General features: G+C 41.4%; 51 protein-coding genes (1 of these 51 running past the window's edge). 17 read left to right on the plus strand and 34 right to left on the minus strand.

Annotation, left to right across the window (positions count from 1 at the left end; translation table 11 throughout):
• Positions 1-271 precede the first annotated feature (271 nt).
• From M3O96_RS09760 to M3O96_RS09775, 4 genes are all read left to right on the plus strand, one after another.
• On the plus strand, positions 272-490 hold the full coding sequence (locus M3O96_RS09760) for a hypothetical protein (protein WP_249720200.1): 219 nt from the start codon (positions 272-274) through the stop codon (positions 488-490).
• 140 nt (positions 491-630) lie between these two features.
• The gene (locus M3O96_RS09765; protein WP_249720202.1) at positions 631-2,169 is read left to right on the plus strand and encodes an amidase; all 1,539 of its coding nucleotides are present in this window, start codon (positions 631-633) and stop codon (positions 2,167-2,169) included.
• A 97-nt stretch (positions 2,170-2,266) separates the two neighbouring features.
• Positions 2,267-2,707, plus strand: a complete 441-nt coding sequence (locus tag M3O96_RS09770) for a hypothetical protein (protein ID WP_249720203.1) — start codon at positions 2,267-2,269, stop codon at positions 2,705-2,707.
• 362 nt (positions 2,708-3,069) lie between these two features.
• Positions 3,070-3,306 carry a hypothetical protein gene (locus M3O96_RS09775; protein ID WP_249720205.1) on the plus strand — a complete coding sequence of 79 codons (237 nt, stop codon included), beginning with the start codon at positions 3,070-3,072 and terminating at the stop codon, positions 3,304-3,306.
• A 568-nt stretch (positions 3,307-3,874) separates the two neighbouring features.
• On the opposite strand, the gene M3O96_RS09780 is transcribed toward M3O96_RS09775, so the two are convergent.
• Positions 3,875-4,192 carry a winged helix-turn-helix transcriptional regulator gene (locus M3O96_RS09780; protein ID WP_249720207.1) on the minus strand — a complete coding sequence of 106 codons (318 nt, stop codon included), beginning with the start codon at positions 4,190-4,192 and terminating at the stop codon, positions 3,875-3,877.
• A gap of 317 nt (positions 4,193-4,509) precedes the next feature.
• On the opposite strand from M3O96_RS09780, the gene M3O96_RS09785 reads away from it, so the two are divergent.
• From M3O96_RS09785 to M3O96_RS09805, 5 genes are all read left to right on the plus strand, one after another.
• Positions 4,510-5,181 carry a CPBP family intramembrane glutamic endopeptidase gene (locus tag M3O96_RS09785; protein WP_249720208.1) on the plus strand — a complete coding sequence of 224 codons (672 nt, stop codon included), beginning with the start codon at positions 4,510-4,512 and terminating at the stop codon, positions 5,179-5,181.
• Positions 5,178-5,537: a cupin domain-containing protein gene (locus tag M3O96_RS09790; protein ID WP_249720210.1), complete on the plus strand. Its 360-nt coding sequence runs from the start codon at positions 5,178-5,180 to the stop codon at positions 5,535-5,537. The genes M3O96_RS09785 and M3O96_RS09790 overlap by 4 nt, the downstream gene beginning before the upstream one ends.
• Positions 5,538-5,667: 130 nt before the next feature.
• Complete coding sequence (locus M3O96_RS09795; protein WP_249720212.1) at positions 5,668-6,267, plus strand: carboxymuconolactone decarboxylase family protein; 600 nt, start codon at positions 5,668-5,670, stop codon at positions 6,265-6,267.
• The gene (locus tag M3O96_RS09800) at positions 6,236-6,373 is read left to right on the plus strand and encodes a hypothetical protein (RefSeq protein WP_249720214.1); all 138 of its coding nucleotides are present in this window, start codon (positions 6,236-6,238) and stop codon (positions 6,371-6,373) included. Before M3O96_RS09795 ends, M3O96_RS09800 begins: the two co-directional genes overlap by 32 nt.
• A gap of 205 nt (positions 6,374-6,578) precedes the next feature.
• A complete protein-coding gene (locus M3O96_RS09805) occupies positions 6,579-7,145 on the plus strand; it encodes a DUF3267 domain-containing protein (RefSeq protein ID WP_249720216.1) in 567 nt (188 codons plus the stop codon).
• Between the two features lie 84 nt (positions 7,146-7,229).
• Here M3O96_RS09805 and M3O96_RS09810 read toward each other — a convergent pair whose 3' ends face one another.
• Together M3O96_RS09810 and M3O96_RS09815 are read right to left on the minus strand one after the other, a co-directional pair.
• Positions 7,230-8,228 carry a type II toxin-antitoxin system antitoxin SocA domain-containing protein gene (locus M3O96_RS09810; RefSeq protein ID WP_249720218.1) on the minus strand — a complete coding sequence of 333 codons (999 nt, stop codon included), beginning with the start codon at positions 8,226-8,228 and terminating at the stop codon, positions 7,230-7,232.
• A gap of 7 nt (positions 8,229-8,235) precedes the next feature.
• Positions 8,236-8,619 (minus strand): hypothetical protein, encoded by a 384-nt coding sequence (locus M3O96_RS09815; protein ID WP_249720220.1) that lies wholly within the window; start codon positions 8,617-8,619, stop codon positions 8,236-8,238.
• Between the two features lie 356 nt (positions 8,620-8,975).
• Between M3O96_RS09815 and M3O96_RS09820 the strand changes: the two genes are divergently transcribed.
• Entirely contained in the window at positions 8,976-10,100 is a 1,125-nt protein-coding gene (locus M3O96_RS09820) for an MBL fold metallo-hydrolase (RefSeq protein ID WP_249720222.1), read from the plus strand.
• 54 nt (positions 10,101-10,154) lie between these two features.
• Here the strand turns inward: M3O96_RS09820 and M3O96_RS09825 are convergent, their stop codons facing one another.
• Positions 10,155-13,424: a WD40/YVTN/BNR-like repeat-containing protein gene (locus M3O96_RS09825; RefSeq protein WP_249720224.1), complete on the minus strand. Its 3,270-nt coding sequence runs from the start codon at positions 13,422-13,424 to the stop codon at positions 10,155-10,157.
• A 364-nt stretch (positions 13,425-13,788) separates the two neighbouring features.
• Between M3O96_RS09825 and M3O96_RS09830 the strand changes: the two genes are divergently transcribed.
• Entirely contained in the window at positions 13,789-14,694 is a 906-nt protein-coding gene (locus M3O96_RS09830; protein WP_249720226.1) for an SAM-dependent methyltransferase, read from the plus strand.
• 1,421 nt (positions 14,695-16,115) lie between these two features.
• On the opposite strand, the gene ggt is transcribed toward M3O96_RS09830, so the two are convergent.
• The 21 genes from ggt to M3O96_RS09930 all read right to left on the minus strand — a co-directional run bounded on the left by ggt (position 16,116) and on the right by M3O96_RS09930 (position 37,360).
• On the minus strand, positions 16,116-17,807 hold the full coding sequence (ggt, locus tag M3O96_RS09835) for a gamma-glutamyltransferase (RefSeq protein WP_249720228.1): 1,692 nt from the start codon (positions 17,805-17,807) through the stop codon (positions 16,116-16,118).
• A 16-nt stretch (positions 17,808-17,823) separates the two neighbouring features.
• The gene (locus tag M3O96_RS09840; protein WP_249720229.1) at positions 17,824-18,180 is read right to left on the minus strand and encodes a hypothetical protein; all 357 of its coding nucleotides are present in this window, start codon (positions 18,178-18,180) and stop codon (positions 17,824-17,826) included.
• Positions 18,181-18,371: 191 nt separating this feature from the next.
• Positions 18,372-18,497, minus strand: a complete 126-nt coding sequence (locus tag M3O96_RS22030) for a hypothetical protein (RefSeq protein ID WP_283773978.1) — start codon at positions 18,495-18,497, stop codon at positions 18,372-18,374.
• On the minus strand, positions 18,494-18,802 hold the full coding sequence (locus tag M3O96_RS09845; protein ID WP_249720230.1) for a helix-turn-helix domain-containing protein: 309 nt from the start codon (positions 18,800-18,802) through the stop codon (positions 18,494-18,496). The genes M3O96_RS22030 and M3O96_RS09845 overlap by 4 nt, the downstream gene beginning before the upstream one ends.
• A 97-nt stretch (positions 18,803-18,899) precedes the next feature.
• Positions 18,900-19,616 (minus strand): hypothetical protein, encoded by a 717-nt coding sequence (locus M3O96_RS09850; RefSeq protein WP_249720231.1) that lies wholly within the window; start codon positions 19,614-19,616, stop codon positions 18,900-18,902.
• 38 nt (positions 19,617-19,654) lie between these two features.
• A complete protein-coding gene (locus M3O96_RS09855) occupies positions 19,655-20,461 on the minus strand; it encodes a sterol desaturase family protein (RefSeq protein WP_249720232.1) in 807 nt (268 codons plus the stop codon).
• A 303-nt stretch (positions 20,462-20,764) separates the two neighbouring features.
• A complete protein-coding gene (locus M3O96_RS09860; RefSeq protein WP_249720233.1) occupies positions 20,765-22,066 on the minus strand; it encodes a Zn-dependent hydrolase in 1,302 nt (433 codons plus the stop codon).
• 259 nt (positions 22,067-22,325) lie between these two features.
• On the minus strand, positions 22,326-23,507 hold the full coding sequence (locus M3O96_RS09865) for an acetyltransferase domain-containing protein (protein WP_249720235.1): 1,182 nt from the start codon (positions 23,505-23,507) through the stop codon (positions 22,326-22,328).
• A gap of 143 nt (positions 23,508-23,650) precedes the next feature.
• Complete coding sequence (locus M3O96_RS09870) at positions 23,651-24,412, minus strand: SDR family NAD(P)-dependent oxidoreductase (protein ID WP_249720236.1); 762 nt, start codon at positions 24,410-24,412, stop codon at positions 23,651-23,653.
• Between the two features lie 59 nt (positions 24,413-24,471).
• Positions 24,472-26,583, minus strand: a complete 2,112-nt coding sequence (locus tag M3O96_RS09875) for a PQQ-dependent dehydrogenase, methanol/ethanol family (protein ID WP_249720237.1) — start codon at positions 26,581-26,583, stop codon at positions 24,472-24,474.
• Positions 26,584-26,704: 121 nt separating this feature from the next.
• Positions 26,705-27,127, minus strand: coding sequence for a nuclear transport factor 2 family protein (locus tag M3O96_RS09880; protein ID WP_249720239.1), 423 nt, complete (start codon positions 27,125-27,127; stop codon positions 26,705-26,707).
• 104 nt (positions 27,128-27,231) lie between these two features.
• Complete coding sequence (locus M3O96_RS09885) at positions 27,232-27,654, minus strand: nuclear transport factor 2 family protein (RefSeq protein ID WP_249720241.1); 423 nt, start codon at positions 27,652-27,654, stop codon at positions 27,232-27,234.
• Positions 27,655-27,695: 41 nt separating this feature from the next.
• Positions 27,696-28,331 carry a DUF2306 domain-containing protein gene (locus tag M3O96_RS09890; RefSeq protein WP_249720243.1) on the minus strand — a complete coding sequence of 212 codons (636 nt, stop codon included), beginning with the start codon at positions 28,329-28,331 and terminating at the stop codon, positions 27,696-27,698.
• A 9-nt stretch (positions 28,332-28,340) separates the two neighbouring features.
• A complete protein-coding gene (locus M3O96_RS09895; RefSeq protein WP_283773979.1) occupies positions 28,341-29,549 on the minus strand; it encodes an acyltransferase family protein in 1,209 nt (402 codons plus the stop codon).
• A 22-nt stretch (positions 29,550-29,571) separates the two neighbouring features.
• Positions 29,572-30,591, minus strand: a complete 1,020-nt coding sequence (locus M3O96_RS09900) for a DUF3500 domain-containing protein (RefSeq protein ID WP_249720245.1) — start codon at positions 30,589-30,591, stop codon at positions 29,572-29,574.
• Positions 30,592-30,632: 41 nt separating this feature from the next.
• Positions 30,633-31,058 carry a nuclear transport factor 2 family protein gene (locus M3O96_RS09905; RefSeq protein WP_249720246.1) on the minus strand — a complete coding sequence of 142 codons (426 nt, stop codon included), beginning with the start codon at positions 31,056-31,058 and terminating at the stop codon, positions 30,633-30,635.
• A gap of 29 nt (positions 31,059-31,087) precedes the next feature.
• Positions 31,088-31,480, minus strand: a complete 393-nt coding sequence (locus tag M3O96_RS09910; RefSeq protein ID WP_249720248.1) for a RidA family protein — start codon at positions 31,478-31,480, stop codon at positions 31,088-31,090.
• A gap of 229 nt (positions 31,481-31,709) precedes the next feature.
• Complete coding sequence (locus M3O96_RS09915; protein ID WP_249720250.1) at positions 31,710-32,477, minus strand: hypothetical protein; 768 nt, start codon at positions 32,475-32,477, stop codon at positions 31,710-31,712.
• A 161-nt stretch (positions 32,478-32,638) separates the two neighbouring features.
• A complete protein-coding gene (locus M3O96_RS09920) occupies positions 32,639-35,056 on the minus strand; it encodes a TonB-dependent receptor (protein WP_249720252.1) in 2,418 nt (805 codons plus the stop codon).
• 399 nt (positions 35,057-35,455) lie between these two features.
• Complete coding sequence (locus M3O96_RS09925; RefSeq protein ID WP_249720253.1) at positions 35,456-35,974, minus strand: YybH family protein; 519 nt, start codon at positions 35,972-35,974, stop codon at positions 35,456-35,458.
• Between the two features lie 84 nt (positions 35,975-36,058).
• Entirely contained in the window at positions 36,059-37,360 is a 1,302-nt protein-coding gene (locus M3O96_RS09930) for a DUF418 domain-containing protein (RefSeq protein ID WP_249720256.1), read from the minus strand.
• A gap of 548 nt (positions 37,361-37,908) precedes the next feature.
• Here M3O96_RS09930 and M3O96_RS09935 point away from each other — a divergent pair.
• Together M3O96_RS09935 and M3O96_RS09940 are read left to right on the plus strand one after the other, a co-directional pair.
• Positions 37,909-39,852 carry a tetratricopeptide repeat-containing sensor histidine kinase gene (locus tag M3O96_RS09935; RefSeq protein ID WP_249720258.1) on the plus strand — a complete coding sequence of 648 codons (1,944 nt, stop codon included), beginning with the start codon at positions 37,909-37,911 and terminating at the stop codon, positions 39,850-39,852.
• Positions 39,849-40,583, plus strand: coding sequence for a response regulator (locus M3O96_RS09940; RefSeq protein WP_249720260.1), 735 nt, complete (start codon positions 39,849-39,851; stop codon positions 40,581-40,583). Before M3O96_RS09935 ends, M3O96_RS09940 begins: the two co-directional genes overlap by 4 nt.
• 11 nt (positions 40,584-40,594) lie before the next feature.
• On the opposite strand, the gene M3O96_RS09945 is transcribed toward M3O96_RS09940, so the two are convergent.
• Positions 40,595-41,356 (minus strand): SDR family NAD(P)-dependent oxidoreductase, encoded by a 762-nt coding sequence (locus M3O96_RS09945; RefSeq protein ID WP_249720262.1) that lies wholly within the window; start codon positions 41,354-41,356, stop codon positions 40,595-40,597.
• 194 nt (positions 41,357-41,550) lie between these two features.
• Here M3O96_RS09945 and M3O96_RS09950 point away from each other — a divergent pair, with 194 nt between their 5' ends.
• The 3 genes from M3O96_RS09950 to M3O96_RS09960 are packed head-to-tail and all read left to right on the plus strand — an operon-like array spanning position 41,551 to position 46,218.
• On the plus strand, positions 41,551-43,356 hold the full coding sequence (locus M3O96_RS09950; RefSeq protein WP_249720265.1) for an FAD-dependent oxidoreductase: 1,806 nt from the start codon (positions 41,551-41,553) through the stop codon (positions 43,354-43,356).
• Positions 43,353-45,191 carry a 2-oxoacid:acceptor oxidoreductase subunit alpha gene (locus M3O96_RS09955; protein ID WP_249720374.1) on the plus strand — a complete coding sequence of 613 codons (1,839 nt, stop codon included), beginning with the start codon at positions 43,353-43,355 and terminating at the stop codon, positions 45,189-45,191. Before M3O96_RS09950 ends, M3O96_RS09955 begins: the two co-directional genes overlap by 4 nt.
• Complete coding sequence (locus M3O96_RS09960; protein ID WP_249720268.1) at positions 45,166-46,218, plus strand: 2-oxoacid:ferredoxin oxidoreductase subunit beta; 1,053 nt, start codon at positions 45,166-45,168, stop codon at positions 46,216-46,218. The genes M3O96_RS09955 and M3O96_RS09960 overlap by 26 nt, the downstream gene beginning before the upstream one ends.
• A 527-nt stretch (positions 46,219-46,745) precedes the next feature.
• On the opposite strand, the gene M3O96_RS09965 is transcribed toward M3O96_RS09960, so the two are convergent.
• The 7 genes from M3O96_RS09965 to M3O96_RS09995 all read right to left on the minus strand — a co-directional run bounded on the left by M3O96_RS09965 (position 46,746) and on the right by M3O96_RS09995 (position 56,202).
• Positions 46,746-48,365: an FAD-binding protein gene (locus tag M3O96_RS09965; RefSeq protein ID WP_249720270.1), complete on the minus strand. Its 1,620-nt coding sequence runs from the start codon at positions 48,363-48,365 to the stop codon at positions 46,746-46,748.
• Positions 48,366-48,377: 12 nt separating this feature from the next.
• Positions 48,378-48,707 carry a Bor/Iss family lipoprotein gene (locus tag M3O96_RS09970; RefSeq protein WP_249720271.1) on the minus strand — a complete coding sequence of 110 codons (330 nt, stop codon included), beginning with the start codon at positions 48,705-48,707 and terminating at the stop codon, positions 48,378-48,380.
• 291 nt (positions 48,708-48,998) lie between these two features.
• Positions 48,999-49,538: a YfiT family bacillithiol transferase gene (locus M3O96_RS09975; protein WP_249720272.1), complete on the minus strand. Its 540-nt coding sequence runs from the start codon at positions 49,536-49,538 to the stop codon at positions 48,999-49,001.
• 205 nt (positions 49,539-49,743) lie between these two features.
• Complete coding sequence (locus tag M3O96_RS09980) at positions 49,744-49,938, minus strand: hypothetical protein (protein ID WP_249720273.1); 195 nt, start codon at positions 49,936-49,938, stop codon at positions 49,744-49,746.
• Between the two features lie 316 nt (positions 49,939-50,254).
• Entirely contained in the window at positions 50,255-52,774 is a 2,520-nt protein-coding gene (gene priA, locus M3O96_RS09985) for a replication restart helicase PriA (protein ID WP_249720274.1), read from the minus strand.
• 8 nt (positions 52,775-52,782) lie between these two features.
• Positions 52,783-54,810 carry a thioredoxin domain-containing protein gene (locus tag M3O96_RS09990; protein ID WP_249720275.1) on the minus strand — a complete coding sequence of 676 codons (2,028 nt, stop codon included), beginning with the start codon at positions 54,808-54,810 and terminating at the stop codon, positions 52,783-52,785.
• Between the two features lie 405 nt (positions 54,811-55,215).
• Entirely contained in the window at positions 55,216-56,202 is a 987-nt protein-coding gene (locus M3O96_RS09995) for a GSCFA domain-containing protein (RefSeq protein WP_249720276.1), read from the minus strand.
• Positions 56,203-56,361: 159 nt separating this feature from the next.
• On the opposite strand from M3O96_RS09995, the gene M3O96_RS10000 reads away from it, so the two are divergent.
• Positions 56,362-56,742 carry a GxxExxY protein gene (locus M3O96_RS10000; RefSeq protein WP_249720278.1) on the plus strand — a complete coding sequence of 127 codons (381 nt, stop codon included), beginning with the start codon at positions 56,362-56,364 and terminating at the stop codon, positions 56,740-56,742.
• 73 nt (positions 56,743-56,815) lie between these two features.
• On the opposite strand, the gene purL is transcribed toward M3O96_RS10000, so the two are convergent.
• Positions 56,816-57,671, minus strand: the final stretch of a protein-coding gene (gene purL / locus M3O96_RS10005; protein ID WP_249720279.1) for a phosphoribosylformylglycinamidine synthase. It continues 2,825 nt past the right edge of the window; the window shows 856 of its 3,681 coding nt (coding positions 2,826-3,681); its start codon lies off the right edge, out of view — the gene reads right to left on this strand; its stop codon occupies positions 56,816-56,818.

Genomic DNA, 57,671 nt, shown 5'->3' on the forward strand with positions numbered 1-57,671 from the left:
TCAAGATCATAAGAAGGCGTAATTTCATCCCGACAATTGTCGCAGATACGCCTAGCGCCATCGCCATCCACCCACTAGAAGTTGTCAAAGTCCTGATGCTACGACAGGGAGAAAAGGCCAAAGATTCTTTTAGATGGTGCTCACCATAACTTTTTTATTCAATGGGATTTTATCAAACCCTTCACTGACCTTGCCAAAAATGATGGTTATCAAACAATCGTTGATAGCTTAGAATTTACGCCTGAATATTTAAAAGCGCTTTGACATTGTAATGATTATAACAGCTCTTCCATTCGACTTTACAACCAAAAACGAAGGAAATTCCCAAGGATTAGCCGGAACAATTGGAAAAGGAAAAGTTGTGGCGTTTGGAAACTCCAATGGTTTTACTGCAATGCTCTTTGATACTGAAGATGGCCCAAAACAAGCAGCAGGAATGAATCTTGAAGGATATGATTGGAAACAGTTTGTACTTAATACATTACATTAGCTTTCAGGTGAATTAAAGTAAAAACGTGTGGTGTAATTAATTGCTCGGGCACTACCGATTTTTTTTCTAATTTGGGTATTCATACACAGCAGCTAATCATACACAAACTGACAATGCTAATGCATAAATAAGAAGATATCATGCTAACCACTTCAAGACGCAAATTTATCGGTCAAATGGGTTTAGGAAGCCTGGCCATATTTATTCCCATCGGATGCACTTACAAGCAATCAGGGATAGACATACAAGGTGAATCACCCTTACACTACAAAACTATTGTTGAAATCTCTAAGATGATCAAATCAAATGAGATTTCATCTTTTGACCTTACCCAACTCATGCTCGACCGGATTGAAACGGTTGATGCCAGCCTGCACAGCTTCCTCACCGTAATGAAAAATACAGCATTGGAAAGGGCAAGGGAATTGGACAAAGAACTTGAAGCAGGAAAATACCGCGGATTCTTGCATGGGGTTCCGATTGCAGTAAAAGACCTTTGCTACACCAAAGGAGTACCTACCACAGGCGGGCTGAAGGTATTAAGCGACTTCGTGCCCGACTTTGACGCTACAGTGGTGAGCAAACTGGAAGCTGCAGGCGCCGTATTGCTGGGAAAACTAAATCTCACAGAAGGCGCCATGGTTGGATATCACCCTGATTTCAAGATACCGAATAACCCCTGGGGGAAAGATTTGTGGGCGGGTGGATCGTCCAGTGGGTCGGGTGTGGCCACTGCTGCCGGACTATGTTTCGGATCATTGGGCACTGACACCGGAGGATCCATACGTTTTCCATCAATGGCAAACGGCATCGTGGGCCTCAAACCCTCCTATGGCCGAGTCAGTCGGCATGGCGTGCTTCCACTTGCAGAATCATTGGACCATGTAGGACCCATGACCAGGTGTGTCGCAGATGCTGCCATCATGCTTGAGGCGATTGCCGGTGAAGATCCCAACGATCCTACCTCTCTAAGCGAACCGGTCCCGGATATGCTTAAAGATATTGACAAAGGTGTCGCAGGACTTCGGATAGGATTTGACCGCGAGTATGCGCTGACTGGGGTGGATCCAGGATTAGCCAGTGCAATTGAGAGCGCCATAGAAGTTTTGGAGGGCCTGGGAGCTGAAATTGTGGCGGTAAAGGTTCCGGATCTTACGAAAGTTATAAAGACCTGGATCCTACTCTGCGCTGCAGAGGCAGCCAAAGCCCATGAGGCAAATTTTCCTTCACGGTCAGAGGAATATGGAGCATATTTTCGGGAGTTTCTAGAAATTGGTCACCGGGTAAATCCATCCGAGATTGCTGATATCCGGCAAATCCGGGAATCCTTCAGCACAGCTTTTCGAGCCATGCTTTCCGAGGTTGATGCCATGCTTTCCCCTGCGGCAGGCAGCCCCTTTGCTATTCCCGAAGGATTACAGTACAAATCTCTTACCCATTGGAATGAAGCGATTTCCGAAATCCTCAAGGCTTCCGCTACAAAGCATCCGGTTTTCTTTGCGTTTCCTCATAACTATGCGGGAACCCCGGCATTGGTCGTTCCCTGTGGATTCTCCGATAAGGGGCTTCCCTACACGATGCAGCTTTCTGGCGGTTTTTTGGAAGAAGCAATGTTGTGCCGGATTGGTCATGCCTATGAAAAAGCAACAGACTGGAACTTGCAGCATCCACCTGTTTGAGAAAGGTGAAAGAAAAGTAAAAGGAGCTTGAAATAAATTGAAAGTACTTAATATCCATAAGCGCATAATTGACCAACCGAAAAATAAGGTGGTCGAGATGATAAAAACTTTATCAACGGAAGAGGATAGGATTTGGCCAACAGAAAAATGGCCAGCTATGAAATTTAGGGAAGGACTAAAAATTGGAGCGAAAGGAGGACACGGCCCAATAAGATATTTGGTGGAAACGTATCATCCAAGTGAAGTAATTCAGTTTCGATTTTTGAAACCCAATGGATTTAATGGAATTCATAAATTTGAGTTAAGAGACCTGACCTATAAAAAAACTGAAATCAAGCATACTATTGATATGAATACTGTAGGTGAAGGAACTCTAAGTTGGATTTTAGGAATTCGTTCTCTACACAATGCCTTAATTGAAGACGCATTTGATAAGCTTGAAAATAATTTTTCTGAAAATAAAAAAACAACGACCTGGAATTTTTGGGTGAGATTTTTAAGAAAACAAATTGAAAAAAAATACAATCAAACCGGATAACATCCATTTCATTTAAATCCCATTAAATCTATAAAATTTTAAAGCGCTGTAAGACAAACTTTTAAGGGAACAATGGGTTAAGGGATTGATTTGATGGTTTAATAATTTGTTCTTCTCACCGCATGCTTGATTACATCCTTGCCCATCCGCTGTATATTCCATTTATTATATTGAATATTTTTATCATTTATAAGGTGTTTAAAATTTATGTATGTAAGGATCAAGACAATAATGATGATGAGGATGGGGGGATTCTCGAAAATGATGATCCGGTTTTGGACTTGCCGCCCGGTGTCTCACCTCCAGTTGAAACATCAAGTGTATTAAATTAAGTTTTAAGTCTTGAGGCAAAGGATGGGTTTTTGGAAGATTGTGAGGTAGAGAGCACCACCTGTGGCAAATTGGATGCCTCCAACCTGATCTCCATGATCCATAATCTGCCGGTCATCGACTATTCCAAAAACCATCAGACACAGCTTCCTATCCAATGCTGCCCTACCGGTGCCATCGTATGGTTGGACGAAAAAGCTGGTCCCATCAAAGGTCCTGAAGCCAAAAAAATTATAAGGAAGGGGAAATTGAAAATGGGGGAAAGTTGAGTTTTATAGTAAATCTTTCCACAATATTAAGCGAACCTGGACTGACATTTATTGTGTGGGGCAGCATTTTCCTTTCAGGTTTTGAAAAGGAAATGAGGAAAAAACAATCTGAATGCCACCGCTTGGCAGTAGTTATGTTTTATATCATTATAGTCAGGCCAAAGCTGACTTTTGAACTATGAAACATAAGCTCATATCTACACAATCAAATGAGATTCTGACCTTAATGGGCCTAATTTGACTCCATCCTTTTCTAGAAAATAGTACCGTGTCATATAATTAAAGGTTCAATATTATTTTATTGTGTTTTGCAAAAGACTTTGTTTTACGGAATTCAAAAGCATTCTTCAATCCAAATTAAATGTTAACGAATTAGCCATTCAGTAAACGAGTAATTGTGTCTTTAAGGGAATTCCCCCCTAGGCGTAGTATACATCTGATGCTGGGATCCCTCTGGGTGTAGTGTAATGATTGCTGGTGGGACTGGAGGAATTTTTAATTCCACCCAAACTGCGCAAAGCCTGGGACGTAAGCGGTCATTGCAAAGACAGCGTACGAATTGTATGTTTCAATTTGCTGACATTTGTTTCTCACCCCAACTTCGCAAGTGACTGATAAGGGGAATCAATTCTTTTCCAGTATCGGTAAGTGAATATTCAACTTTCGGTGGAACTTCTAAATAAACTTTTCTAACAATCAATTCATCGGCTTCCAATTCTTTTAGCGTTTGGGTAAGCATTTTGGGCGTGATACCTATTACGGCTCGGTTTAATTCTCCGTATCGCAAAACACCTTCTCTCAATACCCATAAAATTCGCCCTTTGTATTTACCACCTATTCGCTGAAAGGCATAATCCACAGCACAATGAGCCTTATTATTTTTCATTTATTTAATATTTCTAAATCATTGATTATCAACACTACTACCAAAAAAGTATGTAGGATACATTTTAGTATGTACTTGCTATCAAGGTAGTTAATATTTTTATTCGTAAAACATTACCTACAAAAAATCAGAAAAAATGAGTGCAACATTAAAAAAAGTGCTTCAATTCCCAATTATTAAAATCATTATAGGGATTGTTGTTTGCTTTGCACTTTTTGTAAGTATTCAAAACTTTGTATTAAAACCATTTTTTTATAGCATCATTCAAGATAAATATTGCTAACCCAATTATTCATTGTGCTTCTATCTTGGTCTTATTGGGCAGCTATTACTTTTTATTTCGATTGTATGATAAAAGAAAAATAACAGAACTATCACTAAAACATTTACCCAAAGAAATGTTTGGTGGTTTTGTATTCGGGTTTTTGACAATTTCATTATCCATTTTCATTTTATACTTATTGGGGTATTATCAGGTTATAAGCATTACGACAACAAACTACCCGGTAAAATTATTCACGACATTATTAGTAGCTGCTTTAATTGAAGACCTGTTTCATAGGGGACTCATCGTAAGGGAAATGGAAAATTGGTTAGGAACCAACGCAGCCATTGTTATTGGAATGGTGGTCGAACTTCAACACATATTTAATCCCCATTCCAATCTATTTAGTCTTTTTCTTTATTTGATTTGGGGGTTTACTATGGCAATGATGTTTATTTATACTAAGAGAATATGGCTACCCTATTTCTTTCATATAGGCTGGAATTTTGCACAACCTTTTTATGGCTCCAATCTCACAGGGCTAGATGACATGGGCAGTATCATTCAATCATCATTTAATGGACCTGAATTATTAACAGGTGGTGCTGTAGGTATTGAAGATTCGGTTTTTACAGCATTATTTTTACTGTTTATTGGAATAACGCTTTATTATCTTGCCAAAAAAGAGGGCAAAATTGTAAAAAGCAAACTGTTTAAAAGGTGAATCTGAAAGATGCCTATATAGGACTTGAAGCATATTTTTCTCCACGAATTATTGGTGAAGTAAACGACCAATATATAAAAATAGCCAAAATAAAAGGGCAGGAAGTACCTTGGCATAACCATGAAAATGAAGATGAATTATTCTACATTGTAGAGGGGACACTTTTAATGGAAATAGAAAATCGACCAGACTTAATCATGAAAAAAGGTGACCTATTTGTTGTAAAAAAAGGGGTAAACCATAGAGTTTCTTCAACCGAAGATTGTTTAATTATGCTGATTGAATCTAAAACAACCGAACATATAGGTAAAGTAAAGTCGGCAATAACAAAATCAATAGAGGAGCAACTTTTTTGAAATCCAAATGTTTCGCTGTTATGGGACTTGACAATCCCCTCTCATTTCCGAAGAAATGGCTTTATATTTAACCGGAGGTTTTTTGACGAAAAGACCTTTTTTGCTTTTTTTATCAATCGAAATTCTAAATATGAAAAGACCTTTAGTATTCCCCTCCACTGAAAAAGAAGACAAGGACTTTCAGGATTTGATCCGGTTTTTTAATGAAACATTGGGGTTTTGTCCTAACAGTGTGAAAACGATGTATCACCGACCTTCCATTGCTTACGCTTTCATTGCTCTCAACAAAGCCGTAATGGAAAATAAGGGCAGCGTAACAAGTTCACTGAAAAGACTGATTGGATACATCAGCAGCAACGTGGCAGGATGCAGGTATTGTCAGGCCCATACCATCAGGGCTGCGGAGCGGTATGGCGCGGATGAAGAAAAACTGGCAAACATCTGGGAGTTTAGGACACATCCTGCATTTTCGGAAGCAGAACGGGCGGCACTGGAATTTGCATTTGCCAGTTCTGTGATTCCAAATGCAGTGGATGATGCTATTGCAGAAAAACTCAGGTTGTATTGGGATGAAGGTGAGATTGTGGAAATTCTTGGGGTGATAGCTCTTTTTGGGTTTTTAAATAGATGGAATGATTCTATGGGTACTGAACTTGAAAAGGAGGCAATAGAGTCGGGCGATAAGCATTTAAAAGAGAATGGCTGGACTGTGGGTAAACATCAATATTGAAAAAGTATCCGCAATGTTGCACGTTGGGTTTGGAGACTTTGTCGGTTGCGGATACTTGTCCACAGACGACAGTCTACTGTCCACAGAACCGCCGATCGTTCCCTGACCATTATTTAGTCCGGCTACGTGCGATGAAGCAGGTACACAAAAAATCATATGGCTTCCTTTCATTTGCTATCATGCGGAAAGTCGGGTAACAATGACAGAATTTGTTTTATCCGAGTATGTTCAACCCCTTTGGGGTTGGCCTGAAATTCGTAATCGTCTTCAATCCCCGGGTTAAAACCCGGGGCTATTAAACATTGCACAAAATGACAGAAGAAAATTTAATCATCGAGGAAAAACCAATCGTTGAGTATACAATGGGATTTGGTAAAGTCAACTTGATTTCAATTCTTTTAACGATTCCGATTACCGCAATATTCTTAACTCCTTTTATTCTCATTTGGGACTATGATACTTTTCAAGCAGGTAAAGATCTGTTTTTTGATCATTTCTTTACCTTCTTACTGATAGGAATTATAATCCATGAGTTGTTACATGGATCTACATTTGGATATTTTGCATCCAATGGACTTAAATCAATAAAATTTGGAGTAAAATGGAAATATCTGGCTCCTTACTGCCATTGTAAAGAACCGCTAAGGGTTAAACATTATAAAATCGGGGGAGCTATGCCGTTGATTGTTATGGGTATTATTCCATCATTGATCGGAATAGTGACAGGAAGTGGTGGGATTTTAAGCTTTGGTATATTTTTTTCTTGGGCGGCAGGTGGAGACATCATTGCACTTTATATGCTTCAAAAATTAGACAATGACATTTTTGTTTCTGATCACCCTGATAAAATGGGGTTTATCAGGGAAGTCAATCAATGAAAGCGGAAAAGCTTCGGAGGGAAAATTGATTTGCGACTTTTTTTAAATAATACATTTCTTACTCCCTTCTCATTTCCAAACCCATCAAACAGCCTTAAGTTCCAGTGCATATTCATAGGATATAAACTGTTTGCCATGAACATTCTCCAACCAACCTTTTTCAAGATGACTGGTCTCAACTATCCCATTGGTGGAAATATCTTTGAATTGGGTCTTTATTTTTTCAAGCATTAGTAATTCTTTATTTGAAAAGACCTCCGGATTGAAAAGTCTGTCTTTTCTTCCTACCAGTTTTTCAATTCTTATTCCATCAGCCTTATCTTCATAATTAATGTCAATAACATCGTCTTCTGATAGATTTTCAAAGATTGTTTCAAACATATTAGGTACAGGTCCATAGTTTATTGCCTTATACTTTAATCCGCTTATAGAATTTCCAAAATATTTGAAGTAAGAGAAATCTGCATAAAATAACAGCTTATTCATCTTCGTCTTGAAGCAAGGAATCTCGTGTGAAAAAAACACTACCATTTCAACAAGTTTCTCTAGGTTTGGCTTGGTGTAACCTGTTAAAACAGAAACTTCTCCATCGCCCAGTAGGTAATCATCAAGATTAATTAGTTTTAATTTTTCTGATGCAATCAATCGATCTATTTTCTTTACCAGTTCAGCTTTAGTATTGTCAGATTTAGGATTCCAATCCTCTACCAAGGCCTTAAACTTATATGGATCCCGAGCTAGTTTAATTAAGTTTGCATTTGCCAATGACGGAAGTTCCCCTTTTTCATAAAGTCCGTATGTGTTTTGACCGAAGCCCATAACTTCTCCCATCCTTATAGCGGATAACCCATACTTCTCCCTTATTTCAATAATCTCTTCGCGCTGAGGGATGTGATTTTTTGCTCTATAGGCGTGTTCTACCATTAAGAGATTAAATTCATCTAATTCTGTTGTTGTGAATTTTTCTCCGGTTTCCTCACAGAGGTAAAATTGGAATCTTATTCTAATCTCCTCTTTCCGAAAAGTAACGGTTCGTGCTTCATTCTTTAATGGCATTTCTTTGCCGGTTAATGGACTTTTCATGAAAACGCTATTTAAAAGGGTATTTTATTTTTCGTTCGGCAAAATGAAAAGAAATACAAAGAACATTTGATCCAGGTATTCCTTTGGTAATCTTAATGTAGATTTCTTGCCCTTTTACAATTTTCCCAAAGACCCACATTTCTTTGGTGCCGTACATTTCTTCCGGTTTGGGACCTTCTGCATAATCTTCAGCTATTAATTCTTCTAGAATTTGCTTACGATCCTTAGGACGGATATCAAGTTGGGTGAGGGTTTCAAAGTTTTTTCCTCTGTTATCCAAAAAGAATACTCCCCAAAACTTCATTTTTATCTTAAACTCCTTTAAGAATTCATCGACTTTTTCTTTTGACGTCTTTTGCAAAGGTATCATGATAAAGTTATAAATATTCAATTTATGTAATAAAATTAAACCAAAAAGTTTAAAAAATATTTTTTTGTCAATCCTTTCAATTTAAGTCCAATATAATTTTTTTATGCTAAGCCGGCTTAGATTTGGAATATTGTTCGGTTACGAGACCGGATATAAAAATCTAGCAGTAAATTTGAAGATCACTGTTGCAAATACCCTGTTTCCAAACTTAATCACCAAAGTAACCAATCAATGTCGTTTAGTTAGGGGAGATTCGATAAACTTTTCCAAAGTTCGAAATGGATGTTTTAAGATTTTCATGGTCTGATCTCAACTTTGGAAATGGGTTGTATAACGCAAAATTTTACCTAAAAGACATTGAGTAAACAATTATAAAAATGAAGAAAATATTGAAAATTGCCCTATGGACATTAGCCATATTGCTGATAGTAACGGGAAGCTTGGCATATTATGTAAGTAGACAAATGGGCAGTTTGGATTCCTTGGAAGACCGGAAGGCACGATTCTCCGGGCTGTCATATTATGATGCAGATACGGATCAGTTTATAAGTCCGGAGACATTGCCCTATTACCCGGAACAGACCACAGGAGGCGATTCAGGTCCTGCACGCTTTTTTAAAACTTCCCCAAATGCACCGGGTTTTTCACTACCCAAAAAGATGGTTGCCAAAAGCGATTTTTCAGAAACCCCTTCGGATTTTGCTGCCTATTGGTTTGGTCACTCCACCTTTATCCTTGAGCTTGATGGAAAACGGATCTTATTTGATCCCGTTTTTGAAAATGGAGGTCCCCTACCCTTTATTTTGAGAAGGTTTGATGTGTCTCCCATCAAAAGAGAGGAACTGCCGGAGATTGATTTGGTGGTCATTACCCATGATCATTATGATCATCTGGAGGCTGCTACCATAAGATTCCTAGCATCGAGAAACACAGAATTTCTCGTACCGCTGGGTGTAGGTGCCAGATTGGAAGGCTGGGGTATTCAGAAAAACAACATCAGCGAGTTGGGTTGGCATGATGCCAAGACTGTTGGTTCCTTGCAAATCACTGCCCTGCCGGGGATCCACTACACGAGCAGGAGTTATAATGATAGGAATAAAACCCTTTGGGCCTCTTTTGTAATTAAAGGGGATGATAAAAATATTTTTGTAAGTGGCGATACCGGATACGGAACGCACCTGAAAGACATAGGAGAAAAATATGGACCTTTCGACCTGGCTTTTGTGGAGATAGATGGCTGGAACAAAGGATGGCCATTGACCCACCTCTTCCCCGATCAGACAGTTCAGTTATGTCAGGATATCAATACACAACTCATGTTTCCCATACATTGGGGTGTCTTTGATTTGGCATTACACCCTTGGGATGAATCTATCAAAATGGTAGCTGACATAGCCGCAGAAAATAACATCAAACTGGTAACACCCCTTATGGGCGAGAAAGTTATACCGGGTTCTAGCCCAACCACTCATTGGTGGGAAATAAAAAACAGGGGCAAGTAGAATGTCACTTACCCCTGTTATTTTTTAGCTAAGTCAATATTTTGGCCTTGTCCTTCAATCCATTTTTCTATTTGGCGTATAAGGTGCTCCTGCTTTTTCCAGCGTCAACTCAAACTCGGCCAATTCATTATAAAAGACCGAAGCATCTTTCAAATATTGATCAAACTCACTTTGTGCGATTTCAATATTCCGTCTGTGCGTTGCTGTTGGAGGCTCGGTAGTATTCCAATGTCCATAAATCACTGCTCCTACCCTACTCATGATGGAAGGAGAAGTGGACTCATCCTTGCTTTGAAGCACCCGGTCTCCCATTAGTGTATTTGACAGGTTAAATAAAGAGGCATTGAGCGCTGTCAGTTGTGCAAATAAATCAGGAGAAGCATTTGGTGTTTTGGTCAATGCGGCCTTGATATAGCGGAGCTTATCCCCGGCCTCACTCAATTGGCTGGCAGCGCTTGAGGTCCTTCGGGAAAGATCACTGGTTTGCTTTTTAAAAGCCGCCATTGCTTCATAATCATCATTTTTCGGATGAACAGGTTTCACCATAAACTCCTGCGCGTCTCCTTGAAGCTCCAGTTTTCCATTTTTTATCACATAGAGCTCGACACTGTATTTCCCGGGCGCTACCAAAGGTCCTTGAGGATCACTTACCCAAGGTGGTTGGAAGGCGGGAACGCTGAGTTCGATAGGGTCGGGCGGAGAAAGTCTCAGATCCCAACTTACCCGATGCAAGCCTGTTTTCGCTACCCCTTCGATCCAACGGACGGCCTCCCCGCTTTTATCCCGTACCAAAAGCATGACACTTGGTTCTTCTTCGATAGACTCCCCCCTCAGTTGATCCCAACCGGGAAAAGGAATGCTGGCTTTTTGCTCGTTGAGCTTCTTTTCCGATTCTTTCCGCACAGCTTTTTCTGTTTTGGGAAGATCATTTATGAAATAGGTGAATACTGCTCCGAAAGGTGGGTTATCGCTTACAAAACTGGTGGAACCCTGAGAAGGCATTCCTTTGGCCTGCATGGGTTCGTTAGGGACATACCACCAAGCATCTCTCACCGGCAACACGATATTTGAATTGGCATTGGCCAATTTGTTGATCTCCCTCAAAGGAGAGTAATCATCCAAGACATAAATCCCACGCCCAAAACTTGCCCCTACCAAATCATTGTCTCTGGCATGTAGCGCGAGATCCCGGAAAGGAATGGTTGGAACTCCTGCATTTAGCTTGGTCCAATTGACGCCCTTATTCACAGAAAAATAAATCCCGTACTCCGTTCCGATGAAAAGCAAATTTTCATCTATGTGGTCCTGTTTGATCACCCAAACAAGGGTATTGACAGGCAAGTCTCCTGCAATAGAACGCCAGGTTTTTCCTTTGTCTGTACTGATGAAAACGTAAGAAGCATAATCACCCAATTGGTGCGCATCGGCTGCGGCAAATACCGTATTGACATCATGGGAAGAGGCTTCGATATTGTTAATGAAGGTAAGTGCAGGAACCTTGGGCAGGCTTCCACTTTTCCTCCAATTCTTCCCATCATCTTCGGTCACATGGATCAGGCCATCATCCGAGCCGGTATAAAGTAATCCTGCTTGTAGGGTCGATTCCGAAATTGTGGTCAAGGTGGCAAATTTCGACATGGCACCGTTGTCGTACAATGCGTCAATACTTGGTACACGGTCCATCATTTCCAGTTCATACCTGCCGAGGTTGGTGGTCAGGTCACCGCTGATCGCCGTCCATGAATTACCGCGATCGGTACTTTTCCAAACCCGCTGTGATCCAAAATAGAGTGTTTTATGATCATGAGGACTTACCTGTATGGGACTATCCCAATTCCATCTTTCCGGTGGGTCATTGGGTTCCGGTTGTGGCTGTATATTCAATATTTCTAGTGTGGTTCTATTGTGACGGTGTAATTCGCCCTGTTGAATTTCCATATACACAATATTGGGATCTTTGGGATCGAAAGCGACATCATAGCCATCGGCCCCCAAGGGGACGTACCAGTCCTGATTGCGCACACCCTCCACGTTGGTCGTTCGGGATGGACCTAATAAAGTTCCAAGGTCTTGTGCTCCCACTACCACATTATAAAATGGCTCAGCATTATCGAGTCCTACTTTATAAAATTGTGAGACCGGCAGGTTCGGGAAGTGACGCCAAGTAGCTCCTTCATCAAAAGATTCATACAAACCTCCATCTGTTCCCACGATCAAATGCTGTCCATTGGCAGGATCAATATACAAGGCGTGGTTGTCGCTGTGTTTCGTTCTTCCGGTTTCGCCATAATCAAAGGTCTTTCCACCATCACGGGTTACATTTATAAAAACATCCATCTGGTAAACCAGGTCCGGATTGGTGGGTGAAGCTTCAATCTCCTGATAATAATGAGGCCCGGTTCCCCCTGAAATATAGCTGTTGCGTTTTTGCCAGCTTTCGCCTTTATCTGAGGATCGGTAGAATCCCCTATTTGCATTGTCTGCTTCTATGGTCGCATAGACTACTTGTGGATTGGCCGGAGTCACTGCCAAGCCTATTTTTCCCATATCGCCTTGAGGCAATCCCGCATTTATCCTTCTCCAACTCTCGGCACCATCCATGGATTTATAGATTCCGGACTTTGGGCCTCCACCAAGTAGAGCCCAGGTTTTTCTTCTTCTTTGATAGGCAGCAGCATAGATCACATCAGGGTTTGATGGGTCAAATTCCGCATCAGTGACACCTGTATCTGGATCTATTTCTAGGACCAATTGCCAGGTTTTGCCCCCATCTTTGGTTTTATACAATCCACGTTCGCCTCCTGATGACCATAATGGGCCTTCGGCTGCTACATAGACCACCTCAGAGTCTCTGGGATCGATTAAAATTCTACTTATATGCTCGGAATTTTTCAATCCCATCTGCTTCCAAGTGGCACCTCCATCCAAGCTTTTGTACACCCCATCTCCCCAACCTACATGCCGACCACTGACATTTTCGCCAGTACCTACCCAGACCACTTCGGGATTGTTGGGATCCAAAGCCACGGTACCAATAGAATATGAGGCCTGCGCATCAAAAACAGGTGTCCAGGTAGTTCCACTGTTGGTAGTTTTCCACAAACCACCTGAGCCAACCGCCACATACCAAGTACTGCTATGGATAGGGTTGATGGCTATATCAGCAATTCTTCCACCCATTAATGCGGGACCAATACCTCTCAGCTCTAGCCCCTTGGCCACCTGAGCGGCCATATCCTTTTGATTGGATTGAGCCCAGACAGGAAAACTGTTTATTGAAAAGAGAAGAAGAGTTGTGAGTAGAAGACCTATGGTTTTTTGCATAACAGATTCGGTTTAATCGAAGAAAAAGGTACAAGAAAAATCATGTTCTTCGGAACCATTTATCAAAAAAGGAGAATTCCCAATACCGAAATGGTGGGGATGGATTTTAAAAGTTAGGTCTTTGGGATTACAGCCCCGATTGGGCGCAATAACACTAGCCATGGGCAAGGTGCTTCTCTGAACTTCATACTTTCTCAAATTTTCATGCACCGCAGCCCATAGTTTAAAAAGGAGATCAATAGCATGAGCTGGTTCCCCATCTGCTTCAAGACAACTCGAACTTAGAGGCATATTCTTTATCAAAAATTTCCTTCGAATCTTTGGAGAAAATAATTTATATTTTGTGATAATTAAATAACAACCCATGGCTAACCAAAAAGATTTAGATTTTACCTACACCACCATCGACGAAATCTTCCGGCTCAGCATGGGAGAAACAGGAGATTATAGTGGTGCCAAATATGATGGTGATTTTTCGATGACCTTAGAAGAGGCACAAAAAGCAAAGCACAAATTTATAGCCGACAGTCTCCACATTAAAAAGGGCAGTAAAGTACTCGATATGGCCTGTGGTTGGGCGCCCTTTACGCGATATATCACTGATGAAAGGGGGGCAGTAAGTATCGGACTGACACTCTCACAAGGGCAGGCGGAGGCATGTCAAAAGAATGGGTATAATGTATTGGTAAAAGATTGCCGTCAAGTAAAGCCGAATGACTTTGGAGTTTTCGACGCCATCGTCTGCATCGGTGGGTTAGAACATTTCTGTTCGGTGGAAGAATGGAAAGCAGGCAAGCAGGAGCAAGTGTATCGTGATTTCTTCCAAACGATTTATGATTTATTGCCGGTTGGAGGAAGGTTTTACATGCAGACAATGGTATTCAGTAAGAATATGATCGATTTTGAAGAATTGGATGTAAATGCCGATAAAGGATCCACTGCTTATATTATGGCATTGATGGTGAAACAATTTCCCGGTTCATGGCTTCCTTACGGTCCCGAAATGGTGATCAATTGTGCCCTGCCTGGATTCAAATTAATTTCCAAAAGCAGTGGAAGGCTGGACTACATTGAAACCATTGGCCAATGGCGCAAAAAATTCAGAAAGTTTCATCTCAAAAAATATTTGTTATACCTCTCATTGATTCCAAGGTATTTCACAGATAAAGAGTTTAGACACTTGGTGGCGGTTTTCCGAGTCAGTCCAAATAAGGTATGTTTTGAAAAAGAAGTCATGGATCATTTCCGGTTGGTGTTTGAAAAAGTATAGATTTTATGATTGTCGGGATCGGTTATGAATCTTCCAAGTAGGAGAATCCCCAATACCGAAATGGTTGAGATTAATTTACAAAGTCCGGGCTTTAAGATTACAGCCCCGATTGGGCGCAATAACACTAGCCGTGGGCAAGGTGCTTCTCTGAACTTCATACTTTCTCAAATTTTCATGCACCGCAGCCCATGGTTATGAATGGGAACGATTAAGGGATTTCGGACTCGAATCTTATAAGTAGGATAATTCTCATTACCGAAATGGTGGGGATTAATTTACAAAGTCAGGGCTTTGGGATTACAGCCCCGAAGTGGGCGCAATAACACTAGCCGTGGGCAAGGTGCTTCTCTGAACTTCATACTTTCTCAAATTTTCATGCACCGCAGCCCATGGTTATGAATGGGAACGATTAAGGGATTTCGGTTACGCATATTCTAATAAGGAGAATTCTCAATACCGAAATTTTTGGGAAAACTCATCGTTTTATTTCCTCAATCAATGTGATTAAATGATAAGCGTCTTTTTCTTGTGTCACTTTTTGTCATGATACAAAAAGTAACCAAAAAAATCTAGCGCAATAATCCTCCCCCACCCATACCCCCGCCGGCCCGGAATTGCGCTTCCTGCCCACAAGTGTTCCATATAAAGATTAATTGAAAAGTAGAGGTTTTTGAAATACCATTTATAATAGATACAGCCCCGAAGTGGGCGCAACAACACTAGCCATGGGTTAGGTGCTTCACTAATCTTTATACTTTCTCAAATTTTCATGCACCGCAGCCCATGGTTAAGAATGGGAACGAATAAGGGATTTCGGACTCGAATCTTATAAGTAGGATAATTCTCATTACCGAAATGGTTGGGATTAATTTACAAGTTAGGACTTTAGGATTACAGCCCCGAAGTGGGCGCAATAACACTAGCCATGGGTTAGGTGCTTCACTGAACTTCATACTTTCTCAAATTTTCATGCACCGCAGCCTATGGTTAAGAATGAGAACGATTAAGGGATTTCGGTCACGAATCTTCTAAGAAGGAGAATTCTCATTACCGAAATGGTGGGGATTAATTTACAAAGTCAGGGCTTTAGGATTACAGCCCCGAAGCGGGCACAATAACACTAGCCATGGGTTAGGTGCTTCACTGAACTTCATACTTTCTCAAATTTTCATGCACCGCAGCCCATGGTTAAGAATGGGAACGAATAAGGGATTTCGGTTACGAATCTTCTCTGAAGGATAATTCTTATTACCGAAATGGTGGGGATTAATTTACAAAGTCAGGGCTTTGGGATTACAGCCCCGATTGGGCGCAATAACACTAGCCGTGGGCAAGGTGCTTCTCTGAACTTCATACTTTCTCAAATTTTCATGCACCGCAGCCCATGGTTTGAAATGTGATCAATCACCCATTCTCTTTTCTCAATACCCCACTGCTCCCCCATCATCACTCGACGAATCGGCGGCACCGACATAGACTTTTAACTTGGGATCGTAGGTGATTCCCATGAGTACACCAAGGTTATTGACGCCACGGAGTTTGTGCCCCATCTGCTCCAAGGCATCACGGGTGTCTGGTGATAGCAGGTGCCTTTCATAGACCAACATATCAGGTAACCATTGGTGGTGGATTTTCATGGCTTCGATGGCTTTGTCGATCCGCATGTTGTATTCCAAGACATTGAGAACTGTTTGAAACACCGTGTTGATGATCGTCCTTCCTCCCGGACTTCCGATGATCAGATGGGGTTTGCCGTCTTTGGCAACTATGGTTGGTGTCATGCTAGACAGCATCCTTTTTCCCGGGGCGATTAGGTTGGGATTGGAACCGATTTGACCATCGCTGTTGGTGACTCCGGCTACAGGGTTAAAATCCCCCATTTCATTGTTGAAGATAAAACCGAGTTTGGAAGAACCCATCCCGGTACCGTAAGAATCCTCTAAAGTATACGTCATTGAAACAGCATTGCCATCTTTGTCCACTACCGAAAAATGGGTCGTACTGCTTCCGTCATAGAGTTGCCCAAACTTGGATGAATCGCTCAATGAAGCCTTATTCATGTCAATATTCTCAAACCGTTTTTTGGCAAATTCCTTGGAAGTCAACCGATCTAGGGGCATATCAGGATTGAAATCAGGATCACCAAGATGCTCCGCCCGATCGGAAAAAGCCCTGCGCATCGCTTCGGCGACCAAATGCACATAGGCTGTAGAATTGAATTCGATTTTTTGGAGGTCAGCCTGTTCCATCAAGTTCATCATCTCAATCAGGGCGACTCCACCCGAACTTGGCGGAGGCATGGAATAGATGTCATAGCCTTTGTAGGTTCCTTTGACAGGTTTGCGCTCAATGGCGGTATATCTTGCCAAATCTTCTTTGGTGATGATCCCTCCTTTGGCTTTCATGTAGGCTTCAATTTCATCGGCCACTTCTCCTTTGTAAAACCCATCATGACCTTTGTCCCGGATCAAAGCTAGGGTATTGGCCAAAGCCGGTTGCGTCCATATTTCACCCGGTTGGATGAGCTCCCCTGCCGCGTTGCGGAAATAATTGGTCATGATATCATAGGAATCATCCCAATCCTCCATATCCAAAGCCACTTTGTACAACCCCCAAGTCATTGGAAAACCATTTTTGGCAAGGTCAACAGATGGCTGCACGAGGTCTGCCCAAGGCAATTTTCCGTATTTCTGGTGGGCGAGGTAAAGTCCGGCGACTGTCCCTGGTACGCCAACCGCCTTTAATCCATTGTGGTTTGCGTTTTCGATAAGGTTACCCGATCCGTCCTGAAACATCTCAGGAGTTGCTTTTAAAGGGGCTTTTTCCCGAAAATCAATAGTGGTCACCTCTCCTTTGGTATCCATAAAAACAATAAATCCTCCGCCGCCGATGTTGCCGGCCTCGGGATGTGTCACTGCCAAAGCAAATGCTGTCGCAATACTCGCATCGATGGCATTTCCTCCCTTTTTCAAAATGTCAATTCCCACTTCCGAAGCAAGGATATTGTCGGAGACAACCATACCGTTTTTGCCGTAAGTCTGGGCATTGAGGTGAGAATAAGAAAAGATGGCTAAACAAAGAGTAAGAAATAATTGGAATTTATAAATTTTCATGGCTTGGGAAATAATATTAAGACATACCTTTTAGCATGGCACCTATAAAACTATCTAGGTGATTTTTTTGTGTGATGTGTTTGACTTGTATCAGATCACCATCAGTGCTATAATCAACAATAACATTGGTAAAATCTGAAAAGTGTTTCAATTTATAACCCACCATTTTTTCAATTACTGATCTATATCTGTGCTTTTTTACTTGGCTCAAGAATAATGCATCATCAAGATCGGTTGTATTATTTGCCAAATTCCAAGCTTCAATACCAATCTCAATGGTATCTTCAAATGTTAATTCTTCAGGTAGAAAATTCTCAAATTCATCCACCATCGCCACCAACATATCTGAATATTTTTTTGGATTACTTTCCATTTTTTTTTGTTTAAAGGCTCAAAAATTTTCCTTTGTCGATTACAATGGAAATATGACAAATAAAAACTGGACTCTGAAATGATATTATTTCATTGATCCTCATTTTGATTCTCTCCATATAATTCAATGGCTTCAATAGCATTTGCCTCCTTGCTCAAAGCGTATTCTCCACAATACCAAGGCGAATCTGATTAGTGAATGATACTAATCTGACGTAGTTCCATAATATCATTGAATCCTTCTTCGTATCCTCTGATCACCACCTTTTGGTCAGGTGGGAAATTTTTCAATAAATCTATGAGTTCCTTCGCTTTCATTGCTTTTCATTTTTTGCCACATAAATTTTTAATTTTTCCTCCGCCACCTTCAAAGCCTCCAAACCCATCTCCTCATCTGCCACTTCATATAGCACTTTATCGGCTAAAAATGCCAACATCAACTCTTTTTCAGGAACATTGAAATAGGCCGCGAGTTTAGTGACCAAATCCCGGCTTGGCTTTCGGAGTCCGCGTTCGATCTTGCTCAAAATGGCCTGATCAATATCGAGATAAGCAGCCACTGTGCGAAGAGGCAATTCCTTTTCCTCTCTCAATTTTCTGATGGTTTCTCCGAGGCTTAGCATCTATTGAATTGGTTTTTTGACAAAAATATTTTTGACTAATTTTGTCAAAAATACTAAAAATTTAAATAAGCACAAGGGCCCAAGGTTTGTGATATTGTCAATAAAGCACCTTCACCACAAACCTCCCAAATGATTGCCAGGCCTCTGAATAGCGGGCATAATAGACCAAATCTGCAAAGAGGAACGCCAAAAGCACAATCGAATACGGCATCCAATCTTTCTTTTTTATCAGATCCAGTGACAATAAGGCAGCCGCCAAACCTGTTTTAAAATACAATGGTATCAACTCAAAATCAACCTCCAAGGAAGTGTCCAGATATGCATTTATTATTCTACTCAGGCTCGGCCCAATCATGATAATGGCTGTTCCAATCATAAATCGCATGTGCCTAAAGGTGTTTTTTTTGTAGTAGATGGCCAATGAGTAAAACAATCCAAACATCAACAACTGCATCCATGTAACTGACTGCCATGAAAATACCTCCACAGAACCGTACTCTCCATCCCATCTATGGTAACTAACTCTTGCTATAATTAGCATGGAAATAATCATAAGTGGGGCAATTACATACGATAGTTTTCCAAAGAAACGGTGTACCGCAAACTTCCTATATAGGATCAAAACAGGTTGCAGAACCAATAAAAATACCCAAGAAGCCATCAATGCTCCATGAATATGATGCAGCCATGTAAATTCTTCGAACGTAGGGAAATACTGGATGTATGTGGCGTGAAAGCCGATGTGGACAATGATAAATACCATTATCATTCCGAAAATGATATTTCTTGTATTGACAGTTGCCGCTTGGGTCATTTGAATCTGTTCAAATTGTTAATTCAACTTCCTGCTTCTTATTTGACCTTCCTTTCGATAGTTAAGAAGGGGGCCCGCAGCAAATACCAAAAGGTTTGCTTCTTTGGTTCATCAAATTCCTCCAAACCAAATTTGACCTGATCCACAGGTTTGTATTTGAATGTGCCAAAGATCCGGTCCCAAAGAATGAAGATGTCTGAAAAGTTGGAGTCGGTATAATATTGATCCTGGTCGTGGTGGATTTTGTGCAGATTCGGGGTGGTGAAGATCAATCCTGCTGTCTTGTCCAGCCAGGCAGGGAATCTGAGATTGGAATGCTCCAACACCAGAAATGGAGTCAATATAAGAACATACACCCCTATGATAAACAAATCCAATCCGAAAAGAGCTGACATTAAAATTGGAGCACTTCCAAACCAAAACAATACTTCCATGGGATGGCCACGAAAATACGTGGAGGAATCCATAGTCGTGTCACTGTGATGTACGCGATGAAACCTCCATAAGAGAGGGGATAAATGGGAAAAGCGATGAAACCAATAAGTGGCAAAATCCAGAATCATCACACCCAAAACCAACTTTAACCAAATTGGTAGGTCAATCATATAAAACAATCCAATTTCATTTTGATTGAGCCATTCGATGCAGAATACGAAGACAATAGCCCAGAAAACATTCCCAATTAGGAACACCACCTGAAACAGGAAACTGTTCCAAAAATGATACCCTCGTCTTTGAAAAGGAAACTGGGGGTTGAGGATTTGTTCCAAAGTAAAAAACAATGCGATCAATCCGATCACAATGTAATTGAGGTCAATGCTGAGGAGGGATTCGAGTGTTTCCATTTTATTTTATTTAAGGATGGTTTCCTTTTGCAGGAGGTTGGATACTAGTGGATATTAGATATTCATGGATATTAGATATTAGTGGATATTAGTGGATATTAGATCCGCCTCGGCGGACAAGTTATTCATGGATATTTGTCCCAATGGAAATGCTTTACCCTAATGAATATCCCCTTTTTTCTACCCTTGCCTTGTCTATTTAATTTATTTAGAGGTTATGAATCTATATAACAAGGCGCCCCAGTATCAATTAATATCCATCCCGATAGCTACCGGGATCAATAAATATCAAAATATTTGAAATTAATTCCTATCCAACAACAAAACCGTATGTAGCATCACATTCGCTCCGTTTGCCATTTCTTTAGGGGAGGAATATTCTTTGGGATTGTGGCTGATACCGTCTTTGCTTGGGATAAAGACAAGTCCAATCGGTCCCAATTTCCCCATTTCCTGCACGTCATGTCCGGCACCGCTTTGCATTTTGATATGGGATATGCCAAGAGATGAAGCTGCTGCCATCATTTTATCTTGGATTTCCTTGCTGGCCATAATGGGTGTTGTACCTAGATTGAGGTTTTCAAATTGGATTTTGGTATTGGTTTCTTTGGCGATCTGTTCTGCTCGTTCTTCGATATCGGCATACATTTTCATAATCTTTTCTGACGAAAGGTCCCTCATCTGCAGACTCATCTCCACCTTTCCCGGAATGATATTGGGTGCGCCTGAGGGCACGAAGATTTTGCCCACACTTCCTACTTGGGCGCCTTCATAGCTGTTAACCACTTCATTGACTGCAAGCACCAATTTGGAAGCTGCGATCAAGGCATCCTGCCGGTCGTTCATGGGCGTACTTCCTGCATGGTTGGCCATCCCCGTGACGGTAATGTCCCAATCTTCAATCCCAACAATGCCTTCGACAATAGCCACATCGATCCCACGGCTTTCCAATACTTTGCTCTGCTCGATATGGATTTCTAGAAATGCCGCCAAATCGCCCGGCTTGCGGACTACCTCCCCCAACCTATCCGGATTTCCACCGATAGCTCTCATTCCTTCCTCCAGTGTCAAGCCACTGGCAGACTTTTGGGACAATGCTTCTTTGTTCAAATTCCCTGTCAAGGCCCTGCTTCCAACCAATCCCCCTTCTTCATTTTGGAAAATAATCACTTCTAGAGGATGGGTTGTGATGATCTTGTATTCATTGAGAACTTCGATGATTTCCAAAGCCGTAATCGAACCGTAGGCCCCATCATAATTTCCGCCATTGGGCACCATGTCGATATGTGAACCAAAAGCAATGGGTTTTTTGGAAGGATCTTTTCCTGCTCTTTTGCCAATGATATTGCCAGCATAATCAATATGTACCTCAAGGCCTGCCTTTCGCATCAGATCCATAAAGTAAGCACGGCCTTCAATGTCACCTTGGCTGTAGGCTACCCGGAAGTTTTCGCCTTTCTCATTTTTACCAAACTGAGCCAATTCAAAAATCCGCTGCTCAATCCGTTTTTCATTGACTTTGATGTGGTCAGTTGAGAAGGTAACTTGGGCATGAACAGTGGAGATAAACAGCGAAAAGGAGATTGAAAGTAATAGTGATTTCATTTTTTTTTATGTTTCGTTCAAACCAGTGTTTGCAATCGAACTAGTGATTTTTTGGTCCCTTTGGGGACACGATATGGGTAGCAAAATAAGGTTAATGGTCGGGTGCCGTGCCTTTAGGTACGGAATATATGTTGTACCTAAAGGTACAAAAACCAAAATAACAAAATCTTGTTCTACCGATATTTAGTCCCCAAAGGGACTTAAACCCAGTCTATATTCCATTCAGACTTTTTTTTGGATGCATAACTATTTTCCTTTTTTAAAAATAACTCAACCACCATTTATCTTTATTAGACTGTTTATATTGATCAAACTTTTTGCACAGAGGATACAATACCAAGATCACTGAAATCCAAACCACGTAGACTACCCATAGCGGAAACCCATAGCCGGGAATCGGCATATCAAATCCCAACCATACAGATAGGATCATATTCTTTTCCCAAACAAAACCTGTAACAGTAGCCAAACCCCAAGCGATCAGGTGAATCAGGTAAAGATGGATGATGTAGTAAAAGAAGGGAACCCTTCCGAAGGTGCAGATAAAATCCACCGCCTTTCCTTTCCATGTTTCGGAATTGGCCAAAAGAAGGAATGTTCCTCCCAAGGTCATCAGCACAAACAAAAGGGAGGGTGGGTATTTTGTTGGATTCAAAAACGAAATCAAGTTTTTGGAGAATTCTCCAAATTGTTGGTAATTATTGGGGTCACCATAAACATTGGTCCATCGCAATATGACAAATACCACAATAGTAAAAATCCCGATCAGGTTAAATGCTCTTTTTCTTTTGGGATTGTCAATGGATTTGTCATAATAAGCACCAAAGTAATATCCAAGTGACATCACTGCTATCCATGGGATTATCGGATAACCAACGATCAACAAAAGGTTTTCGGATAGAATGATAATATTTTGTTGATGTAGAATAGCCCATATAATGGAATCATCAAAGAGAACCCCATTTAAAAGATCATGTCCAAAAATCAATACAAGACTAAAAATTAAGATGACTTTTCGAGGCAGGTAAACCAATCCTGCCAAAGCAATCATACTGATACCCAATGACCAAATGGTCGCGAGAAGGATTGTCCCGAATTGAAGGTCAAAAAACCAAGCAAAATTTACAAAGGTCAATTCAATAAAGACCAGCCAAAGACCACGTTTCAGAAGAAATCCTGACAATTCCTTTTTTGACTTTCGCTTACTGATCATAAAGGCCGACATGCCAGCTAGGAAACTAAAGGCTGGCGCACAGAAATGCGTGACCCATCGGGTGAAGAAAATGGCCAAAGTTGTTTGTTCAGGATCTGCCGCGTCAAATAGGAAAGCAGGGGCATGCACATAATCCCGCACATGGTCCAATGCCATAATGAGCATCGCCAAGCCTTTGACAAGATCGATAGAGGAAATTCTTTGGTTAGCGTTGGAAATTGTGGTCATTGGGGCTTATAAGTGACATCAAAAGACAGGTCAATCATTTTCTTTATTATTTTTTTAATTTCTATATGTGTCAGGATCATAATTCTTCCTGGATTATGATTGCTACTAATTAATTTTATCCCTCTAATGGTCATCTCCCTGAGTCAAACTGTAAGGGTAAATCCTCCATCTGGCGTAATGGTGGTACCCGTAATATAGCTTGCCTCATCAGAACACAAAAAAGCAATGGTTTTGGCAATTTCTTCAGCACGGCCCGCACGCCTGAGATGGACATTAGGAATGGCATATTGGTCATAAACCGCGTCCCCCACAATACCCCGTAATCGTTGATGCATAGGTGTATCTATGATACCCGGACAGACCAGATTGACCCGTATGCCCTCTGGCGCAAGTTCAGCGGAAACGCTGCTTGTCAACCCGATCAGGGCATGTTTTGAACTTACATAGGCTGAACCTGTGGGAAAACCAAGAAAGGAATTGACGGAACCAATATTGACTATGGCTCCCCCTTTTTTGGCTGCGAGCATTGCCTTTGCTTGGTATTTCAGGCAGAGAAAGACCCCTTTTAAGTTAATATCCTGAACACGATCCCACTCTTCCTCCGATAAATCGACAATGGGCGAAAATGCTCCCTCAATACCTGCATTGTTTACCGCATAGTCCAACTGTCCAAATTCTTTGAGGACATGGGCTACCATTTGCTCCACATCAGCGGACTTAGACATATCCGCAACAATGGCACTTGCTTTTCCTCCCCGGTTCCTAATTCCTTCGACCAATTCTTCCAGTTCAGCTCCCCGCCTGGCGGCTACTACCACACTGGCACCTCGGGCTGCAAATAATTCGGCAGTTGCCCTTCCTATTCCACTGCTAGCTCCTGTTATTAATGCGACTTTGTTTTTCATAATTACTTATTTTTTGGTAGTTACAAATGATTTGAGATTTTTTCCTGGGATGCCGCTCTCTACTTTGAGCTTCCTTCAACTCCCAGCTCGGTTAGCTTCTTATTCGCAATCGACAGAATATAATGTTTTACATCTTCTACATCCTGCTCAGACAAGCGATCTTTGAATTTCGGCATGCCTTTACCAAGATAATCCCCCTCCAAAACAATATTTTTGAATGCAGTAAATGTCTCGGGAGAGGAATAGGTAAGGTCGGGAATAACTCCGCCGCCATTCAAATTATGGCAGGAAGCACAATAGCGTTTAAATAGTGTATCCCCATTTTTGATCTCACCCTCTGATGCTTCAAAAGATAAGGAAATAAGCTTTGGTTCGGGTTTGTCAGGAAAGCTAGGTATAGATTCATTTTTGCCTAGAGCAAAAGTATAGATCGTCCCAGGATTTATTTGTTTGGTATACTTTGACCATAATCCTAGAACACCACCCCAACCCACGGCAATCGAAACATATTGGACATCATCTATCAAATAGGTAATTGGTGCGGCAATGATGCCTGTATTTAATGCTGTTTCCCAAACTTTTTCACCGGAACTTGCATCATAGGCAACAAAATTTCCTTCCGCTGTACCTTGAAAAACCAACTCGCTTGTAGTTAGTACCCCAGCATTCCATGGAGAAGGCTGTTTCACCTGCCATACCTCTTTTTTCTCAATCGGATCCCAAGCGATGAGTTTGCCGTGCCCGGCAGGTGCCAAAGAATCCTGACGAACTGATTTGGTAGCATCATATCCTCTACCTGTATTTTTGGAATTTGGATCATCCTTAAATTCCCAGTTTGCCTCATGACCGTACATCATGGCTGACTCCCGAGATGGAATGTATACCAATTTGGTTTTTGGATTGAAAGCCATCGGTTGCCAGTTGTGTCCGCCGATCGCTGAAGGAGATATCACAGCATTAATGTCAATATAGCGACTGAAATCATTTTCTATGGGTCGCCCTGTGACAACATCAATCCCTTTTGCCCAATTGACATAGGTATAAGGGTCACCTGATATTAACTTTCCATCCGTTCGGTCGATAACATAAAAAAATCCGTTTTTTGGCGCTTGCATCAATACCTTTCTGAGGATTCCATTGATTTCCATATCAGCAAGAATGATATGTTGGGTTGCGGTGTAATCCCAAGAATCTCCGGGTGTAGTCTGATAATACCATACCAGCTCACCATCGTCAGGATTGAGTGCTACTATGGATGAAAGGTATAAGTTATCCCCTCCTCCCGGCGATCGAAGTTCTCTGCTCCATGGTCCCCCATTTCCTGTACCGATGTATAATAATTTTAATTCCGGATCATAAGCCATCGCATCCCAAGCGGTTCCGCCTCCACCGTATCTCCACCACTCTCCTGTCCAGGTTTTGGCAGCATCTTCCATTGCTTTGGACTCAAATGGCTTGGAAGGATCACCGGGAACCGTATAGAATCGCCACATCTGATTACCTGTCATGGCATCGTAAGCCGTAACGTAACCTCTAACACCATATTCCGCACCACCATTTCCAATAATCACCTTTCCATCCACCACTCTGGGAGCACCGGTGATGGTATATGCCTTGGCTTGATCCACGGTCAGGACTTCCCAGACTTTCTTACCTGTGGCAGCATTTATTGAAATTAGTCTTCCGTCAAGTGAACCCACAAAAATATGGCCCTTGTAAAGCGCAATTCCTCTGTTCACTACATCACAACATGCTTTTTCTCCATGTTCTTTTGGTACTTCAGGATCATAAGTCCATATCAATTCCCCTTTTCGGGCATCTATGGCATACACGATACTCCAGGGACCTGAGATGTACATGATTCCATCCACTACCAATGGTGTCGCCTCAATCCCCCTATTTGTCCCAAGATTGAAGCTCCAGGCCAATCCCAACTCCTTGATATTGCTTTTGGTGATTTGATTAAGTGAACTATAGCGGTCTTCAGCATAATTTCTGCCATAAGACAACCAATCGCCCGGATTCTCATCCGCATTCAAAAGCCGATGGGTGTCAACCTGATCGGTTACGGATTTTATGTGATCTGTTGTTCCAAGCTCGTAAGTTTTATGGCAACTCACAAGTGAACAGAGTGTGTAAATAGAAAACCGTAAGAGCCGAGTTAATTTCATGATTCCATATTTATATAAATATCCTTTACCATGTTTCCTTCTTTGATCATCCGCTTTTGATCTCTCATGTTATTATAGTATATATTACCGACCGGCAGAAAATCTACAAAAGGCTGACATATCAGTCATTCGGCTTATAATCGGAATGTTGCCAAGACATCAGTACCCAATTCTTTTTTTGATTTGCATAAACGGCTGTAAATACACCTTTGTAATTCCAAGCACCTGCAGGATTATCTTTTGGAGTTATTTTTTGGTCAATCATACCCGAAACGATTGCCGTACCACCCGACTGATTAACTGTCAGGTCTGAAAAATCACTATCAATTTCAACAGTTGAAAGAGCTTCAATAAATTCTGAACGGTTCATTTTTCTGCCATTACCCGTAATAAACAAGAAGTTTTCATCGGTATTTTCCAATAAAAATTTCTGATCTTCATTTTTCGCCATATGGTCATAAAAGGTCTTTTCGGTAAAAGAACCTTGGGAATAGGCACTTAGAGTCAATGCCATAAGGAAAGTAAGGATTGCTAATCTTTTCATCTTGTTTTTTATTTATTGCCTACTCTAAATAGGTTTTCGGCTTACCCCTATTTATTTGCTCTAAATTTCCATAGGATAGAGCTTAGAAACTTTGATTATTTTTATTAGTTATTCGGCTTATAATCGGAATGTTGCCAGGACATCAATACCCAATACTTTTTTTGATTTGCATAAACGGCCGTAAATACGCCTTTGTATTTAAAAACATCTGAAGGTTTCTCTTTTTGACTTATCTTTTGGTCGATCAGACCCGAAACGATTGCAGTACCACCTGATTGATTTACGGTTAGGTCTGAAAACTCATTTATAACAGTCATCGTAGAAGATAATTTCTCTAACTCTGCACGGCCCATTTTCTGGCCATTACCTGTAATAAACACAAAGTTTTCATCGGTATTTTCTAATATAAACATCCGATCTTCAGTCTTAGCCATAAGGTCATGGAACATCTTTTCGGTAAAAGAACTTTGGGAATAGGCACTTAGAGTAAATGCCATGAGGATAGTAAGGATTGCTAAACTTTTCATCTTGTTTTTCATTTATTGCCTACTCTAAACAGGTTTTCGGCTTACCCCTTTTTATTCCATTGTAATACAATCTCTGTGATCAATAATGGTATGACCCAAGAAACCCAGATCATAGTAGGACCTCTTTCTATGAAATTCCCCATTTCAACAAAATAGGGAGTGCTGTTGAGCCAGCGGAATAGCACAAAAGCAAAAGTCACCACATAACTTCTGACCATCCATTCCTTGTGTAAGTTGATCCGACGCAGCAGGATAAATCGGAATGCCATACCGGTAGTCAGAAACCAAGCCATGGCAAGGACAATCAAAGAAATTGCCCATGACAAATGGATGGCCATTCCGGTAGTCAGCGCAAGCGAAACAGAACTGATCGTGCCGATCAAAATTCCGGTCAGGTATAACTTTCCCATCCATCGGTGCACTTTCAGGTACCTGTTCCTAAACCCTGCCCAAAACTGAAAGGGTCCCAATACCAGAGCAAGCAAACCGCCAGTGATATGTCCGATCAGCGGCCATTTCATCCTCCAGAACCTACCGTACACTTCTTCGTCAAATCCGAAGTAAGGCAAGGCATCGTTCAGGACAAATCTGCCGGCGAAGAGGATTAGGAAAGCCCAAGCAAACAGCATCAGCCAAGTTTTGGGTTTATCGGGGACAAGGGTGAGAGTTTTGGCCATGGTTTATCTTTATGATCTAAGAGTTGTCAATTGACCCAATTCCTGGGTTTGCCTGATGTCAGAAATCTTTCTTGAATATTTCCTTCCTTTCAAAAACTGCCCTATAAAGGTCGTCCTCACAAATAAATGATAGGTGACAAAGCAAATGATCGTAGTCACTGATAGTACTGTCAAAAATTTCAGCATAGCTGGCAGTTCCCACTCGAAAATAAGTGCTGGAATAAAAATTGCAATAGGGATGTGAACGAGGTACACCCAATAAGATGCATCCGAGATATAGCGCATTCGAGCTGAATGCTTACTCCCGTAGCGGAGAAACAGCCCAGTAAATCCAAAGATTAGTAGCCAAACGACCAATGACTTGACCAGGATCGTCATCTCAAAGCTAAAGGATGAGACATTTAGTTGGTATCCGAAAAAGAGAACAGTTCCCAATATGGAGCATGCCCAATCCAAACGCTTGAAGCTGTCCAAATGCTCTTTAGATTTAAACAAAAGCCACCCTACAATAAAAAAGGTGAGATAATAGAGAAAGGTATTGAAATCAGGTATGAATGAAGCGGAAGTGGCCACTGAGGAAACTCCCATAATCAGGTAAACCAAGCCGGTGATCCCCGCAAAAAAGAATACGCGTAAAACTGGCTTTTGAATAATCCAGCTAAACGCCTTAGAGATAGAGCGAGCCAAGCTGGGAGTCTTTCTTATAGCAAAGGCAATCAGAATTGAAACCCCTATTATCATGACAAGATAGTACAGAAACCATAGATGCCATGTTTTCTGAGGAATGAAAAATAAAGGAGTTCCTATGGTAGCCAACGTCTCTGCCCAAGCATTTGGATCACCAGCAAACACTAATCGGGTATAAGTAAAAGAGAGTGTGATTAGAGGCCAAAGCAAAATGACGAATACAATAAAAGGATACACGATTCGAGAAACTCGATTCTTAATCATAGCCAATGGTTTCCTTTCATAAAATAACATGGCTCCAAAAAATCCAGAGACTACAAAAAATATTTGCATCCGGAAGGAATGGATAAAAAAAACGATATGATCATTGAGAATACTAGTGGAACTGGGGTCTTTCAAAGGCCATGAACCTCTATATTCAAAGATTCCATAGGTAACAGAAGAATGAATCACTAAGCCTAGGAGCATCATAATGGCTCTTAGGGAATCGAGAGAGTGTAATCGTTCTGTTTTGTGAGCAAGTGTTTCCAATTTTGTTATCGTTTAGTGTTTTTTATAAATCATGTTTATGATGATCCGAATTCTTATAATGTTCTCTAATCATATCCCTACCGAAATCTCCGTCAAAATCTCTCCATACCGTATGAATGTGATTGGCCTTATTCTGGACATTGTCAAACTCAATCAAAAACGATTTCCCTTGAATCCGGTAATAGTGACCTTCTCCGAGGACAGTTGCTCCAGCCCATCCAAATCTTACCTCATTTATTTCTTCATCCTTAATGTTATTCATTCTTTTTTTGGCCTGTTCAGCGGGCATGGTGGATAGATATTCATCAAGAAGTTTCAAAAAAATAAGTTGTTGATTTCTGTTTAGCTGACCATACATAATTCCTACGGGACTTAACGGCTCGACTTCTGCGGAATTCCCTGTAACAATATCAAAAAATGGTTCCTGCTGAAATATTGCCACTTCCCTTTGTTCTGCTGATAATGAGTTTATCAATTCAAAGCCTAGGTCCTCTTCCTTTTGAAGCGTGCGCTCACCTTTTCTGGGTCCAGAGAGAATTTTTGCCGGATTCGCTCCAAAAAATCGGGGAGCAATTTCAACTTTTTCGTTATGAATTGTAAAATTCAGGGAAATATGATGGCCTTCGAAAGAGAAAGCCCATAAGCTGTCTTTTTCAGGATTTCCATAAAATGCAACCGAATAGTTTTCAGGATTCCTCATGACCGAATCGCCACTGATTTCCAAAAGGATATTTTCTAAATCGATGATTTTCTTCGTTTTTGCATATCCCGCTTCTGAGAGAAAAGTCTTGAGGAGTTCCTCCAATTTGGACTTCTGATTTGGATTAAGTTCATCCAGTTGAATTCCTGCTCTAGGGAACATTGAAGTAGGTATATAATGCCAGAGCATCCTAGACTCGTCATTGAAGGGCATTTGCGTTTTGTTCCTTTGAGCCGGAGTTAGAGATTCCAAAAAATCAAGTGCAGGTTTATCAGTTAACAGGCTCAATGCCATAGCAATCGATGCAACAGCCAAAAGGCTTACAATAACAATTTTCTTCATATGATAGGAGTTATTTAATGATTCCTAAAGGATAGGTTTCACTAATTCAAAGCATCATTTAATTTTTTGGTATCTACATACTGTTGAAAAGCAACCACTTTGCCATCTCTAAGTGTCCAAAGGTGCGCCGCTTGAGCATCATAAGCTTTTCCATTCTTGTATTTGGCATCATAGCGTAAGGTTGCCAATATTTTGTCATTGGCCATTTCGTGAAGAACAATGTCTTTCAGGTTAAAATATTCATGCTCTTCCCCAATGCGTGCAAATACGCCATGCAATACCGCCTCAGGGCCTTTGTAAGGGTTGCCATCGGCATAGGCATTGCCTTCGGCTTCATTCCAAACGATATTGGGATCCATGCCGCCAAGAACTGTAGGGATATCGCCTACAGCAAAAGCTTTGTAAAGTCCATCTACAACGGCACTGTTTTTACTTGCTTTTTTAGGATTATCTTCAAGGGTTTTCATAATTGTTGTTTTTAGGTTTTATAGCGTTATTATTTATGAACTTCCAATTCAATTTCAATCAAAAATTCGGGCAAGGCCAAGCCTTTAACTTCAAGCCAAGAGCCTGTCGGAAACTGCTTGGTATAAATGGAATTCCGGTAAGCGGCATGTTCTAAAAAGGCCGGCATATTTGTTGTAAATACATTTTCTACCACCACATCGTCAAAGGTGCAGCCATAGTGCTTCAGTACTTTATCCAAATCGGAATAGCAATTTTTCATCTGTTGGAGAAAATCACCCACTGCCGTCGGCCCACCTTCATCATCCATGCTGACAGCACCGGAGACTTTGATGCTGTTTCCAATCTTGACGGCATGGGAATAGCCGTATGCTTTTTCGACTTCGGGTCGGAGGCAGAAATATTCGGGTTTTTCTGAGGACATGAAATATTATCTTGGTGTTTGCTTAGAATTTACCCTTTGATTTCAAAATTTAAAAACCATCAAGGACGAAACAACTCCTTTTCTGTCCCAATGCATGGATTTACTTTCCCAATGAAAAAAGGGGCATTGGCAATTATCCAAAATTGCCTTTGCCCCAATCTTATCAACTAATAACTGAATACCCAAAAAGGAATTACTGGTTTCCAATTGGAATACTTACTGACTTTCTTTATTTGCTCGGTCTACTGAGGTCTTTATCCAAGGTGTAGATGTAATTCCATGTATTTTGAAGGGAGGACCGAAATGCTGCCTGAAGCTCATCCCTTTTGGCCTTTCCTGCATTTTTTTCAACTGTTTGCCAAACTGCCTCCTGAACAACGTCCATGGCTGCATAATCTTTGAATGGCAATACATGGTGAAAACTTGGACTTTCAGGTCCCCCAGTCTGCCATTGATACCAATAACCTCGGGTTTCTAGTCCTGCGGCTTTACGGATTCCTTCCACTTCTTTGACTACTTCCATCAGCTTGTGCCCGTGTTGGGGATCCAGGTCATAAAAACTCACCCTGATCATGTCTTCTGTAAGTGGGGTTGCTTTGCTGATTCCGAGTTGAAAACGTGTCACGTGTGATGTTGCTTTCTCGATATGGGGATTGATCAGAGTTCGCACCAGATCTTGGCAACTTTTTCCTGACTCGTCAGTTTTGTCCATTTCAGCCCAGTTGGCCATATCTGAAGCAAGCACAAAAACAGTTCCTTCTCCTTGTTGTCTTTTCCACATACGCCAAGTCCAGTCCCCTTTGTTTTGCAGATAGCAAGCTTTCCACGCTTTTACTCCTTCTCTGAATTGCGCTTCATGTCCAGGCTTTATGGTCAATTCAGTCGCATTCATTAAGGGACCAAGTGGTTCGGTTTGGGCGATCGAGGCTGATAGTAAAGTCCAATTGAGGACTATTCCCATTGACAGGATGATTAAATAATTAATTCTCTTTTTCATGGTTATTTTGGTTAAGGTGGTTTTAATTACTTTTAGATTGATTAAAATTATAAACCAATGTCAATTTTTTTTATCTCTTTACAGAGGGCTCTGGGACGAACATACCCCAAAATTGTCCCAAGACATTGATTCATTTTCCGGCCGTCAAAAATGTGGGCTAATTAATTGGTAACCCTTCTCTGTTCCTCTTGGGATCCTACTTTTCTATCTCTGGTTCCTTTGATTTTGCTATTTCCAAACTGATAGGTGTATGTAGCCATGAACACCCTTTTTTCATACTTAAATCTTATATAAAAATCTAAATCAGCACCATCGAATGATCTCCCCCTGATTTGACTGGTTTCGAGGATGTCGTTGCAGGATAACCTCAGGACCCCCGCCTTTTGGAAGTTTTTTTGGACTCCTAGGTTAAGAAAGCCCCGAGAAAGTCCCAAGTAATATCCGTTGATGCTGGGAGACATGTAATTTCCCATCAACTCAATGGTGTAATTTTTGGGCAGCGTGAAAGTGTTGGTCAACACTACCTGCAGACCTTTCTGATCAACATCATAAATCTCCCCGTTCAGCTCAGATTTGACTCTTTGATAATTTGCTGTAAAGTTGTTTTGGGCTTCCCACCAAGAAGTCAACTTCAAGGGGAAAGCTATCATCAAGGAAACTGTCTGCCTTTGGTCGATATTTTCCGTTTTCAGAAATACCGTGTTTGTCTCTTCATCCAGAGTAGGTTGAAACCTTGCAATAACATTTTGGTCCGTGCTGTGCTGCAGCGAGAAAATCCAGCTTTTGTGGGAATAATCTGTTTTGAAGGTATTGGTGTAAGTAGGCAGGATGTTTTCATTTCCGGCGAAGAAGGTAAAAGGGTCAGAAAAAAACGCAAAAGGTGCCATCTCATTGAAAGTGGGGCGGGTAATCCTGCGTCCATAGGATAGCTGAACCAAGTTGTCTGGATTAATTTTTCTGGATAAAAATGCCGTTGGAAAGAAATCACCGTAATGCCTGTCAACGATTTTCTCTCCCGAAACGGTAGTGAGGTTGGTTTTGGTGTTCTCGTACCTGACTCCTGCATTCAAGGAAGTCTTTTCATCAAATTTGATTTTGGCTGAGGAAAATGCTGCCAATATATCCTCATTGAGAAAGCCATCATTTGTGAATTTTGGATCGATCTGCCAATCTGATTCAAATTTCTCTTCGAAGACTACAGTATTGGTGAATTTTGAAAGAGTAGCTCTGATACCTGATTCTACAGCTACTGATTTGCCAATTTTCATGGAATGGTTAAAGTCTGTTACCCACAGCTCAATGGGAGTATCCTTGCTTATTCTGAATTCCTGTGAACCGATCAAATCATTGGATTCATTGTAATTCGTAATGGTATATCCCGATGGATTGGCATTATTGTAAGTCAGGTAGTCTACATTGGTACTGATGACATGCCCGTTTTGGAATGTATGCTGAAGATTGATGTTGCCCATGATATGACTCCATTTATTGACTTCTACCGTTGTCATCCTAAAAAGTGTATCCGGGGAAATGGAAAAACTGGATTTGGTAGTATTAAAAGCCGTCATTTCCCAACGGTTATTGTAGCCACTGACCAAGCCACTGAGGATGGTTTTGCTGCTTAGCTTGTAGTCAAACCCTGCCTGGTAATTGATGGATTTTCTGGTCGAATATCTATCGGTGTAGGTATCAATACGAATGTCTTCAAATCCGTTATTGTTTCCTCTAAATTGTTCCCACTCTGCTACCTGATTTACATAGGTCGAGGCCAAAAGAACAAACCAACTGAATTTTGCTCCCTGATGATTGAGATTGAAACTCATATTGCCATTATATCCCGATCCATAGCCTTGTCCGATGGTAAGGGAACCCTTGGTGCCTATCATAGAATTGTCCTTTTTCATCACGATATTGATAAACCCTGCATCGCCGTCAGCATCATAGTTTGCAGGAGGGACAGTGATGATTTCGATCTTTTCGACATCACTCGAATTGAGACCTGCCAACATCTGATAGGCAGCTTCGAGCGGCATTCTGAATCTTTGGCCGTTCATCAGGATGACAACCCCGTCTTTGCCTAAAACGGAGATCGAATTACTCTGCCTGTTGACCATTACCCCGGGAGCCCTATCGAGTACATCGATGACCGATAACCCCGCAGCTGAAATACTGTTGGCCACATTGACTACCATTTTTCCCTCTTCCAACTCAAAAAATGGCCGAGTGGCAACTACCGTTACTTCTTCCAAATTTTGATCTGCTTCAACCAAAATAATGGGCTCCAAATTATTTTTTTCTGTCCCCGAGAAACTAAACGCCGGAGTGTAAGTTTTAGCATACCCGAGGATATGTACTTCCACATAGTATTCCCCTTTGGGTATTTCTTTAAAAATATAATTTCCGGATTCATCGGAAATGACCCCTTTCACCATAGAGGAATCAGGTTTATTCCATAGTATCACATTGGCAAAGGACATCTCTTTAGCCCGTGAATCATGAACTTTTCCCTGAATTAAGCCTTGTGAAAATCCTAGTGTAGATAAGAAAGATAAAAAGATAGATACTATTAATGTCTTCATGTAATAAATGGTTAAAAATTAGAAGGAGAAAAAAATCTTTGTGTTTTTGAGTATTTTTAAGTTTGGATGAAAAGATAATTTTTTCACTTTTCAATTAAAACCCAACAAGGACGAAATAGCTAATTTTTTGTCCCAACGCATGGATTTATTTCCCCAATGAAAAAATATTAAAATACCTAAAATTATAATTATTTCTAAAAATATTTACGAGGCTATATTTTCAAAAACAATCCTGTTCTCCTTTCTGATTAGCACATTTTCAGATGATTTCTTGCAGAATTGTTAAAACTTATTTATTTCGTTTTAAAAAAGTCAGTCAAAAAAAGCATAAAAAAACTGAGTAGGTATTTATTTATACCCCTCAGTTTTTTAAAAGGAATGAACAGTGAATGACTGAGATTAATTTTGTGTCGGTCCGTTGTTACTGATATCTCTGACGCAGATATACTTTCCATTGCGTTTTTCCCAGATAGCCATATAGTTACCCGATGAAACAACTTTGCCTGAAGCATCCTTTCGGGTGGTTTTTCCCACTTCGGTGATGGTGTTTTCATCCCCAAAAACGTCAAGGACCTCGTATGTCACTGTATGGCCTGCAGTTCTTTTGGCCATGCTTGCCTCAAGTTCTTTTTGGATGGCAGCTTTACCTACAGCCATCGGAGTTCCGCTTCCCATACTCACCGCGTCGTCCGCATAAAAAGCAAGCAAAGCAGGGACGTCACCTGCATTATCTGCGGCAGCCCAAGCTGTTTCCAATGCTTGGATTTCAGCTTTGATAGCACCCATATCAGGCTCAGCGGCAACTGTCGGCGCCATTACTTCCGGAGCGGCCGCTTCTTCGGGAGCTGGTGCGCTACAGCCAATACTAAATAAAGCGAGAGCCATACAGGCAGTCGCAGTGCGAAAATAGTTTTTCATAGTCATTTTGGTTGTTGTTTAGTGCCTACTTTGGTCGGTTTTCGGCTTTCCCGTTTTTCATTTTATCCTTACATGACAATACATTTACTTCCTAAAAGGTGGCTTTTGAAGATAGCTCAGCCTTCTCCACACCCATTCCATTGGACCGAAATGGAAATACTTCAGCCATATCGGACTTAAGATCAATTGGAATATCCATATAGAAAACACGACATAAAGCAGCTCAAACCGCTCCAACTTTCCGAATAAGCCAAATCCCACTCCTGTAAAAACAAACATGCAGATGACTGAATTCATCAGGTAATTTGTAAGCGCCATTTTGCCGACGGCCGCCAAGCTGTGTTTGAGCCATTCGAGTATCGGAATCTTGGAAAACATCATGATCATCCCGATATGACCCATGGCAACGGGAACACGGCCGAGGTCATAGGTCATATTGGTTTTTGCAAACCCGAGATAAGAAAAGTCACTTGCCATGATGGAGCTGATTTCATAGTAATTGACCAAAAACCCAACTCCATAGCCCAACAAAACCATGACAGCATAAAATCTATAGGTTTTTTCCCCTGAAAGAATTTTCCATTTGAAGAGCGCGATCCCAAGCAGCATCATGGGCAAAATATCCCAAAGGTCATATCTGTAGGCGAAATAAGTGTTGAAAAAAGTATTGACAGGTGCCAAGTAGATGACCACATCGACATACCCTTTCCGCATACTTTCATGTTCAAAATCGATAAATTCCTGAGAACGCTCATATAACTTTTGCTCCCACCGGCTGACGGCGTCTTTCATTGGTTTGGTAAGTGGTGTTCCTTGGTCCTTAAAGGTTTCAGCCAAGGCTACTTGCTCCAACATAGCCACATCATTGCGATAATCTACATAACTCCAAAGTGAGCCTATGGAAAATAAAAAAACAGCAATCAGGACAAGGAATTTGGAACTGATTCTTCTAAAAGAATAAACAAAAAAACCCATCAGGGCATATTCGTAAAGAATCTCCCCTCTCCACAACAACAAATACCCATGCACCAACCCAAAAAACAACAACCACAGCAGTCTTCTGAAATAGATGTCTGCGGCCTTGATACCTGCATTTTTTTTCTCAAACCTATCCAAAAGGATAAACATCCCCACCCCAAACAAAAGAGAAAACAGGGCCCTCATGGTCCCTTCAAAAAATAGGTTTGAGGCAATCCAAGCACCCAAATTCCAACCTTCTGCTCCCCCCGAAACGGTAGGGTCATTGTAAGCTCCGGATAAACCGAATCCATTGATATTCATCAATAGGATTCCGCAAAGAACGATGCCACGCATGACATCCAGGGAGGTAACCCGCTCCGACAATTCAATCGGCACTAGGCCGCTATCAATCTTAATGTCTTTCATAAAGTTCGTTTCTGTCTGTACTTAAAATAAAAAATAGGACAACCGGGTTGGCGCAACTATTGGTCGATTCGTTGCATTCCCCCGATCATCCCATCTAAATAATTCAGACATTAATCTGAATCTACCTTCATCGTTCAAAAAGGGTTACTCTTTATAAAAAAGTTCATTTATAAATTAGGGCTTATAAATTTCGATAAACACATTTGAATTTTCAGAAGAGACCCTTTGGATCGGCACTCGTCTTCTTCCTGACTTTACATTTATTCTAACATGATGTTGCTTAGTATGTGGTCAGGGAATATTAAGAGGTTGGTGGTTTTATGTTTTTTTTAAACTTACCTATCAAGTCAATAGAGGTACAAAGATTTTCAATTGATTTAATGACGCATCTAATTAAGCTTTGATACACACAAAAAAGAAATGACTTAGGACAAACGACCACATATATTGTCCGAATGCCATCCAAAAATTTCCGGTGAGTAAAAAGTGAGAAATAATATTTGGAAATTTTGGTTAAATTGACATTGATAAAATATTATATTTCAGAGATGAAAAGAATTTTTTCCCTTCTGTTTTATTTGATCACCCTCCAAGTAGAGGCTCAGCTCTATTATAAAAATGGGAAAATAGACTACAGGCAGGTTTTTGTTGAGACAGATGATTTTGATGCGGATTACTTAGATCGACTAGAATCGGGCCTCAAAGATATCAAAGTGAATACACTGAGGGTCAAAGTCTTGAATGACCTCGGGTATTATTACCATACCAGAAATCTCAAAAAATCCATGACCATCATCACTCAGGGACTTGAAGAGGCAAGACTGATGGATGACAAATATTGGGAAGGAAGACTGCAGGTTTCCCAAGGGGCCATCTTACTGAGGCTTGATGAGCTGGATTGGGCCGAAATAGTGCTTAAAAGTGCCATCGAAAAAATCCCGGAGAAGGAAAGCTGGCTGCTTTACACCAACCTAGGTTATGTGTTTGAAAGACAGGGGAATCTTGGGGTGGCGTTTGAGTATGCAGCCAAGACATTGAAGATTGGAGAAAAGTACCGGGATGAAAAAGCGATTGCCATGGCTTATTCTGATATGAGCAATCTTTTTTGGAAACAGGAGAAATATGAAATCGGCTTGGAATATGGATTGAAGTCTTTGGAAATTTTTGAAAAGAGAAATCTGAAAGACCTAGATTATGATTTTACACTTCAGGTAGTGGGCAGCAACCTGATCAAACTTGGCAAGTATGAGGAAGCTCGCAGGTATTTTGAGAAATCCATCATCATCGGAGAAAAATATGGATTTTACAATAACCTGAGCGATACCTACATCGCTCTTTCAGATTTGTACAATGAGCTTGGTGATTACAAGGAAGCCGAAAAATCAGGCTTTGAAGCTCTGAAATATGCCGAATTATTGGATAATAATTTCATGATAATGCGCTCATTGTTGTCTTTGGGAAAATCCAACAACAGTATCGGCCATTTCTCCCACGCTATCCAACTTTTGGAAAAAAGCATTCTCGTCGCATCCAATGACTTCGGGGACAAATATTACCTAGGACTTGTTTACAATGAATTGAGCGAGTCCTATGAAGGGGAAAAAAGGTTTGCCAAAGCCTTAGAGGCCTACAAAAAGTATGATGAGCTCCGACAAAGTGTTTTTACTTCAGAAGCTGATCAGAGAATTTCCCAATTACAAACTGAAATGAATGTCTCCCAAAAGGAACACACCATTAACCTACAGCAGGCAAGGTTGGAAAAACAAAAGATTCTCCAGACTTTCGTCTTGACACTATCAGGACTTTTGGTTGTCATTCTAGGCGTTCTATTTATCGTGATGAGGCGACGTAGGAATTACAACCTGCTTTTAGAACAACAGAATCTCGAAAAGGAGTATTTATTGAAAGAAATCCACCATCGTGTAAAAAACAACCTAGAGACAATTTCCAGTCTCTTGGCATTACAGACAGCCAAGATTGAAAATAAAGAATTTCAAAGTATCATGGAAGAAACCCAAAACAGGGTTCATAGCATCGGATTGATCCATCAGAAACTGTATCAGGGCAAAGACATCAAATCAATAGAAATGAGAGATTTTTTCTTAACCTTGGGTGAGTACATTATAGACACCTTCAATGCCTCAAGCCGAATTGAGCTATATTGCGATATGGAACCCTTGGGGTTGGACATCGACCGGGCCATACCGATAGGATTGATTGTCAATGAACTGCTTTCAAACTCCCTCAAGTACGCCTTTCCAAATGAAAAGCATGGAAAGATCAAAATCTCTTTATCTGAAAAAAACTCACATCTTATCCTTCATTTTTCTGACGACGGAATAGGTATGGGAGAAAAACCCGAAATCCGTGGATCGGGATTCGGCACCCAATTGATCACTTTGCTAACCCGTCAACTTGATGGAAAAATGGCTTTATTTACTAATTCCGGAACAGAAATCTTCTTTGAATTCCAAACCCAAAAAGCAGCATGACCCATAAAACCCGAATTTTGATCGTAGAGGATGACATGATTATAGCGGCCAATATTGGCTTGCAGTTGAGTAACCTTGGTTATGAGGTGACAGGACTTGAATCAAGGGGGGAAGATGCCGTCCACCATGCCATCGAAAACAATCCGGACATCATCTTGATGGACATCCAATTAAAAGGAAAAATAAATGGCATTGAAGCAGCCAAAGCCATCAAAAAATTGATCGACATACCGGTCATTTACCTTACTGCCAATGTGGATGATGCGACATTCAGCAATGCCAAGGAAACCCACCCATTTGCTTTTATATCCAAGCCATTCAACAAACTTGACCTTGAAAGAACTATTGCTTTGGTAGAGGATAAAATCAAAGAGAAACATCAGGATATCCTTTCCAATGACACCCTGGTCGAATATCAAGAAGACAGGATTTTTATCCGAAACCAAAATAAATTTATCAAAGTCTTATTGGATGAGATCTTGTACATTGAGGCAGAAAGAAACTACTGTAATATTTTCCTTTCTAATCTCACTTATTTGATTGTCAGTCCATTAAGTAAACTTTGTGAAAAAATGGATCAAAGGAATTTCGTCAGGATCCACAGATCCTATGTTGTCAATTTTTCAAAACTTGATGCAGTCTCTGATTCCCATGTAGAAATTCAGGGTAAATTGATTCCGATAGGAAAGCAATTTAAAGAAGACTTGCACCGGTTGTTGAATAAAGTCTGAATCTGCTCGAATTATCCTGCTGCCAAAATCCCTCCATCAATCGTAAAAGCACTACCTGTAATCCATGAGGACTCCTCACTTGCCAGAAACAAAACCAATTTGGCAATATCATCGGGTTCTCCAAGTCTTTTAAGCAGTGTGTTTTTGCCGGCATTTTCAACAGCTTTTTTTGGGTCGGGAAATGCTACTGCAGAAGCATGGATAAAAGGAGTATCCACAGGTCCGGGACAAATAGTATTTATGCGGACCGTTGGCCCGTAATCCACTGCCATCTGTTTTGCCAAAGCCAATAATGCGGCCTTGGAAGCACAGTAAGCAGGATGATTTGGAAATGATTTGTAAGCCGCGATCGAGGAATTGACGACAACAGCTGCAGCCGGCCTTTTGAGCAATTCAGGCAAGGCAAATTTGAGAAGAAAAAAAACTGAGTCAACATTGGTTCTGAATGTGGTGTCCCAATCTGATGGATCCAGTTCGGTCACTGAACCCAAACCAAGCATTCCGGCATTGGTCACCAAGCCATCTAATTGCCTAAATGATTTTACAGCCAATTCGACAAGCTGCTGATTGTACTGAATATCACCAACATCCCCAGCCAAAAATTCAGCTTGCCCCCCTATTTCTTCAATTTCTTTCAATAAAATCTTTCCCTTGATTTTATCCCTCCCACTCAAGATCAGGTTTGCACCCTCTTTGGCAAATTCCAAAGCAATCGCCCTACCCATACCGCTCGTAGCCCCTGTGATGATGAAAGTTTTTTGATGGAGTTTCATAGCTAAATTCCTTTATTAAATCTTTTAATGTCTAAATCAAAAATAGGCGACATTTTGCATCTTTATCGACCACCAAAATAAATTATAATTTTATGTCTTTAGTATCTGTATTAAATTCTGAAATTTCTTAGCTTTAAAAAGCTTTGACTTCTTTGTGAAAAATAAGGAAAAGCGAATTCAAACCCATTTTAACCATGAAGCCTACCAATACCAAAGATCCCGAATACTACCATAAAGTAGTAGATTGCCAATACGCCTGCCCCGCCCACACCCCCGTACCGGAATATATTCGGCTCATCGCTGCCGAAAAATTCACCGAAGCCTACATGGTCAATTGGGAATCCAATGTTTTCCCCGGTGTACTCGGGAGGACCTGTGACCGCCCCTGTGAACCGGCATGCCGTAGGGTACGCGTGGAAGAAGAACCTGTCGCCATCTGTAGGCTCAAAAGAGTCGCAGCGGACAACAAAGGTGATGTCAGGCAATATATGCCCCAAGGTCCTTTTCCATCCAATGGAAAAAGAATTGCACTCATTGGCGGTGGCCCTGCTTCCCTCACAGTAGCGAGGGATTTGGCTCCTTTGGGATACGAAATCCACCTATTTGATGAGCAGATCGCAGGCGGGGGAATGATGCGCAGCCAGATTCCATCATTCAGACTTCCTGAGGAAGTGCTCAATGAAGAAGTGAATTTCATCCTTGACCTAGGCATCCATACCCAGTTTTTGACTTATGTCAAAAGCCTGAAAGAAGTCTTGGAGGGTGGATATGATGCAGTTTTTGTAGGTACAGGTGCTCCTAGGGGAAGAGACTTACCAAAATTGCCCGGTAGAAAAGAAGGTGATAAAAATATTCATATTGGCATCGAATGGCTTGCAGGTGTTGCTTTTGAACACACCAAATCCATAGCCCAAAAAGTCATTGTCCTTGGCGGAGGAAATACTGCAATGGACTGTTGCCGTACTTCAAGAAGATTGGGAGGTAAAGAAGTCAAAGTGGTGGTCCGAAGTCCATTCGAAGAGATGAAAGCTTCACCATGGGAAAAAGAAGATGCACTGCATGAGGATATAAAAATCATTGACAACCATGTCCCGCTGAGTTTTGAGGTAAAAGACGGTAAATTAATCGGAATGAAGTTCCAGAAAGTAAAGCCGGTCTATGACGAAAACGGGAAAAGACAACTATTACCAACCGAGGAAGATGATGTTTTCATAGAAGCCGATGAAGTGTTGATCGCGATTGGTCAGGAAAACAGTTTTCCCTGGATTGAAAGACACATCGGACTGGAATTTGATCAGTGGGGAATGCCAATAGTGGATGAAACGACTTTCCAATCTACCAATCCAAAGGTTTTCTTTGGAGGTGACTCCGCCTTCGGACCAAAAAATGTCATCACGGCAGTAGCCCATGGTCACCATGCCGCTGTTTCCATTCATTTGTTTTGTGAAGGATTAGATGTGCATGACAGGCCTTCACCGTATACCAATCTTGTCAGCCAAAAGATGGGAATCCACGAATGGAGTTACGACAGCAGTGTCGCCATAGACCAAAGGTATATCGTACCCCAAGCCAAAAAATCCCAAACCCTCAAAGACCGAAAGAAAGAAGTTGAATTGGGATTTGACATTGCTACAGCATATAAAGAAACCCAAAGATGTCTTAATTGTGATGTGCAGACCGTTTTTACCGAAGACAGGTGTATCGAATGTGATGCCTGTATGGACGTCTGCCCTACTTCATGTATCACTTTTACGGTCAATGAAGAGGAAACTGCACTTAGACAAAATCTATTGGTACCGGCAGAAAATCTGACCCAGGATTTATTGGTTTCCAAAGAGCTTAAAACAGGACGGGTCATGGTCAAGGATGAAGATGTATGTCTCCACTGTGGACTCTGTGCAGAAAGATGCCCCACCTCAGCTTGGGACATGCAAAAATTCCTCTACTCCACGACCAAAGCCAATCAAATGATCACCCCATTACCCCTCATAGAGAAATGACAAAAGCAGTCAATGATTTTATAATCCGGTTTGCCAATGTGAACGGCACCGGATCGGCGAGTGCCAACTACCTGTTTGCCAAAGCCATTTTCCGTATGGGAATTCCTGTTACTCCAAAAAACATCTTTCCTTCCAACATTCAGGGACTTCCTACCTGGTATGAAGTGCGTGTCAGTGAAAAGGGATATCTAGGGAGACGGGAAGGTATCGACATTTTGGTGTCTGTCAATCCTCAAAGTATGGCACAGGATGTAAAAAGTGTCAAGCCGGGCGGTTATTTTATGTATGACAGTACCAAAAAACTCCCTGCACCCTATTTCAGAGAAGACATCCATTATCTCGGCGTTCCTATGATGGAGATGTCCAATGAGGCATTTTCAGATCCAAGGAAAAGGCAACTCCTGAAGAACATCATTTATGTCGGTGCTTTAGCCAAGTTGTTAAACATGGATTATTCAGAAATTGAAAAATTGGTCGGAGAACAATTTGAAGGTAAACAGCAACTGATCGACGCGAATATCCAAGCCCTAAAGTTGGGAATGGATTATGTCGAGGCCAATTTCCAGTATCCACTGAACTTCCATCTTGAAAGAAGGAACCTCATCAAAGACAAAATCCTAGTAGACGGGAATACGGCATGCGGACTCGGTGCTGTGTATGGAGGAGCCACCGTCATGGCATGGTATCCGATTACGCCTTCCACCTCGGTGGCGGAGGCGTTTGAACATTATTGTGAAGAATACAGAACAGATCCTGAAACAGGCGAGAAAAGATTTGCCATCATCCAAGCCGAAGATGAACTCGCGGCAATGGGCATGGTTATCGGTGCCAATTGGAATGGAGCACGTGGGTTTACTGCGACAAGTGGTCCTGGAGTTTCTTTGATGAATGAATTTCTAGGTTTGGCCTACTTTGCCGAAGTACCTGCTGTCCTTGTGGATGTTCAAAGAACAGGTCCAAGTACAGGCATGCCCACCAGAACGCAACAATCGGACATTCTCCTTGCCGCCTACGCTTCTCATGGAGATACCAAGCATGTATTGCTTTTCCCTGCTACTCCCCATGAATGCTTTGAGATGACAGCCGAAAGTTTTGACCTCGCCGAGCGCCTTCAAACGCCGATCATGGTCATGACAGACCTTGACCTTGGCATGAACGATCACATCAGTGAGCCTTTTCATTGGGATCAAAAGAGAAAATATGACCGGGGAAAAGTTCTCAATGCGGAGGAATTAGAGCATATCGGCCGATTTGGAAGATATCTGGATGTGGATGGTGACGGCATTCCTTACCGGACCTATCCAGGCACCCACCCTACAAAAGGCTCCTTTTTTACCAGAGGAACTTCAAGGGATGAATACGCTGCCTACACAGAAGATGGCGCTGCCTACAAGAGAAACATGGACCGCTTGATGCTCAAATGGGAAACGGCGAAGAAAATCGTTCCGAAAGCCCATTTGTACCAAAAGGAAAACAAGTCAGAAGTAGGGATTTTATTTTATGGAACATCAACTTTTTCGGCAGAAGAAGCAAAAGACATTATGGAATATAATGAAATCATGGTGGATGCGATCAGAATCAAAGCTTTCCCATTTGGAGAAGAAGTGGTTCAGTTTATCCATTCCCATTCGACTGTTTTTGTGATCGAACAAAACCGGGATGCGCAATTGCGCAGCATGATGATCATGGAACTTGATACCAATCCTGCCAAATTGATTCCTATCTTGAATTATGACGGTATGCCGATCACGGCTGATGCCATCAAAAACCAGATTTTAAAGCATTTAAACCTAGAAAACACCCAACACCATGAGTTATCTAAAACCGCTCTTTAGACATCCGAAACTTCCAAAAAACAAACTTGGCTATACCCAAAAGGAATATGAAGGCTCCCTTTCTACACTCTGTGCGGGATGTGGACACGACAGCATCAGCGCCGCCATCGTGCAGGCTTGTTTTGAGATGTCCGTAGAACCACATAAAGTAGCCAAAATCTCCGGAATCGGCTGTTCTTCCAAAACCCCAACCTACTTTTTGGGTAATTCACATGGATTCAATTCCGTCCACGGCAGAATGCCTTCCGTCGCTACCGGTGCGAGCATGGCGAATAAGGACATGGTTTACTTTGGCGTTTCAGGAGATGGGGACTCTGCTTCCATTGGCATGGGGCAGTTTGTCCATGTCATCCGCCGCAATCTGAATATGGTCTATATTGTGATGAACAACGGCTGTTATGGCCTGACCAAAGGACAAGATTCTGCCACGGCAGATCAGGGTTCGCGGAGCAAAGCCGGTTCTGTCAATCCTTTTCAGGCCATCGACCTAGCGAGTTTGGCGATAGAATTAGGGGCGACATTTGTGGCTCAGAGTTTTAGCGGAGACAAGCAACAATTGGTTCCGCTTATCAAGGCGGCCATGCACCACAAAGGATTTGCCTTTCTCAATGTGATTTCCCCTTGCGTGACTTTCAACAACAACCCCGGTTCTACCAAATCCTATGATTATGTAAGGGAACATATTGAAGCAACCTCGACTTTGGACTTTGTACCCGAAATGCCTGAAATCAAAACCAATTACGAAAAAGGCAAGTCGACCCGAGTTGCGATGCATGATGGCACCTTGATCCAACTTAACAAATTGGCAACAGATTGGAATCCAGAAGACAGAGTTTCGGTTGCCAACGCCCTTCAGCATGCAAGAACAAAAAATGAAATCTTGACTGGTTTGCTTTATGTCAATACTGAATGGAAAGACCTTCATGGCACCTTAAGCACCTGCAGTACACCCTTGAATAAACTGAAGGAAGATAAACTTTGTCCTGGAACGGAGGCTTTGAAGGAGATCAATGCAGGGTATAGGTAATTATAGTAAACTTCTTTCTTGACAATAAACCTAAATGTTGTTTGATTTTGACCGATGACCGATGACGGATGTGTTGGGCATTCAAGCATTTAAACAATAGATTTTATCGGTGGAGACACTGCACGGGGCAAGGGTAAAGAATTTAGCAAAAAAACGGAATGCTTAAAGGAGCAGGAATAGGCCTAGAATTTTGAAATATACATGCCAATATGTAGGTATTTGTTGACTTGTATAATTCAATGGACACAGAGGCATAATGGAAAATATCCATTCAGAGTTACAGCACTGAAGGTGCAAAATACCCAAGCGATGGATGCAGACCATCGTAATAGTAAGAAATATTCGGAAAAAGCCCTGAAAGGGCGAAATCTCTTTAAGGACAAGAAAGAAAATGATCCCACCCTTTCAGGGCTTAAGGGAATTATCTGATGTGTTATGGATGGGCTTCACCCATCCCTTTGTTATTTTGCCCTTTCAGGGCTGATTTCAATGATTTGGTGTTAAGTTGGTATTTTGATATTTATCAATTATGGTACATACCCATCCAATCCGCATTGCTGCATAAATTCATTGTTGAACAGTTGCTGCACTTCTTCGGTCATCACCCTGGACCGTTGCTTTTTCCATTGTTGGATAATCTCATTTCCATAGATATAATTCAGCCGGTTCTTGTCCACGATGCGGTTTAGCTTTCCCCAATGGATGGTATACGGAATGGCGGAGGCTTCCAAAGATTCCAAAACCAATTGATAATACTGGTGATTGATCGCAGCATCAGCACCATCAAGTTCCATCACTACAGAATGCTTGAACCGGGTAAAGGCAAGGGTGGCCGAATTTCCCTTTACAAAACGAAAAGCCAAAACGCCCGCTAATTTCACGGCTTCATTGATTTTGAGACAAATGTTGAGGGCTTTGACCACATCCTTTACATCAAGGCAAATCGCAGCACTAAAGGCTTTTCCTCGAAATCTTGTGTTGGTAAATGTCTCCGCTATCGTGCCGACCAAATCTTCAGGCCTACTGTATGCCAATCCAAAAATTGAATTCACGATTTGGGGAACTAAGATCCTATTTAAAAAACCAACCTTCGCCTGCACCTCATCCAAAACCGATTGGATCAACCCAAGAGTATCGTCACCATAGGTAAATCCCGACGTGGCATGTTCAATTTTCGTGTATTCCTGCCGATAAGCCACTTTAAACATGGACCTCATGAATACCCCTTTTTCGACATCTTCAAAAGCAAAATCATGGGGATTGACTGCCAACTCAAAATGATATAGATGCCTGAGTGGATCGTTCCAAGTGTATTTGAGGTGGTGCTGGATTTTCGAAAAATCCATCTTGGTGACAGCTTCCACCATAGCACTGTCAAAAGGTACCCTTTGCATTTTTTGCTCCAACAAAAAATTATCCTCCACCTCCACCAATACGCCATGGATAATTCCAAAACTTCCAAAACTCACCCAAATTGCATGGAATAAGTCATCATCGATGAAAACCTCGGCACCTAATTTTTGTTGAAAAGCAACAGAAGTAATCCGTCTGGAAGCCCTCTCCACATAAATATGCCTATCGGGCCCTGTGATGACGTGCATACCGACGACCATTTCTGGCAAAGCTCCCTTAAAAACAGAAGCCCCATGCGTCCCTGTAGAAAATGCGCCCGCAATGGTTTGGCCATTGCTGCCGCCACTGACCATCAGGCTTTTGGAAGGTTGACATTGTTTTTCGAGGTATTCATTGATTTGGATGATGGTGTTTCCACACTGCAAAAACTTAAAATTTTCAGGCTTATTGCCGGCATTCAAAAAATCAGGATGAAAATTATCTTTTCCTAAGGCAAATTTATGCCTCAGTCTCTTGGTGTTGATTATGGCATCTTCGCTCATCCCAACTTTGCTAAAAGACCAACCACTACCTAATGCGCGGATATTGAGCTGGTTGTCCAAGGCATACTTGATGATCCATTGAAAATTAGCTGTGCATTTTTTGTATTGGGAAAACTGATCGAGACTTTGAAAAGCAGGATCGTCCAAGACCATATCAAAAGACAGGTCCTCATCCAAAGGTTGGGTATAGTTCTGGTGGACATTGGTGAATTCCTTGATCTTCCAAGGAATAACTCCGGCAGGATAGGGCATAATAAATGGGGTTTAAATTTCTCCCGGAATAGGTACCTCCGGGCAACAAAAATATTCAACAGATTGGGGCACGACGATCCCCAAAGTAATGGCAGCTAACAGAATATGTCCGGCATTGGTCTTCACTGTAATCTGACAAATGGATTTGCAGTTCGCCTCCGTTTTGATATCGACAGGCTGCCTCAAACCCCAAAAATAAGAGGTTCTGTTCACCTGAATTGGAGCTGGATTATCCGAATCATACTTGGATACGATCCTCAGATTGGCACAGGATGCCATCAGGAATAGAAAGTAAAAAAGAAACAAAACGGATAAACTTCTGAATTGATATGACTTTCTCATTAGAGTTGAAAGTTAAAATGGAAAACAGACTTTTTAAAAATACATAACACGCTAAAAATCAAGGTAAAAGTTAAAAAAATAATTGGAAAAAGGCAATAGAAGGTTAAAGGTTATTTGGTTAAGGGTTATTATGTTGTAATTGTTGTAGTTGTTCTAATGGTTGTAATGGTTATTTCCTTCGCAGCTTCCTGTAGTCATGTTTACAATTTTTATTTATCCTGAATTCAACATTCTAAATTCAGAATTTTCTCGCTTCTTATCTCTTGCTTTTTTTGTCTCATTTCTCATATCTCAAGTCTCCTGTCTAAATCTCTCACTCACCAACTTCACATGCCCCAAGTGATGTGTAGAGTGCCAAGCGTACAAAGCAATCGTTGTGGCAAGGGAAATCGTTTTTTGGTTTGCAGGATGGAAAAAGGTTTTCTGTAAATCTGTCTCGGAAAGTGATTTGATCAATGCTACCCACCGGTGATGCAATCCTTCCAAAAGCTTCAGACTATGATCAATAGGTAAATTTTTAGCATCTGCCAACTCCGCCCACAAATCTTCATGATAAGGTTTGATAGTCGGGTTATCCTCAGTAAGCGCCAACTTGAAACGGATAAAACTGTTCATATGGCTGTCCGCACAGTGATGCACCACTTGCCTCACAGTCCAACCCTCAGGTCGATAAGGTGTGTCCAATTGTTCTTCTGAAAGCTTATCTGTTTCTGCCCTAAGTAAGGCAGGGAATTCTTCTATGATTCCAACCCATTCTTCAAGTTGTTGGGCAGTAATTTCTTTTGGTGCTGTAAAGCGGCCAACGGGAAATTTTAGTGATTCTATATCCATGTTTTTTTTATACAAATTAGCCTTAATGAGAATTAAGTACAAGTGTGTCTATCTCTAAAATGTTGTTATTTTAACTAGCCACCAAAAAATAGGCTTAATCCAAAGTTGAAGCAGTATATCATTTGGAATCAATAGTAAAAAAGTATTCCATCAAAACGTTAAGAATGTTTTAAAAAAAAACCGGATTCTTGGTCCGGCTTTTCGATTAATTTTTTATTTCGACTTCGACTTTCTTGGTCTTTACCGATCCTCCATCAGGACCGATTTTGATCTGAGTGCCTGCATCTTTTTCAACTTTGACTTCAATTTCCTTCTCAACCACTTTTTCTGTCACGGTTTTTTCTTTACAGCCAAAAGTCATTGAAAGGAATAAGATTCCAAAAACATAAATAATTTTCATAAGTAATTTGTTTGATGAGGGTGATAAAACAGAGCAATTCAAAAAATATCATCGGGTTTTGATAAGTTCTGGTTTTTCTGTCATGTAAAGTGCCGATAAAAAAATGAAATAGCTAATTCTTTCGTTAATTAATCGATTTGTTTGGTTATTGGTTATTTGGTTAATGGTTATTGGCTATATGATTAATTGGTTAACTGGTTAACTGATTTTGAATTCATAGCTTGAACTTGGCATCTAATACTTTTTCTTGATTATTAGTACTTTATACTTAATACTTTTTCTTGGTACTTGATACTTAGTACTTGATACTGGATACTTAATACGGATCTACATCCACCACAAACCTCACTCCCCTAAAATCCTTATGCACCTGCATTTCTTCCAAAAGAATGAGCAAGTCATGTTTGAATTGGGCTTGGGCATTGCCTGATTTGTCAAGCTTGGCAATGGATTCAAAGATGTATTGGTTTTTGATTTTGCCTATCAATCCTTTTTCCGGCCCCAACATAATCTTCTTGACATCGATTTCTCCCATCAGGTTGTGTAGGTGTCTTGAGGCTTTATCTGCGATTTTGTAATCCTTGTGCCTGGTGGTGATTTTGATGATTTTCACAAAAGGAGGATAGAAAAACCGTTGCCTGTCACCCATTTCCTGGATATAAAAGTTCTTATAATCTCCGGAAATCACCTGTCCAAAAATAGCTTCCTCAGGCTTTCTTGTCTGGATGATGACTGTTCCTTTTTTATCCCGACGTCCGGCCCGGCCCGCCACTTGGGTGATTTGCTGAAAAGCCCGCTCCCCTGCCCTAAAATCGGGAAAATACAAAATCCTGTCCGCATCCATGATCCCTACGACTGTCACACGATCGAAGTCTAATCCCTTGGTAATCATCTGAGTACCAACCAAAATATCGATGTTCCCGCTTCCAAACTCTTCCAACAATTGTTGATAGCCATACTTGCTTCGGGTCGTATCCAAATCCATTCTGGCTATCCTCGCTTCGGGAAAGAGTAAGGAAAGACTTTCTTCAATCCGCTCCGTGCCCAAGCCAACCGCACCCAATTTATTGCTTCCGCACGCGGGACAGGCATTTGGGACTTTCTCCTTGAACCCACAATAATGGCAGCGCATCTCCTCCCCAAACTGATGGTATGTCAGGCTCACATCGCAGTGCTCACATTCAGGAATCCATCCGCAATCTTCGCAGGCAATGTAAGGCGCATAGCCACGGCGGTTTTGAAAAATCAAAATCTGTTCCTGATTGGATAAAGCTTCCTGAATTTTCTCCCTGAGGAGTCTAGTGAAATCCAGTTTCAGCAGGTTTTTCTTTTTGTCAACCAACATATCAGCCAAATGGTACTCGGGAAGCTGAGCCTCTCCATACCTTTTGTCCAAGGCCACATAACCATACTTTTTGGTACGTGCATTGTAAAAAGACTCAAAGGAAGGCGTCGCTGAACCGAGCAAAGTTTTGGCTTGGTGAATCCAGGAAAGCATGATCGCCGCATCCCTTGCCTGAAACCTCGGCGCCGGGTCAAATTGCTTATAAGAAGACTCATGTTCCTCGTCGACTATCACCATTCCCAAACTGTCAAATGGAAGAAAAATAGAAGACCTGGCGCCAATGACAAAAGAAAGTTTTCCACTCAAAACCCCATTCCAAACCTCCACCCTTTCATTATCCGAATATTTGGAATGGTAAACCCCCATGCTGCTGCCAAAAACTTTCCTGAGCCTGCCGACCATGTGGGTGGTCAGAGCAATTTCAGGCAATAACAATAATACCTGAGAACCTCCTGCCAAGACTTCCTTGATCATGTTGATGTAGATTTCAGTCTTTCCGCTTCCAGTTATTCCATGGAAAAGGACTGTGTTTTTTTCTTCAAATTGCTGCTTGAGCTTTCCGAAAATCTCTGTTTGAAGTTCAGAAAGGACAATTTCTTCCCCGTTTCCTTCCTCCTCCTCAAAACGGCTAACGATGATCTTAAACTCCTCAAGTACCCCGTTTTTGATCAGGGTTTTCAGGGAGGATACCGACATGTTTGCTTCAGTAATTACTTTTTTGTCCAGTCCTTTTTGGTTGAGTTCAAGACTTTTGTACACAGGGATTTCCTGCAGGTATTTGAGCAGGATTTCCTCTTGCTTGGGTTTATGGGCGATTTCATTGAAAAGTAGTTCCAAAGCTTTCTTATCCGAAGCAAATTCCTTAGAAAGCCTGATGCGAGATTCAACCTTGGGTGTGTATTTTTCTTTTAATTGCTCAAAAACTAAAATAGCCTCCTTTATAACCAAGCTTTTGATGATGGTATGTATTGACTTGAGACCGAGTACGTTTTCACATTCCTCGTAAGTCATCTCCTCTTTGGCAGCCAAAGCCTGTAGCAAAACCTCCTCCCTGTCGTCAAGCGGATACGTAGAGGTATCTGAATCGAAGGTTGGATTGAGTTGGATTTTGCTTTCGCTGCTGAGCTTCAACCCTGAAGGCAAGGCCGCATTCATTACTTCTCCGATATGGCAGCAATAATACTCCGCCATCCAAGCCCAAAAACGAATCTGCAAAGGATTGACAGTGGCGTGGTTGTCAAGGATATCGAGGATGGGCTTGGCCTCATAGGCAGAAGGCGGCTTTTGGTGGACTTTGCCGATAATGCCGGTTAGTACCTTCTTTTTCCCAAACTGAACAATCACCCGAAATCCAATCCCGATCTGTTCGGCCATGCTCCGCGGAACTTTGTAGGTAAACATCTTGGGGATAGGTACAGGCAAGATGATGTCCGCAAATAGATTGGATTTGCTGTCTTCCTGCGGGTATAAATCACCAAATAAACTCTCCAAAAGTAGGTTCAGGCTAAAGATGGAAACTGTGCCAATGCATCGGCAACTTCAGAAACGGGCTTTTGACAGGCCTTATTGAAGCAAACGTAAATTAAGGCATTTCCATCAGAATCCGCCGTTTTGTATTCCATTAATGGGATATTTTCTGCGACAGTTTCAGACGCAGCTATGACAAAATTTGAAGAAATTGAGGTTTGCAATTCTTTGGCCTTCACAAAAGCGCCCTTTCCCACAATGGCGATTTCTGCTTTTGGCACCAAAGTACTCAAATAAAGCGAGGCCCAATTGCAGAGAAAACCCGGTTCGGTTACAATCAGCTTCTTCATGACTCCAAGCATTTTTTCCGAAATTTCGAGGTATCTGTCTTCATAAAAATACAGACCCAAATCCTGAAGGTTTCTTGCCATCATAGAATTGGAAGCGGGAATGACGTTGTCAAAAAGCTCTTTTTTGTTGGCAATCAATTTTTCTGCGGTAGGATTGTTGAAAAAGAAAAAGCCGTCGGTCTCATCATAGAATTGTTCCAAAACAATTTCAGTCAGTTCCTTGGCTGTTTTCAGCCATTTCTGATCAAAAGTAGCTTTGTACAAAGAAATAAATCCTCTGATCACTGCGGCGTAATCTTCCAAAAAGCCCGGTGTATAAGCTTCGCCATTTTTATAAGACCGATACAAAATCCCATCTTGGAACATTTTGACTAATATAAAATTCCCATTGTCAAGCGCCAACTTTAATGCTTTCTCCTCTCCCAAAGATAGATAAGCCTGCACGAGTCCCTCAAGCATAAGTCCATTCCAACCACTCAAAACCTTATCATCCAAACCCGGATAAATCCTTTTATTCCTCACCTCCAACAGCTTGGTTTTGATACGGTTAAGCCTATTGATGTAAGCTGATGGTGAAAGGCCGTCTTCCTTGGAAAGTTCCTCATAGGATTTTGTCTGGAAAAGGATATTCACCTCATCTTCCCAATTCCCTTTGAATTTGATGTTGTATAATTTAACAAACCAGCGCATGTCCTCCGCCAAGATGGATTCCAACTCGTCTGAGGTCCAAGTGTAAAATTTTCCTTCCACTCCTTCAGAATCCGCATCTTGGGCTGCATAAAAACCTCCATCCTGCTGAAGCATTTCAGCTTCCAACCAAGCAATGGTTTCGGTCACTTTCTCTTTGAAAAGTTCCTCGCCACTTACCTGATAGGCCTTTGAATAAAGCGTAATCAACTGCCCGTTGTCATACAACATCTTTTCAAAGTGTGGCGCAAACCATTCTCCATCCACCGAATACCGCGCAAATCCTCCCCGAAGATGGTCATAGATACCACCCATTCCGATTTTTCGAAGGGTAAACAAGACTTTCTCCGTCAATGCATCGTCGTTCTTCAGGATTGCATATTCCAACACAAAAGACCAAATGGCGGGCATGGGAAATTTGGGTTTTCTGTTCATTCCACCCCATTCCAAGTCAAACTGATCCTCCAATTTTTTGATGGCATAAGCCAACTCCTCACTTGACAATTCAGTCTTAGCAGACTCCAAACCATATTTCTCCAATTCGGACCTGTTCAGACTCCTTCCAAATCCTTCTGCACTTTCTGCGAGTTGGTCAAAATGCTTTTCATACGCATCCGCAATATTGGTGAGCAAACCTTTCCATTGTTTGTTGGGAAAGTAAGTTCCCCCATAAAAAGGCTTTTGGTCCGGCATTAGGAAGACATTGAGCGGCCAACCCCCATTGACGCCCATCACCTGCACAGATTCCATATAAATGTTGTCAAGATCAGGACGCTCTTCGCGGTCGATTTTGATGCAGACAAAGTGGGCATTCATGATAGCCGCCGTGGCATCATCTTCAAAACTTTCCTTTTCCATCACGTGACACCAATGACAAGCCGAGTAGCCGATGCTGACAATGATTGGCTTGTTTTCGGTTTTGGCTTTTTCTAAAGCTTCTTCTCCCCAAGGATACCAATCTACAGGGTTGTGGGCATGTTGGAGAAGATAGGGTGATTGGGAATGGATGAGGCGGTTGGACATTGGTTTTTTGGTTGTAATTGTTGTAGTGGTTATAGTGGTTGTAAGGGTTGTAGTTGTTGTAGTTGTTGTAATGGTTGTAGTTGTTGTAATTGTTTAAAATGTTGTCAGGTTGTCATTGTTGTCGGGTTGTCGGGTTTTCAGATTCGTCATTCTGAACCGGAGCTTGCGGAGGTGAAGAATCTCCTTAAAATGAAGACCCTTCGCTACATTTAGAGTGACGCACGAAAGTCAATTAAAGTGAAACGAAGAGTCTATTTGTTTTTGTTTCCTAAAGACTCTGAACAAAAAAAAAGAACATCTACCTTACCCAAATCCAAACATCGGTCATCCGTCATCGGTCAAAAACACCAGAATTTACTCTGATTCAAACTTCCTTCCTTCCTACTTCAAACCTCCCAACTCCCCTCACTTCCCCCTAGAATGCACCTGTTTTCTCAACAAATCCATTTCCTTTGAAAAATCAAAATCACGGCTGTATCGTTCCAATTTCTTCTGAAGATTGTCTAAAAATTTGATATGGGCCGGGCTGTCAGGATTGAATGGCCGGTGGGCAAGGTCTCTTTTGATCCCTTCAAATTCCAAAATCAAAGGGAAAGTCTTGGGATCAACCCAAGCGGTTTTGAATCTTTCCCAAATATATTCTTCGGCTTGCGCATTGGGATGGATCATGTCTTCTTTGTAGAAGCGATAGTCTCTCAGGTCATCCATCATGATTTCGTAAGCAGGAAAATACTGCACAAAATCGTAGGTTTCGGTGAGGTCATGGGCAGCTAGCCGCAGGATGGATTTGCTTAATCGGTCTTCTGGAATGCCGTCTTTGAAATGCCTTACCGGGCTGACGCTTATTAAAACCTGTACATTGGGATTGATTTGCCTCAGGATATTGAAAAAACCACTGAAAGCTTTTTGAATTTCATCAGGGTGGAGCAATCTTTTATCGAAAAGATCAGCAGGCTGCTTGTGGCAGTTGGCGACAATCTGTCCTGCACTGCCATATTCATATACCCAAGCCGAACCGAATGTTATCAGGATATGTGAAGCATTTTCCAAAACATGTTTTGTCTGCTGTTGCTTTTTGTGGATCAACCTTTCCAAAGAATCCTGACTGTACGCAACCACATCCGAATGCATCCCAAAATGCAAGTACAAACCATCCCTGACCAATATCATGTCCGTGTTGATGGGCATCTCAAGCGCAGCATCTTCCATCACTTGAGCGATGGAGATGGGATTGAAAAGTGTACCAAATGGATTATTAAGTATTGGAAACTTCCGCTCAGCCAATTTCTCTCCGATCATGGTCGAAAAACAGGAACCGATAGAGAAGATTGGTTTGTGGTGATTAATCTTACTTTCCCCCTCAGGGATATCAAAAGAAGTAGTCCAAAGCATGGGTTAAAATTAGGAAGAAAGCCCGCAAATCCTTAGAGAAAAGAAGCAAAATTTTTAAACGCTCACAAAGACACAAAGACACAAAGTTTTTTCTGGTTTACGAATTAAAGTTATATTTAACTAAGCTATAAGAAATAATTTAATAATCCCTTTTGGAACATGACGGAAAATGAATTGGCAACCGAAGCGGTAGATATCGCATATCAAATTCATAAAGAACCTGGACCAGGTTTAATTGAAAGTATTTACGAGGAGATTTTTGCTTATGAATTGCGAGAAAGAAATATCGCCTTTACAAGACAAGAAAAAGTGATCGTTAAGTATAAAGGATTGTCTTTTGGAAAAGGATTTAGGACAGATTTGATTTTAGATGACAAACTTATCATTGAATTAAAATCTGTTGAAACAATCGAGAAGGTCCACCATAAAATGTTGTTGACCTACATGCGATTAAAAAATATCAAGCTTGGATTACTGATCAATTTCAAAGTCAATCTAATCAAAGAAGGAATCCATAGAAAAATAGATGGTTATTTATAAAGTTATCTAAACACTAGGGCACAAAGAATTTTATGATAATTTCTTTGTGCCTTAGTCTCTCTTTGTGGGAGCATCAGTAGCTTTTTACCCATTGATAAGCATTCACAAATGCCTCTATCCATGGACTGACTTCGTCGCTTGATTTGTCGGAAGGATAATATGGCCAATTCCAAGGCTTCAGGGATCTTTCGATATGTGGCATGATAGCCAAGTGCCTGCCGTCTTCGGATACAATTCCCGCTACCGCGTGATCCGAACCGTTTGGATTGCCTGGATAGCCTTCATAGCTGTACGTCATGCCGATTTGGTAAGCGTCTTTCGGTTTTGGCAATTGGAATTTTCCTTCTCCATGCGCTACCCATACACCCAATCTTTTTCCTGAAAGGGATTTGAACATCACAGATTCATTCTCAGGAACATTCACATTGACGAAGATCGATTCAAACTTATGGCTTGCATTGTGCAGCATCTTTGGCTTGACGTCATGGTCAGGGGTGACGAGTCCAAGCTCAACCATCAGTTGACAACCGTTGCAAACACCCAAACTCAAGGTGTCCTTTCTTGCGTAAAAATTGTCCAAAGCCTGTTTTGCTTTTTCATTATACAGGAATGCACCAGCCCAACCTTTGGCAGAACCCAATACATCGGAATTAGAAAATCCCCCCACAAAAACAATCATCTGCACATCTTCGAGGTTTTCACGTCCTGCGATCAGGTCTGTCATGTGGACATCCTTCACGTCAAAACCTGCCAACCAAAGTGAATAAGCCATCTCGCGGTCACCGTTCACGCCCTTTTCGCGAATAATGGCGGCACGCTTTCCTGAGGCTTCTTTTCTATATGGATTCAACCCAAAAGCATCTAAAGTGCCTTTCCAGTTTTGTCCAAAATTGTATGCCAAGGGCTGCTTTTTATAATTGGTAAACCGC

Source organism: Aquiflexum sp. TKW24L, assembly GCF_023502205.1.
In the GTDB taxonomy this organism is placed as follows: domain Bacteria; phylum Bacteroidota; class Bacteroidia; order Cytophagales; family Cyclobacteriaceae; genus Cognataquiflexum.

What these genes read in the sequence shown, in the direction of transcription:
- M3O96_RS09950 (WP_249720265.1), top strand. Translation starts at nt 41,551, where the DNA reads ATGAAGCCTACCAATACCAAAGATCCCGAATACTACCATAAAGTAGTA.
- M3O96_RS09860 (WP_249720233.1), bottom strand. Translation starts at nt 22,066, where the DNA reads ATGAAATCACTATTACTTTCAATCTCCTTTTCGCTGTTTATCTCCACT.
- M3O96_RS09905 (WP_249720246.1), bottom strand. Translation starts at nt 31,058, where the DNA reads ATGAAAACCCTTGAAGATAATCCTAAAAAAGCAAGTAAAAACAGTGCC.
- M3O96_RS09800 (WP_249720214.1), top strand. Translation starts at nt 6,236, where the DNA reads ATGGCTGGACTGTGGGTAAACATCAATATTGAAAAAGTATCCGCAATG.
- M3O96_RS22030 (WP_283773978.1), bottom strand. Translation starts at nt 18,497, where the DNA reads ATGAAAGCGAAGGAACTCATAGATTTATTGAAAAATTTCCCACCTGAC.
- M3O96_RS09760 (WP_249720200.1), top strand. Translation starts at nt 272, where the DNA reads ATGATTATAACAGCTCTTCCATTCGACTTTACAACCAAAAACGAAGGA.
- M3O96_RS09885 (WP_249720241.1), bottom strand. Translation starts at nt 27,654, where the DNA reads ATGAAAAGTTTAGCAATCCTTACTATCCTCATGGCATTTACTCTAAGT.
- M3O96_RS09930 (WP_249720256.1), bottom strand. Translation starts at nt 37,360, where the DNA reads ATGAAAGACATTAAGATTGATAGCGGCCTAGTGCCGATTGAATTGTCG.
- M3O96_RS09830 (WP_249720226.1), top strand. Translation starts at nt 13,789, where the DNA reads ATGGCTAACCAAAAAGATTTAGATTTTACCTACACCACCATCGACGAA.
- M3O96_RS09765 (WP_249720202.1), top strand. Translation starts at nt 631, where the DNA reads ATGCTAACCACTTCAAGACGCAAATTTATCGGTCAAATGGGTTTAGGA.
- M3O96_RS09795 (WP_249720212.1), top strand. Translation starts at nt 5,668, where the DNA reads ATGAAAAGACCTTTAGTATTCCCCTCCACTGAAAAAGAAGACAAGGAC.
- M3O96_RS09780 (WP_249720207.1), bottom strand. Translation starts at nt 4,192, where the DNA reads ATGAAAAATAATAAGGCTCATTGTGCTGTGGATTATGCCTTTCAGCGA.
- M3O96_RS09875 (WP_249720237.1), bottom strand. Translation starts at nt 26,583, where the DNA reads ATGAAATTAACTCGGCTCTTACGGTTTTCTATTTACACACTCTGTTCA.
- M3O96_RS09890 (WP_249720243.1), bottom strand. Translation starts at nt 28,331, where the DNA reads ATGGCCAAAACTCTCACCCTTGTCCCCGATAAACCCAAAACTTGGCTG.
- M3O96_RS09845 (WP_249720230.1), bottom strand. Translation starts at nt 18,802, where the DNA reads ATGCTAAGCCTCGGAGAAACCATCAGAAAATTGAGAGAGGAAAAGGAA.
- M3O96_RS09925 (WP_249720253.1), bottom strand. Translation starts at nt 35,974, where the DNA reads ATGAAAAACTATTTTCGCACTGCGACTGCCTGTATGGCTCTCGCTTTA.
- ggt (WP_249720228.1), bottom strand. Translation starts at nt 17,807, where the DNA reads ATGAAAATTTATAAATTCCAATTATTTCTTACTCTTTGTTTAGCCATC.
- M3O96_RS10000 (WP_249720278.1), top strand. Translation starts at nt 56,362, where the DNA reads ATGACGGAAAATGAATTGGCAACCGAAGCGGTAGATATCGCATATCAA.
- M3O96_RS09980 (WP_249720273.1), bottom strand. Translation starts at nt 49,938, where the DNA reads ATGAAAATTATTTATGTTTTTGGAATCTTATTCCTTTCAATGACTTTT.
- M3O96_RS09960 (WP_249720268.1), top strand. Translation starts at nt 45,166, where the DNA reads ATGAGTTATCTAAAACCGCTCTTTAGACATCCGAAACTTCCAAAAAAC.
- M3O96_RS09955 (WP_249720374.1), top strand. Translation starts at nt 43,353, where the DNA reads ATGACAAAAGCAGTCAATGATTTTATAATCCGGTTTGCCAATGTGAAC.
- M3O96_RS09920 (WP_249720252.1), bottom strand. Translation starts at nt 35,056, where the DNA reads ATGAAGACATTAATAGTATCTATCTTTTTATCTTTCTTATCTACACTA.
- M3O96_RS09935 (WP_249720258.1), top strand. Translation starts at nt 37,909, where the DNA reads ATGAAAAGAATTTTTTCCCTTCTGTTTTATTTGATCACCCTCCAAGTA.
- M3O96_RS09850 (WP_249720231.1), bottom strand. Translation starts at nt 19,616, where the DNA reads ATGACCCAAGCGGCAACTGTCAATACAAGAAATATCATTTTCGGAATG.
- M3O96_RS09825 (WP_249720224.1), bottom strand. Translation starts at nt 13,424, where the DNA reads ATGCAAAAAACCATAGGTCTTCTACTCACAACTCTTCTTCTCTTTTCA.
- M3O96_RS09810 (WP_249720218.1), bottom strand. Translation starts at nt 8,228, where the DNA reads ATGAAAAGTCCATTAACCGGCAAAGAAATGCCATTAAAGAATGAAGCA.
- M3O96_RS09880 (WP_249720239.1), bottom strand. Translation starts at nt 27,127, where the DNA reads ATGAAAAGATTAGCAATCCTTACTTTCCTTATGGCATTGACTCTAAGT.
- M3O96_RS09995 (WP_249720276.1), bottom strand. Translation starts at nt 56,202, where the DNA reads ATGCTTTGGACTACTTCTTTTGATATCCCTGAGGGGGAAAGTAAGATT.
- M3O96_RS09840 (WP_249720229.1), bottom strand. Translation starts at nt 18,180, where the DNA reads ATGGAAAGTAATCCAAAAAAATATTCAGATATGTTGGTGGCGATGGTG.
- M3O96_RS09820 (WP_249720222.1), top strand. Translation starts at nt 8,976, where the DNA reads ATGAAGAAAATATTGAAAATTGCCCTATGGACATTAGCCATATTGCTG.
- M3O96_RS09945 (WP_249720262.1), bottom strand. Translation starts at nt 41,356, where the DNA reads ATGAAACTCCATCAAAAAACTTTCATCATCACAGGGGCTACGAGCGGT.
- M3O96_RS09975 (WP_249720272.1), bottom strand. Translation starts at nt 49,538, where the DNA reads ATGGATATAGAATCACTAAAATTTCCCGTTGGCCGCTTTACAGCACCA.
- M3O96_RS09770 (WP_249720203.1), top strand. Translation starts at nt 2,267, where the DNA reads ATGATAAAAACTTTATCAACGGAAGAGGATAGGATTTGGCCAACAGAA.
- M3O96_RS09855 (WP_249720232.1), bottom strand. Translation starts at nt 20,461, where the DNA reads ATGGAAACACTCGAATCCCTCCTCAGCATTGACCTCAATTACATTGTG.
- M3O96_RS09965 (WP_249720270.1), bottom strand. Translation starts at nt 48,365, where the DNA reads ATGCCCTATCCTGCCGGAGTTATTCCTTGGAAGATCAAGGAATTCACC.
- M3O96_RS09865 (WP_249720235.1), bottom strand. Translation starts at nt 23,507, where the DNA reads ATGACCACAATTTCCAACGCTAACCAAAGAATTTCCTCTATCGATCTT.
- M3O96_RS09990 (WP_249720275.1), bottom strand. Translation starts at nt 54,810, where the DNA reads ATGTCCAACCGCCTCATCCATTCCCAATCACCCTATCTTCTCCAACAT.
- M3O96_RS09805 (WP_249720216.1), top strand. Translation starts at nt 6,579, where the DNA reads ATGACAGAAGAAAATTTAATCATCGAGGAAAAACCAATCGTTGAGTAT.
- M3O96_RS09940 (WP_249720260.1), top strand. Translation starts at nt 39,849, where the DNA reads ATGACCCATAAAACCCGAATTTTGATCGTAGAGGATGACATGATTATA.
- M3O96_RS09870 (WP_249720236.1), bottom strand. Translation starts at nt 24,412, where the DNA reads ATGAAAAACAAAGTCGCATTAATAACAGGAGCTAGCAGTGGAATAGGA.
- M3O96_RS09915 (WP_249720250.1), bottom strand. Translation starts at nt 32,477, where the DNA reads ATGAAAAAGAGAATTAATTATTTAATCATCCTGTCAATGGGAATAGTC.
- M3O96_RS09910 (WP_249720248.1), bottom strand. Translation starts at nt 31,480, where the DNA reads ATGTCCTCAGAAAAACCCGAATATTTCTGCCTCCGACCCGAAGTCGAA.
- M3O96_RS09900 (WP_249720245.1), bottom strand. Translation starts at nt 30,591, where the DNA reads ATGAAGAAAATTGTTATTGTAAGCCTTTTGGCTGTTGCATCGATTGCT.
- M3O96_RS09970 (WP_249720271.1), bottom strand. Translation starts at nt 48,707, where the DNA reads ATGAGAAAGTCATATCAATTCAGAAGTTTATCCGTTTTGTTTCTTTTT.